The sequence below is a fragment of the Pseudomonas congelans genome, from assembly GCF_900103225.1.
GTDB lineage: Bacteria > Pseudomonadota > Gammaproteobacteria > Pseudomonadales > Pseudomonadaceae > Aquipseudomonas > Aquipseudomonas congelans.
Window position 1 is genome coordinate 845,337 of sequence record NZ_FNJH01000001.1, and the last position, 57,105, is coordinate 902,441.

Genomic DNA, 57,105 nt, shown 5'->3' on the forward strand with positions numbered 1-57,105 from the left:
GTAGACCGTGAAGTCAAACCATTCAAGGCCATTGCCGATGACAGTGGCGACCACCGCGCGGCGTGCCTTTTGTTCATGGGTGCGTGAAGCAGAGGATTGTGGTGTGCTCACTGGATAGGCTCCTGCATGCGATACACGCAGGGAAGCCCCCTGCATCGGCTGCATTGATTGAGGGGCAGGGTGGGTGTGAGTGCGGCTGAGTCAGGTCTTTTTGCCCGTTTCAGTCGAGAGTAGGCGCTGGACCGATTTTAAGAAAACGCTTATTACGCAGATTTGCATGCGCCAGGCGCATGCAAGTTTCAGAGCGGTGGAACCAGTGTGGCTATTTCGTCTGCCAGCCATTTCTCGAAGGCGCGTGCGGCACGCCGCGGCGTCTTGCCGCTGGGTGTCAGCAAGTAATAGCCGCCTACCGCACCAACGCTCTTGCGGCAGGCCGGCACCAGCGCGCCGGACCGCACGTGACGATCAATCATCGGCTGCCAGCCGAGCACTATGCCGTGCCCGGCGACGGCCAGGTCGACCAGCACCGGATACAGGTTGACGGTCATGCGCTTGCGGATCAGCGACGCATCGACCCCCTGGCGCCCGAACCAGTCACCCCACGACAGCCATTGACGCTGGCCGTCTTCGAGCATCAGCAGGCAATGTTCCAGCAGTTGCGCGGGCTCCAGCAGACGCCCGTCCAGGTAGTCGGGCGAGCAGTAGGCGTTGACCGATTCGGCGAACAGCAGACGGCTGTCGAGACCCGCCGGTGAGACTTCGCGCAGAAAATACAACGCCAGATCGAATTCGGCGCGAATCAGCGAATCCAGCCCGTCGACCACGCGCAGGCGGATATCCACGGCCGGGAAGGCATCGCGATAACGTCCCAGCAAAGGCCCCAGCCACAACGCCGCCACGCCACTGGAGCAGGCCAGGGTCAGTTGCTGATCGCCGCTGTGAGTGATCACCTGAGCGGTGGCCTCGGCGCACAGGGTCAGTACGCGCTGGATCTGCTCGGCGTAAATTTGCCCGGCGACCGTCAGATGAATGCGCTTGTGTTCACGACGAAACAGCGCGCGGCCGAGAAACTCCTCCAGTTGCGCGACCTGACGGCTGATCGCGCTCTGGGTCAGGTTCAGTTCGGTGGCGGCACGGGTGAAACTGCCATGCCGGACGGCGGCTTCGAAAGCGATCAGGTTCTGCAGCGGCGGAAGGGGCTCGATACGCACAGTGGCTCCTGTTGCGGGCAGGTTTTACAAAGGGTCGGGAAACGGCGTCGACAGCAGCCAGTCCCTGAACACGCACAGCGATGGCAGGTTCTGAAAGCGCGTGGCGTAGGCCAGGTAGTAATTGCGTCCGCTGTCCAGAGGCTCGAACAGGGTGACCAGTTCGCCGCTGTGGATTTCGTCCTGCACCAGAATGCGTGGCACCAGTGCGATACCAATGCCGGCCGCGACGGCCTGGATCAGGTGCGAGGTCAGTTCGAAACTTGGGCCGGGGCGCATGATGTGGTGGTCCAGGCGATTACTGTCGAACCAGTCCGACCAGGCATTGGGTCGGGACACCACGCTCAGCAACGAATGCTGGGCCACCTGTGCCGGGGTCATCGACTGGTAGCCGGCAAGGGCAGCCGGGCTGGCAATGACCACCAGTTTTTCACTGACCAGCGGATGGGCGATATAACCGGGCCAGTTGCCGTTGCCGGCACAAATGATCGCGTTCATTTCGCTGGCGGCGGGTGTCAGGTCGGCATGCACGATGCGTGAATGGATATGCACCACATAGCCCGGATGCCGGGTGTAAAAGTCATTCATCCGCGGCAGCAGCCACTTCGAACCGAAGGTGGGCAGCACGGCCAGGTGCAGAGTGCCGCCTTCGGCCTTGTGCGCGATGGTTTGCAGGGTTGCACTGCGGATACGTCCCAGCGCGGCAGCCAGCTCATGCTGATACAGCGCGCCTGCGGTGGTCAGCTCGATGCGCCTGCCGTCACGCTTGAACAGCTCGACTTCCAGCTGCGCCTCCAGCGCCTGTACCTGCCGGCTGACGGCGCTCTGGGTCAGGGCCAGTTCGTCTGCGGCCTTGGTAAAGCTGCCATGCCGGGCGGCCGCCTCGAAGGCGAGCAGCAGCGACATCGAGGGCGTCAGTCTTCGGGTGTTCATTCATAAAGCTCATGGAAAAACGGCAGGTTTTACGTTTGCACTGAAGCATGACAGGCCGGAGAATCACGCTAACCGTTGATAACGCCATGCACTCGAGCGTTTCGAAGCATACGTGCTTTGCATATAAAACGCCTAGCGAGGAAGACCACCATGATTGCGCTGTTGAAACCGACTTCCGAGCAGGTCGGTCACTATGACCGTTTCCTCAATGCCCTGGCGGAGGGCGGCTTTGGTGGCGAAATAGCCCGTGACCATGGTTCGCGCACAGTGCTGGCCACTGACAACTCCATCTACCAGCGCCTGCCACAGGCTGCCGTGTTCCCGATGGACAGCCATGACGTCGCAATCGTCGCCCGGCTGGCAGCGCGGCCCGAGCACAAACAGGTAGTGTTGACCCCGCGTGGCGGCGGCACCGGGACCAACGGGCAATCGCTGACCGATGGGGTGGTGGTCGACCTGTCGCGGCACATGAACGCGATACTCGAGATCAACGTCGAGGAACGTTGGGTGCGCGTGCAGACCGGTGTGGTCAAGGACCAGCTCAATGCCGCGCTCAAGCCGCACGGGCTGTTTTTCGCGCCGGAACTGTCGACCTCCAACCGCGCCACGATTGGCGGCATGATCAACACCGATGCCAGCGGGCAGGGCAGTTGCACCTACGGCAAGACCCGTGATCACGTCCTTGAGCTGTCCACGGTGCTGCTGGGCGGTTCGTACGTCAACAGCCATGCATTGAGTGCCGGGCAGCTGGCCAGCGAACAGGCACGCGTCGACCGCGCCGGCGACGTCTATCGCTGCGCGCAGGAGATTGCCGATACGCAGGCACAATTGATCAAGGAGGTCTTTCCGCCGCTTAACCGCTGCCTGACCGGCTACGATCTGGCGCACCTGCGCGAGGAGGACGGCCGTTTCAACCTCAACAGCGTGCTCTGCGGTTCTGAAGGTTCGCTGGGGTTTATCGTCGAGGCCCGGCTCAACGTCCTGCCGATCCCCAAACATTCGATTCTGGTCAACGTTCGCTATGCCGGTTTCATGGACGCATTGCGCGACGCCAAGGCGTTGATGGCGCACAAACCGCTGTCCATCGAGACCGTGGACTCCAAGGTGCTGATGCTGGCCATGCAGGATATCGTCTGGCATGGCGTGGCCGAGTATTTCCCGCAAGACCCTGCGACGCCGACGCTGGGCATCAACCTGATCGAATTCAGCGGCGATGAGTTAAGTGAAGTCGAGCAGCGCGTTCATGCGTTCGTTGCGCACCTGCAGACCGACACGTCGGTAGTGCGCCTCGGCCACACGCTGGCGGCTGGCAGCGCGGCAGTGAACCGGGTCTACACCATGCGCAAGCGCTCGGTGGGCTTACTCGGCAACGTCAAGGGTGAAGCGCGACCGCAGCCGTTTGTTGAAGACACTGCCGTGCCACCGGAAAATCTCGCCGATTACATTCAGGAGTTCCGTGCGCTGCTGGACAGCTACGGGCTGCAATACGGCATGTTTGGTCATGTGGATGCCGGCGTGCTGCACGTGCGGCCGATTCTGGACATGAAGGACCCCGCGCAGGCTGCGCTGATTCGGCCAATCTCCGACGCCGTCGCCGCGCTGACAAAGCGCTACGGCGGGCTGTTGTGGGGCGAGCATGGCAAGGGCCTGCGTTCGCAATACGTGCCTGAATATTTCGGCGAGCTGTATCCCGCGTTGCAGGCCCTCAAGGCCGCCTGCGACCCGTTCAACCAGCTCAACCCCGGCAAGATCGCCACGCCTGCCAGCGTGCCGGAAGCGCGCCTGACGCAGGTGGATGAGGTGACGTTGCGCGGCGATCTGGATCGCACGATCGACGAACGGGTCTGGCAAAGCTACGACAGCGCGCTGCACTGCAATGGCAATGGCGCCTGCTACAACTATGACACCGACGACGCCATGTGCCCGTCCTGGAAAGCCACCCGTGACCGCATTCACTCACCCAAGGGCCGCGCTTCGCTGGTCAGGGAATGGCTGCGTCTGCAAGGTGAGCAGGACGTCGATGTGCTCACCGCCAGCGCCAGGGCGCGCAGTGCCAATGTGCTGAAAAGTCTTGCCGAGCGAACCGTCAACAGCGTTGCCAGAGTGACGGGGCAGAAGGATTTCTCCCACGAAGTCTACGACGCCATGGCCGGTTGCCTGGCCTGCAAGTCCTGCGCGGGACAATGCCCGGTGAAAGTCAACGTGCCCGAGTTCCGTTCGCGCTTTCTCGAGCTGTATCACAGCCGCTACCTGCGCCCGATCAAGGATTACCTGATTGGCTCGCTGGAGTTCAGCATCCCGCACCTGGCGCGCTTTCCGAAGCTGTACAACGCGATCATGGGCGCAAAGCCAGTGCGTTACCTGCTTGAGCATGTAGCCGGTATGGTCGACAGCCCGTTATTGAGCCTGACCGACTTCCGCGCGGCCTGCGCCCGCTGGAATGTGGGCATTGCCACGCCGCAGCGTCTGGCCGCTCTGAGCGAGGAGGAGCGCAAACGCACGGTGGTGCTGGTTCAGGATGCATTCACCCGATACTTCGAAACCCCGCTGGCGGCAGACTGGCTGGAGCTGATTTCGCGTCTCGGTTATCAGGTCTACCTCGCGCCGTTTGCGCCCAATGGCAAACCGCTGCAGGTGCAGGGTTTTCTGCAGGCGTTCGAGAAGGCTGCCGCTTTCAACAGCCAGTCGCTTGGCAAGCTGGCCGGGTACGGTATCCCGTTGATCGGTCTGGACCCGGCCATGACCCTGGTCTATCGCCAGGAGTACAGCAAGACACTGGGCAGCGAGAATGTGCCCGAGGTCCTGCTGCCGCAGGAGTGGCTGGCGTCTACGGTCGAGGAAGGTCGTGATGGAGCGTCGGCAGAAACGTACTACTTCCTGCCGCATTGCACCGAGAAGACCAACGAGCCTGCCAGTGTCGGCCTCTGGCAGAAAGCCTTCGCCCGCGCCGGTCTCAAGCTGGAGGTGCTGGCCAGCGGTTGCTGCGGGATGTCCGGCACCTATGGGCATGAAACCCGAAACGCGAAAACCAGCGACACCATCTACCGTCAGTCCTGGCAGCCACTGGTAGCCCGGCATGGCGGTGACGGCCGACTGGTCGCCGACGGCTACTCATGCCGCAGCCAGGTCAAGCACCAGGACGGCAAAGTGGTGCAGCATCCATTGCAGGTGCTGCTGGAGAGGGTGCGCGGGCGCTGTGATAGTTGAGACTATCGTGCCGCACGCCCAAGCGTGGGGACGCAGTGAGCGACGCTCCGCATCACAAGGAGGACGCGGAGCGTCCAGAACGGCATGACGACGCGGAGCGTCGCACGATAGTGGCTGATCGTGCCGCACGCTCAAGCGTGGGGACGCAGTGGGCGACGCTCCGCATCACAAGGAGAACGCGGAGCGTCCAGAACGGCATGAGGACGCGGAGCGTCGCACGATAGTGGATGATCGTTCCTCACGCTCCAGCGTGGGAATGCCTTGCGTGACGCTCTGCGTCACCGATCTGTGCCGCGCCGTTCGGTCAGAACTTAAACCAGATACTTGTTGAACCACCCCAATGTGCGGTCCCAGGCCAGTTTCGCCGCTGCTTCGTCGTAACGTGGGGTGGAGTCGTTGTGAAAACCATGATTGGCGCCCGGATAAATGTACGTTTCGTACGTCTTGCCCGCAGCTTTCAAGGCTTTTTCATAGGCTGGCCAGCCTTCGTTGATACGAGTATCCAGTTCGCCGTAGTGAATCATCACTGGCGCCTTGATCTTCACCACGTCTTCGGCATTGGGCTGACGCCCGTAGAACGACACCGCTGCGCCCAGCTCCGGATACGCAACCGCCGCGGCATTGGCCACACCGCCGCCGTAGCAGAAACCGGTGATGCCGACCTTGCCGGTGGTCGCGTCATGCTTCATCAGCCACTCGATGGCGGCAAAGAAGTCGTTCATGAGCTTTTCCGGGTTGACCGTCTGCTGCAGCTCACGGCCCTTGTCATCGTTGCCCGGATAGCCGCCGACCGATGACAGTCCATCAGGTGCCAGCGCAATGAAACCGGCTTTGGCAACGCGGCGCGCCACGTCTTCGATGTAGGGGTTCAAGCCGCGATTCTCATGTGCGACAACCACTGCCGGTACTTTTCCGGCCGCTTTGGCCGGCCGTACCAGATAGCCTCGAACCTGACCATGTCCCTTGGGCGATGGGTAGGAAACGTACTCGGCAATAATGTCCGGGTCTGTGAATTCCACCTGTTCGGCGAGCGCGTAGTTGGGGCTCAGCGAGGCAAGCAGCGCACTGGCGGTAAGGCCGCCAAAGGTAAACAGCGCTGCACGATCGAGAAACTCGCGCCGATTGATCCTGCCGTGTGCGTAGTAGTCATAAAGCTCAAGCAGTTCAGGAGCAAAGTCTTTTGCGGTGAGACGTTCCATCGGTACGCTTCCTTCCGAATCATTCAGGGCTGCCTGCATCTTGGCGGGCTGACGGGCAATGCGTGATCAACATCATGTCCGGCCCCGATAGTATTTCCGGCGAATCGGGATCGCTACTGTAAAACGACGAAAAACCGCCATCCACTGCGAGTGGGTGCAAACGACTGCACGTTGTCGGTCGCTGCCGACGGCCAGCGGAACAGGAAAAAATCAGGCATCGGATTGCACTACCCGGGCTCGATGATGTCCATTTGACTCCTTACGGCATTCACGGTGTTCGGGCGCCGTAGACAAGCATATTATCCAGTCGCTGCATAAAGCGGCGTCGGCTCGCGCCGACAATACATCATGATCTCAACCCTACGCTGATGGTCATATTCCACCTGCTTTTCGAGATAACGTGATGATGAGCCTTCCGACGGAAGACCGCACCCAGCTGTTCAAGGACACGGCTATCCAGTTCTGGAACCACATCACCCCGATCGTCTATGTCGCTCTGGGCATTCACTGTGTGTTGCTGACAGTGTTCCTGGGGCTGGGCATGAAGATCATGTGGGTGGCAAACATCGTCAGCACACTGGTTTACGTCAGTTGCATTCACCTGATCCGCAGGCGTCGGCATCGGCAGGCCGGACAGCTGATGTGCCTGGAGATCATCGGCCATGCCGTGCTCGCGACATGGCAACTGGGCTGGGAAAGCAACTTCAGCTTTTACATATTCTGTGTGATTCCCATCATCGCCTTCACCTTTCAACTGAACGTCGTCAGACGCATTGTCTACAGCGTGGCGATCCTGCTGTCGCTGGTGGGCTGCTTCGCCTTTCGCCGATACACGGGGCAGGGATCCGGTCTAAGCCAGAACGTGCTCAATGCGTTCGGTATTGTCAACGTACTCACAGCAACCACACTGTCGATTTACGCCACTGCATTGTCGGTACGTTTCACCTCGTCGATGCAACTGAGCCTGTTTCATATCGCCAACCGCGACAGCCTGACCAATCTCTACACGCGCAGACGAGTGCTGCATCGCATACGCGAGCTGGAAGCCAGGCGGCAGGGGCTGTCGGCTTCGTTGATCCTGCTCGACATCGATCATTTCAAACAGATCAATGATGTCCACGGGCATGAAACCGGCGATGTGGTTCTGCAACGTGTGGCCGAGATCATCGGTTCAAGCGTGCGCAGCAGCGATATGGCGGCGCGTTGGGGCGGCGAGGAGTTTCTGGTGCTCATGCCTGACACCTCGCCCGAAGATGCGCTGCGCGCGGCCGAACGTATCTGGCGGCGTATCGCCGAGGAGGCCGGGCGGATCAATGAGCGCGTCATTGCCGTCAGCGCCACAGTCGCTGTGGCGACCATCGCCACCGGCGAGGCGTTTCAGCTGGCCCTCAATCGTGCCGACACGTCGCTGTACATGGGCAAACAGCAGGGCCGAAACCGGGTAATGATCGCCGGATGAGCTGCTTGCTCACGCCAGACGCTACCAGCGTGTAGACTTTCGCGCTTTGAACCGGGGAGCACTGTGTCGTGCGTCCTCATTGGCGGTGTATCGATCAAGGCATGCTTATGGATTTGCGTCAGCTCGAAGCCTTCGCGGCGGTCATGTCGGCAGGCAGTGTCACGGCGGCAGGGAAAATGCTCGGCCGATCTCAGCCCTCGGTCACCCGGGCCATTCAGGAACTTGAGCAGGAACTGGGCTTCGCGTTGTTCGAACGCAGTGGGCCGAAGGTCACGCCTACCCACAAGGCGTTCATGATGTATGGCGAAGTGGAAAGTGCGCTGCTGGGGGTGCGCAACATTCACCAGCGTGCGCAGCACATAGCCCAGGAGGAGAACCACCAGATCAAGCTGGTGGCGATCTCGGCCCTGGCAGCCGGTCTGTTGCCTGCGGCCTTGTCGCGCCTGCCCGAGCATCTGCGTCCGCAACAGATTCAGCTACAGAGCATGTCCCCGGAGAATGTGGTTCAGGCTGTTCTGTCGAAAACCATGGATCTGGGAGCGGTCAGCCTGCCGCTGGAGCATCGTGGTCTGGAAATCCACTGGATCGGCGAGGCGCCTTGTGTGGCGGTATTGCCCGCCGATTCGGCGCTGGCCGCGCATGAGGTGCTGTCGATGGAGCTGCTGCGTCAGCACACGCTGATCACCATGGCCAACCCGTATCGCTTTCGTCGACGCATCGACAAGGCGTTTCAGGCTGCGGGTGGTCAGCCGCCGCGTATGCTGGACACCAATACGTCGCTGATTGCCATGCAGATGGCCAGGGTCGGGCTGGGCATTGCACTGGTCGATCCGTTCACGGCGATGGGGGTGCCGGTGCAGGGCGTGATAGTCAGGCCAATCGCCTGCAACATTCCGTTTTTCTTCGGACTGATTTCAGCCTTCGCCAGCCCGTTGTCGGACGTGGCGAGCGCGCTGATCAATGAAATTGCCGACAGCGCAAAAATCCTCTTGCCGGAAATGATCATGCACGAAGCCAGCGCGCATGATGCCCTGTTACAGAGCATTTATGCCGAGTGAGTGGGCAATGCTGGCAGCATTCAGCCCCAGGCATCGGTAACGCCTGTCGTCGTGCGCGCAAGACTGAAGATCGGACGCAGCGCGCCCATGAATACCCTGGATAACGCCTCGTTTCACACCCTTCAAAATTTGCTTAAATTCCATTTGGGAATATAAATATTCTTTTTTGCGCGTTGCGAGAATAAAAATCGGCTTTTACTATTCGAATTAAGCATTCAAAGCCTTTAAGAATTCATTTAGCACAATATTGGAATGATTCTTGAAGTGCTTTGAATCAAGGCTCGGGCTTGTGGCCCGATCATTTTTTCGAGTACCGATCAATGTCCGATGTGAACGCACCCGCTGGCCTGGCCGCCCTGGAAGCTCGCTTGCAGCAGGATCTGGCCTGGCTGGATCTGCCCGCCAAGCCATGGGTCAAGCCCAGGATCAGCGCAGGGCAGGCCGTGCTCGACGTGGCGATTATCGGTGGAGGCATGGCCGGTCTTGCCCTGTCCGCCGAGCTGCGCAATCTCGGCGTAGCGGCGGTCATTTTCGATCAGTCACCAGCAGGTTTCGAAGGCCCTTGGGCCACCACTGCGCGGATGCAGACCCTGCGTTCGCCAAAGCAGTTGACCGGGCCGGCGCTTGGCTTGCCGGCGCTGACGTTTCGCGCCTGGTACGAAGCGCAATTCGGCGTCGATGGCTGGGCGTTGCTGGACAAGATTCCTCGTTTGCAATGGGCCGAGTACCTGCGCTGGTATCGCAAGGTACTGGCACTGGACGTACGCAACGAGCACCGCATAAGCCGGGTAGCGCCCAGAGCGGACGGCCTGATTGAACTGGACGTTGTCACGCCGGTACAGACAACACGATTCCTGCTGGCCCGCCATGTGGTACTCGCCACGGGCCGTGACGGCCTGGGCGGTCCTTGGGTGCCGGATTTTGCCCGGCAGCTGCCGGAGCATTTGTGGACGCATTCGGCGGCGGGTCTGCAGGACAGCTGGTTCGCCGGCAAGCGCGTTGCGGTCATTGGTGGTGGCGCTTCGGCGATGGACAGCGCCGCCACGGCGCTGGAGGCTGGCGCGACGCGGGTGGATCTGCTGATCCGGCGCGCCGAGCTGCCGCGCGTCAACAAAGGCAAGGGCGTCGGCAATCCTGGCATGGTGCATGGCTACTGGCGCCTGCCGGACATCTGGAAATGGCGCATTCGCCACTACCTCAATACCCAACAAGTGCCACCACCTCGCGGCAGTACGCTCAGAGTGTCCGCTTCCGGCAAGGCGCGGTTCATGCTCGACAGCCCGGTGCTTTCCGTCGAAGAGAGCGCTGCTGGAGGCGTCTGGCTGAATACGCCGAAGGCCCGTATCGAGGCAGATTTCGTGGTATTTGCCACCGGGTTTCGCACCGACTTCCGGCAGCGCCCGGAATTTGCGCCATTCTCTTCGCAGATCCGTGTCTGGCAGGATCGCTTTGAAGCACCGAGCGGCGAAACCGATGCTGAGCTGGCTGTACTGCCGGATCTGGGCAACTGCTTTGAATTTCAGGAAAAGATTCCAGGCGCCTGCCCGGGGCTGAACCACATTCACTGCTTCAGTTATCCGGCAGCGTTGAGCTATGGCGCGGTGTCCGGGGATATTCCTGCCATCAGCGAAGGTTCCAAACGTCTGGCCCATGCCTTGGTCGGGCAGTTGTTCAACGAGGACATCGCCCTGCATTTCGACACCATGCTCGATTACGCCGAGCCAGAACTGCTGGGCGATGAGTGGGTGGTCAGCCAGCCAAGCGCCGCAGAGCTGCGCCAATGATCGGCTGGGCGCTGCGTCGGCTGACTCAATCGTTGCTGGTCATCCTGTTGATGACGCTGGTGGTGTTCGTCGGCCTCAATGCCATCGGCAACCCGATGGACATTCTGGTCGGTGAAGACCTCAATCAGGCGGAGCGTCTGCAGGCCATCGCGCATTTGGGCCTGGACCAGCCTCTGTGGCAGCAGTACCTGATTTTTCTCAAGGGTGCGGTTCACGGCAATCTGGGGCAAAGCTTCGTGTATCACGAGGACGCCATGCGCCTGATCCTGCAGCGCTTGCCCGCCACGTTCGAGCTGGCGTTCAGTGCTCTGTTTCTGGCGGTGGTCATCGGTGTGCCGCTGGGCATGTTTGCCGGTATGTACCCCGAGCATCCGCTGTCCCGACTGATGATGGCCGCCAGCATTGTCGGCTTTTCGCTGCCTGCGTTCTGGGTGGCATTGATGATGATCATGCTGTTCTCCATCTCCCTGGGCTGGCTGCCGGCCAGCGGCCGCGGCGAAACCCGTGAGTGGCTGGGCGTGCAATGGTCATGGCTGACGCTGGACGGTTTGCAGCACCTGTTGTTGCCAGCGCTGAACCTGGCGCTGTTCAAGATTTCGCTGGTGCTGCGTCTGACCCGTGCGGGTGTGCGCGAAGTGCTGCCCCAGGAATTCGTCAAATTCGCCCGGGCCAAGGGTCTGTCACCGATGCGCGTGATGTGTATGCACGTCATGCGCAACACCATGATTCCGGTGGTGACGGTGCTGGCCATGGAACTGGGCTCGACCATCGCCTATGCCGTAGTGACTGAAAGCATTTTCGCCTGGCCGGGTGCCGGCAAGCTGATCCTCGACAGCATCAACATGCTCGACCGTCCGGTGGTGGTCGCTTACCTGATGGTGGTCGTAGTGATTTTCGTGGTGCTCAACCTGATCGTCGACGGCTTGTATTACCTGCTCGACCCACGCGTACGCATCGAGGCATCCCGATGAATGTCATTGAAAAAGCCCCGATCGGCAGCACGCTGCTGCAGGCCCAGTCGCCCTGGCGACGAGTGCTGAGCGAGTTCTTCAGCTCGCCCACGGCGGTGACGGGCCTGGCGGTCCTGCTGATCATTGTCCTGGTTGCAGCACTGGCGCCGTGGATTGTGGTGCAGAACCCCTACGACCTGATGCAGCTCAACGTCATGGACGCGCGCATGCCGCCTGGCAGCCTCAATATGGACAGCGGTTACACCTATTGGCTGGGCACTGACGGGCAGGGCCGCGATCTGGTCTCGGCGATCATCTACGGTCTGCGCATCAGCCTGTGGGTCGGCATTGGCTCGGCGTTGATTGCGGCAGTGCTCGGTACGCTGCTCGGGCTGGTATCTGCGTATGTCGGCGGCTGGCTGGATGCCTTGCTGATGCGTCTGGTCGACCTGTTGCTGTCGTTTCCGGTGATTCTGATGGCGCTGATGATTCTGGCCTGGCTGGGCAAGGGCGTCGGCAACGTGATGCTGACCCTGATATTGCTCGAATGGGCCTATTACGCGCGTACCGCACGCGGGCAGGCGCTGACCGAAAGCCGCCGTGAATACGTCGATGCGGCGCGCGGGCAGGGCGTAGGTCCGCTGCGTATTGTAGTTGGCCACATTCTGCCCAACTGCCTGCCACCGCTGATCGTGATCGGCGCCTTGCAGATCGCCCGCGCCATCACTCTGGAAGCGACCCTGTCGTTCCTGGGCCTGGGCGTGCCGGTCACCGAGCCGTCGCTGGGGCTGCTGATTGCCAACGGCTTTCAATACATGCTCAGCAATGAATACTGGATCAGTCTGTTTCCGGGCCTGGCGCTGTTGATCACTATTGTGGCCATCAACCTTGTCGGTGACCGGCTGCGTGATGTTCTCAACCCGAGGCTGCAGCGATGAGCCTGCCCGACGCGCCATTGGCGCCCACTACCGTCCGACAGCCGACCCTGGATGTGCGCGGCCTGTGCACCTCGTTTCATACCCGCGCCGGCGTATTGCCGGCGGTGCGCGACGTGTCACTGCGCGTAGAGCCGGGACGCATTCTGGGTCTGGTCGGTGAGTCCGGGTCGGGCAAGTCGGTCACCGGCTTTTCGATCCTCGGCCTTGTCGATGAGCCTGGGCGCATCAGCGGTGGCGAGGTGCTGTTCAAGGGCCGCGATCTGACCAGACTGTCTGCCTCGCAACTGCGTGACATTCAGGGCAACCGGGTAGCGATGATCTTTCAGGACCCGATGATGACCCTCAACCCGGTGCTGCGGGTCGATACACAAATGATCGAGGCGGTGCGGGCACACAGCCCGATGAGCAAGCGCGAGGCCCGCGAACACGCCAGTCGCACGCTGGCGCTGATGGGCATCGCCAGCCCTGAAGAACGTCTGCGCGCCTATCCGCATCAGTTGTCCGGCGGTATGCGCCAGCGGGTGGCGATTGCCATCGCACTGCTGCATGCACCGGACCTGATCATCGCCGATGAGCCGACCACGGCGCTGGACGTGACCATTCAGGCGCAGATTCTCAGTGAAGTGCAGAAGCTGGTGCGCGAGCAGGGCACTTCGCTGATCTGGATCACCCATGATCTTTCCGTGATCGCGGGGCTGGCTGACGATGTGGCGGTGATGTACGCCGGACGCATCGTCGAGCAGGGTCCGGTCGCCGATGTACTGGATCGTCCGCAGCACCCCTACACCCAAGGGCTGATCGACAGCCTGCCAAGTCGCAACCAGCGCGGCCAGCGCCTGCGGCAGATTCCGGGCATGGCACCCGACCTGCTGTCGATGCCGGTCGGTTGTGCTTTTGCGGCGCGCTGTCCCCGAGCTTCGCAGATCTGTGCGCAGGAGCCTCAACCCCACGAGGCGCGACCGGGCCACATGGTTCGCTGTTTTCACCCAGGAGCGGCCGATGCCCAGTGATCAGATTCCCCTCATCGAGCTGCATCAGGTCAGCAAGACCTTCGGCAAACCCGTGGATGAGCGCTCCCTTCAGGGGCTTATGCAACGGCTGCACCTTACCCGTGCAAAACCGGTGACCCGTGCGGTGGATCGTGTCGATCTGCGCATCGCGCGCGGTGAAGTGGTCGGGCTGGTGGGCGAGTCGGGCTGTGGCAAGTCGACCCTGGGGCGCATGGTTGCCGGGCTGCTGCCGGTCTCCTCAGGCACCACATTGGTGGACGGCAAACCGCTGGATAGCCTGACCACGCAGGAGCGCAAGGCGCTGCGCCTGAAAGTGCAGATGATTTTTCAGGACCCTTCGTCAAGCCTCAACCCGCGTCTGCGGGTCGACCGGATCGTCGGCGAAGGTGCGCTGTTGCACGGCCTGACCGACCGCAAGGGCGCAGATGATTACGTCAGTGCGCAATTGCAGCGTGCCGGGCTCAGCCCGCAATTGCGCCAGCGCTATCCGCATCAGTTCAGCGGTGGCCAGCGCCAGCGCATCGGCATTGCCCGTGCGCTGGCGGTGCAACCGGAACTGCTGGTGTGCGACGAGTCGGTGGCGGCGCTGGACGTGTCGATTCAGGCACAGATCCTCAACCTGTTCATGGACCTGCGCGACGAGCTGGGCCTGACCTATCTGTTTATCAGCCATGACCTGGGCGTCGTCGAGCACCTCTGCGATCGGGTCATCGTGATGTACCTGGGCCGCGTGGTCGAGACAGCATCGGTCGATGACCTGTTCGCGCGGGCCAACCACCCGTACACCCAGGCTTTGCTGGCGCAGATCCCGCGCTTCGATATTCGCAGTACCCGTTATGACGCGATCCAAGGGGAAATCCCCAGCCCGCTGAACCCGCCTGCCGGGTGTCATTTCCACCCTCGCTGCCCGCACGCCATGGCGCGCTGTCGCGAGGAAGTTCCAGCGCTGCGGGAGGTTTCGCCGAATCACCAGAGCGCCTGTCACCTGAATGACCAACGCTGAACGGGCACCTCAAGCCCGTCACCCTCTGCCATTGCGTACAAGGAATCACCCATGAAACCACTCGTTCGTTCGTTGTTAGCGTCGGCCCTCGTGCTGGCTGCCGGCAGTGTCACGGCACAGGACTTGCGCATCGGTTACGCCGACCCGGTCTCGTCACTCGATCCACAGCTCAATAACTATGCCGGAGACCGCTCGGTGGCATTGCATGCCTTCGAATCGCTGGTCAGCCGCCGTGATGACAAAACCCTGCCAGGTCTGGCCAAGAGCTGGAAGGTCGTGGACGACACCACGTGGGAGTTCGCCCTGCGTGATGACGTCAAATGGCAGGATGGCACGCCGCTGACCGCTGATGACCTGGTCTTCTCCTTCGAGCGCGCGCGCAACGTACCCGGCAGCGTGGCCTCTTACGCAGGTGCCATGCGTACCGTTGAATCGATCAAGGCCAAGGATGATCACACGCTGGTCATCAAGACCCGTTCGCCCAATGCCAACCTGCTGCCGGATATCGATTCGATCTACATCGTCAGTCGCCATGCCGGTGCGGCAGCCAGCAGCGCCGATTACAACTCGGGCAAGGCGATGATCGGCACCGGGCCTTACCGGTTTGTCTCGTTCGTGCCGGGCGATCGCACGGTATTCGCGCGCAATGACAATTACTGGGGTGGCAGACCGACCTGGGACAAGGTTGATTTCCGCTTCATTGCCAACGCCGCCAACCGTACTGCGGCCTTGCTGGCGGGCGATGTCGACGTGATCGACAAGGTATCGCCTACCGATGTGGCGAGCCTGCGCAAAACACCGAACGTCAATGTCTTCGCCTATCAGGGACTGCGTGCGCTGATCATTCAGCCAAGTTTCCGAGCAGGCCCGAACGAATTCATTCGCGACAATGCGGGCAAGCCGCTGGCCGAAAACCCGCTGCTGGACGTACGGGTGCGCAAGGCGCTGTCCCTGGCGATCAATCGTCCGGCCATCGACGAGCGCATCATGCAAGGCACCGTAACCGAAGCCAATCAATGGATGCCGGCCAATACGTTCGGTTACAACCCGCAGATCAAGAACATCCCCTATGACGTCAAGCAGGCCAAGGATCTGCTGGCGCAGGCCGGCTTCCCCGAAGGCTTCCAACTGACTGTGCATGTGCCGGGCGACCGTTATCCGCAGGCACCGGAGGTCATGCAGGCGGTGGCGCAGTTCTGGACGCGGATCGGCGTCAAGGTTCAGCTGGAGGTATTGCCGTGGGCGGTGTACGCGGGCAAGGCCAACAAGAATGAACTGGCGATCAGCGTGATTGCCTGGGGCAATGGCACCGGCGAAGCGGCGTATGCCCTGACCAATATTCTGACCACTGTCGATAGCAACAAAGGGCAGGGCGCTTCCAACTGGGGCCATTACAGCAATCCGCTGGTGGACAAGGCATTGGCTGATTCGACCGCTGAATTCGACGAGGCCAAGCGGCGCAAGATTCTCCAGGACTCGGTGCAGATTGTCAGCGATGACGTCGGCATCATCCCGCTGTTCCATTACCAGAACATCTGGGCAGCGCGCAAAGGCCTCAAGGTCGAGCCACTGGTCAGCGACCGCACTGCAGCGACCATGGTCACCGAGCAACCTTGATTTCTTCCATCAACGCGCCGCTTCTGCAAGCGGCGGCGCGCATGCAACCACAGCATCGCAGGACCTTTCATGACATCGACCACTGAACATTCAACGACACCTGACGTGCTCGACAACCTGCTGGACATCGCGCCGGGCAGCCCGCTGCACGCGGTTCGTCATGCACGGGACAAGGTGGCCCAGGCAACCCAGGGCAGTCAGGACTTGTTTTTTGACCCGGCACTGACGCACAACCTGTCATTGAGCGAACGCCTCTGGGTGGCGTATTACGCCACGCTGTTGAGCGCGCAGCCGACCCTGAGCGGGTATTACCTGGCGCAGTTGCAGGCGGCTGGCGTCGCGGCAAACGTGCTGGCCGATGTGGACGCCAGCCGAATCGATCTGTTGGATGACCAGCGCCTGGCGGCGATCCTGCGCTTTACGCGAACCTTGATCGAGTCTCCGGTACACGGCGATCAAAGCGCATTGCAGGCGCTGCAACACCAGGGCCTGAGCACCGCTGAAATCGTGGTACTGGCACAACTGATCGCCTTTCTGTCCTACCAGGTGCGCCTGGCCGCAGGGCTGGGTGCTTTAAAATCTGCCGGAGCAGCCTGATGAGCGAACTCATGGAAATTGAAGGTTTCACCAATCAGGTGCTGGGCTGGAAAGCCTGGTTGCCCACCGTTGACCTCGACAGCGCGAGCGCCGAGCAGATCGCTGTGCTTGAAGAAAGCCACCCGCAGGCCAAGACCTCGGATTACTACCTGACGCTGGCCCATCATCCGGACATTCTTCGCCAGCGCTCTCAGGCGTTCAACGCGATCATGTACGCACCCGGCGGCCTGTCGCGCGCCGAGCGGGAGCTGGCAAGCACGGTGGTGTCGCGTATCAACCGCTGCGTGTATTGCGCGTCGGTGCATGCGCAACGCTTCGAACAACTGGCCAAACGCAATGACGTCATCGCCCAGGTGTTTGCCGACCCCGCAACGGCAGGTACCACGGCGCGTGAAAAAGCGATCGTGCAGTTCGCCATCGACCTGACGCTTGAACCGGCTTCGCTCAACGCCGGGCATATCCAGGCGCTGTACGAGCAGGGGCTGGACGAGACTCAGGTGCTGGACCTGATTCACGCCATCTCGATATTCGCCTGGGCGAACCGGCTCATGCTCAACCTGGGGGAGCCGGTGTTTCCCGAGGTGTGATCGCGGCAGTATCCAGGCCAAGTGCTTGAGGTGCAGTCTGGCCCGGTCGTTGCAAGTTCACTGCATAAGTGAACAAGCGACCCGGACACGATTGAGGTAATGGAATGCTGATAGCACACATTTCGGACACACATGTACGGCCCAGAGGGCAACTCTATCAAGGCGTGGTGGACTCCAATGCCATGCTGGCCGCTGCCGTCGACACGATAAACGCCCTCGACCCGGCACCCGATCTGATTTTGTTCAGCGGTGATCTGGTGGAAGAGGGGCGGCCCGAAGAGTACGCGATGGCCCGGGAGTTGCTGCAACCGCTACGGCAAAAACTGCTGATGATACCGGGCAACCATGATCATAGGCAGAACCTGCGCGACGCCTTTCCCGAGCACGATTACTTCATCAATGACCAGGATTGCAGTTTCGTCTATTCGGGTTCTGCGCCGCTGCGCATCATCGGTCTGGATATCAGCGTCCCGGAGCAGCATCACGGCGATATGACCGACACCGCGACCCAGTGGCTGGATCGCACACTGGCGCAGGAGCCGCACAAGCCGACGCTGATCATGATGCATCAGCCGCCGTTTTCAAGTGGCATTCCCTACATCGATGCGTATCGCTGTGAAAGAGGCGAGCGGCTGGCGGAGGTTGTCTGCAGATACCCGGCCATCGAGCGCATCGTCTGCGGGCATATTCATCGTTTCATGCAGCTGCGCTTCGGCGGCACGCTGATGTGTACGGCGCCGAGCACGACGACGGCCATCGCCTTGCGACTGCACGCCGAGGCTGCCGACGCCTCTTATGTCGAACCGCCGGCATTGCTGCTGCATCACTGGAAAGCCGACACGGGCCTTATTACCCATTGGGTGCCGATAGGTCGTTTCGAAGGGCCTTTTGACTTCGCCTGAACGGGAATGCCCCTGACAGCGCAGGCTGTCAGGTCGCCTGCTCCTTGGCCAGATTGACCAGAATGATGCCCGCGATGATCAGGCTGATGCCGCCAATTGCCATCAATGTGGGCACCTGCTGGTAGCGAAACGCTGCAATGACGGTGATCAGGGTAATGCCCAGACCTGACCACATGGACGTGATCAGTGACATGGGCAAGTCCCTTTGCGCATACCCCAGACACACAATGCCAAGGCCATAGCCCGCTATCGAGGCAATCACCGGAACCCAGCGGGTGAAGCCGTTGCTTTCTTTGAGTGCAATGGTCGCTACCGTTTCAGCGACGATACCTGCGAGCAGGAACAAATAGGCTTTTATAAGCATGACGGCAGATCGCTTTTCAGGCATTCAGGAAGGGAGAGAGATGATGCGGTCGGCATAAAACCCGTTGAACGGGGTGCGCAAGGACACCGAGTAAGCGCCGGTCGATTGAAACTCCAGCCAGTCGCCCTCCCTGATATCGCTGGCGAGCGTGTAGGGGAAGGCCAGGCGATCCATGCTGTCGCATGTAGGGCCGAAGATATTGAAAGTGTTTTCCGCTGCACCGGTGTAAGGGGCCGCGTCCCGCCACACGCGTGCGGGAAATTGCAGCCACTGCTGGGCTGATAGCAAACCGCCAAAAATACCGGCACCGCAGAAAACGCTGTGTTCGCGTCTTGAAAGCACCCGTGCAAACAGCGACATGCCGCCGTACACCAGGCCACGACCCGCTTCGCAGATCAGGTTCAGATCCTTCAGTGTCGGGCTGGTCTGAATGTGCTCGCAGACTCTGCCGACCAGGTCCGGGGTGTTACCCATGGAGTTCAGGTAATTACCCGGAAACCCGCCGCCGATATCCAGATGCCTGACGTGCTGGGCGGTGTCGCGCACAATGGCATCGGCGTCATCGAGGGCCGCGAGCCACGGGCCTTCTTCAATGGCTTGTGAGCCGACATGGAATGACAGCCCAAGTGACCAGTCAGTGCTGGACGCCACTTGATGCACCAGTTGCGTCGCCAACGCCGGGCTTGCGCCGAATTTGCCTCTGAGATCGTAAACCGCCGTCGACTCGGAGGGCGCGTAGCGCACGAACAGGCTGATCGTGCTGTCGCGTTCGGGCAATACGTCCCGCAACTTCAAGAGTTCCTCCTCACTGTCGAGCACAAATGAACGCACGCCATATCGGTAGTAGGCCTCGTGCAGGCAGTGGCGGGATTTCACTGGGTTCATCAGGTATTGAACTGCGTTGGGCAGCGTGTTGTGTACCGTCTGCACCTCGGCAAGCGACGCCACGTCAAAATGGTTGATACCGCCCTGGCTCAAGGCTTCCAGCACCTGCGGGAGTGGATTGGCCTTCATTGCATACAACACGGTACCTGGAAAACAGCCACTGAATTGCTGTGCATTCCGGGTGATCCAGTGCGGGTCAACGGTATAGAAGGTGTCGTTGGTGTCATCGGCTAATTGCGCAAAAAGTGTGTCCACGTTGAACTTCCCTGGCTTCGAAGTGTGTTCAGGTTTGAGCAAACTTCGTGCCAGTGCTTTATGGGGGCGCTGAACAAGTTAACGAGAACGATTTAATAAACATGTATACAAGATGGTCAGCCAAAACAGTGCGATTTTTAAGCATTCGAATCGGTGTGGTGCAGTTGAATGTACGGTCTGAAACTATAAAGATAGATAGCACTTTGCTATTTTAAAAAGTGACTTTTAAATAATTTGATACATATATTAAAGTAATAATACATTAAATTTAATCGAGAAAAAGTTAGCAAATTTATAGGGTTGGCTAACCTCGGTTACGCTTCTGGCCAGTGATGGCGATTATCTGACACCTTGCTAATGCGCGATGATCAAGAGCGGTGGCACGCCGCTTGCTGGGTACTGAATCGTGAAGTAATGGGGACTTGTTCCATTGCGTCAGCGCTCGCGTTAACGACGACGAAGTAATTCATGGTCATGGATCAGGCAGGGGGTTGCTCGGCAAGCCGAGGAGCAGCCCCGATGAAGTCACCGTTATCGAGTGGGAAGGATACATGGACTTTCGTGCTTTTTATTCAGGCAACGCCCAGCAGTTTCTGGCCACGCGCCAACTTACTTTTTTCGAACTGGAAGAGGTTGTAAAACGCCAGTACGCCGATGCGCAACTGGCCTTGATCAGCAGTTCTCCAGTACATGGCATCGCTAACGCGGCCAGCGATATAGATCTGTTATGTGTGACCGATGATCGGCAGTCCGATCAATCGATGGCCTCGCAGATCTACCACAATGAACACCATATTGAAGTGGTGGCATTTGCCCGCGAAGAAGTTCACAACGCGTTCTCCCAACTGGCGACGGACGCACACAAAACCACTGCACAGAAACTCGTTGCGTTCAAACAGTGGGACAAACAGCAAGCGGTATCGCGAAAGTATCTGGAACGTCTGGTCTGCGCGGTGTCGACCGATCAGTCGCTTCCTTATCTGGACAGTCAGAAGGACTTGAGCTCGATCTGGTCTGCTGCGGCGTTCGATGACTTTCGCCAAAGTGCCTGCTTCTCGGCGCTGGCCTGGCGCAGTGGCGAATACCGCGCAGCCGCCGCCTATGCCTGCAACGCCGCACTGTTCCTGATGAACGCGACGCTGGCCAGCCACGGCTGGGTCAACTCCAATCGCAAGTGGACGCTGTTGCGTTGGGACCGGGCGCTGAACAGGCTCGGCATGCTGACTGACGACGGCCTTGCCCGAGCCATCGGGCAGCTGTGGCAATGCGCCTATCCGGCCTGCCGAAGTGGATTGCAGGGCGCGGAGCTCATGCACCTGTGTGAACTGACTCAACTCGCCGAGCAGACGTTCGCCTGCGAAGTCGCCTACGCCGAGTTGAAACCGGTTATCGAGCGCTCATCTGCCAGCAGATTTTTGCCGGGGGTCGACTTCGTGCTCACCGATAACCAGCAGGCGACCCTGTTGACGCAGCTGGATGTGCCGGAATTGCACAGCACCCGCCCGATCGACCTGGCCGAGCAATCCCGCGAAGTGGCTGCGTGTTTTCTGCGTGCGGCACGCGCCGGGCTGGTCAGTTTTTCACTCAAGGACTCACATCCGATGCAGGGAGCACACGCATGATTGCCAATACACAAGACGCCGTTCGCCAATGGTTCCCCCGGCTCGGTGGCGGCTACATATACCCGGCCGGCCCCTACGCGCAAAAGCTCATATCGGTGGCCTGGTTGCTCATGACCGAGCTTGAGGCGTATCTGGAAGACCTGGACGGCGCGGCGGACGAGCCCCTGGTGGTCGATGCGTTGAGAATCAAACTGGCTGAGTTGATGGTCGACATCGACTGCCGACTCGCCGGTGCCGACACCCCGAACGAGCTGCACCAGTTCGCACTGTTCAGCGAGTACGGTCTTACCGATGTCATTGCCCACACAGGCCCCGTCGCCGTGGAATGGCTGGACATTCGCGCTGACAGCGCTGCAGGTCACGACAATGAAGCCGAGTGGCTGATCGAAGTGTTCAGGGAGCTGCTGGACGCCTTTCCCGGGAAATTGTTCAACCCCTTGCTGCCTGGCACTCAGGGTCAGGTTCTGCGAACCCTGCGTGACTGGGACCGCTCCTGCCGTCTGGCAGGTGGCGACGCTGCCTTCCTGGCACCTTTGATGAGGTCTCTATGAACAGTCATGTCCTGACCGCGCCGGCGAGCGTACCAGCGCGCAAATCCTCATTCGTCGAACGTTACGGAGCGGTGTTTGGCCGTGAGCAAGGTCTTATGTTGCGCATGGCCGGGCTGACCGCAGCCGAGCACTCGGCGCAAGGTTCGTGGATAACCGATGACACCGGCCGCCGCTGGCTGGACTTCGGCTCCTTCGGGCTGCACCTGCTGGGCCATCGCCACCCTGAAGTCGTGGCTGCGCTGACGCGGCAGGTCACATCGCTGGGCCTTTCCAGCCGGATACTGGCCAACGAATCCAGCCTGAGCGCCGCCGAGCGGCTCGTGATGTGTGTCGGTCGTCCGGGCAACGGTGTGCTTTACGGCAACAGCGGTTCGGAGGTCATCGAAGCAGCCCTCAAGCTGGTGCGCATGCAGACCGGCCGGCGGCGAATCATCGCATTGACCCACGCCTATCATGGGCGGACCAGTGGCGCGCTGGCGGTCAGCTATGGCTATCGCGGGCACGCCACGCTGATGCACGCCGAAGATGTCGTGTTCATTGCCGCCGGTGATCTTGCCGCTGCACGCCAGGCACTGGCAGAAGGCGATATTGCCGCAGTGATCGCCGAGCCGGTTCAGGGAGAGGGCGGAATCAGGCCGGTCGACCTGGGTTTTCTGAGCGAACTGGCAGGTCTGTGTCGCGAACATGGCGCGTTCATGATTCACGATGAGATTCAATCCGGCCTGGGGCGTAGCGGAGCGCTGGTCTGCGGCGCGCCTGCCGACATCATAGTGTTCGGCAAAACCCTGGGCGGCGGTGTGTTTCCGGTAGCCGCAGCCATTTACGACAGCAGCCGGTTCGGCGCACCGGCGCGTGATCCGGTCGTACATGCCTCGTCCTATGCCGGCAGCGCGCTGGCGGGAGCCGTGGTCAACGCTGTGCTCGACGTGGTCAGCGATCCCGCATTCTGCCAGCGCGTCAACCAGCTGGGGCAGGTGGCCATGAGCATCCTGCGTGAGCGTTTAAAGGATTGTCCCGCCGTGGCTGAAGTGCGAGGCAGCGGCCTGATGATCGGGGTGGAATTCACCTCCAGCAACTATGTGGCGCAGACCCTGATCGAAGCCGCGCAGCGCAACCTGCTGCTGGCTTTCTGCCTTAGCGCAACCCGGGTGCTGCGGGTTTATCCCGACGCGACCATCTCCCGAGACCACCTCGAACAAGGCCTCAACAGTTTCTGTGATGCCGTCGATGCGGCTTATCGTTCCATTCAATGACGGAGAGTTCCTATGCCTGATGTATCAACCAGTGTTCTTCTCGGTGATTTCGAGCCTGGCGAGGTCTGGCCGATTCTCTCGGACTTCGCGCGCTACCCCGACTTCATGAGCGATGTGCTGGAGGTGATCGTTCACCCCCGGCAGAGTGAATACGTTTCCAGTACGTGGCGCGTATTGATCAATGGCAGCGAGCTGACCTGGACCGAGCAGGATTGGCTGGTGACGGACGAGCGCATCGAGTTCAAGCAGATCGATGGCGACCTTGAGGTCTGGTACGGCGAGTGGCTGCTGGTCCAGCGCGAAGACGGCTTGCACGTGGACCTGAATGTCACCTTCGACCTCGGCATCCCGTCGCTGGCCGAAGTCCTGCACCCGATCGGTGAACGTGCGATTCGCGCCAACAACATCCAGATGCTGGACGGGATACGCAATCAGCTGCTCGCTCGCCGTCAACAGCGGGTTGCGGCAGGGGGCTGCTGATATGCGCTCGACACTGATCATCACCGGCGCCAGTGGTGCGCTGGGCTCCTGGTTCGTGCGCGACTGGCTCAGTCAGCATCCGGACTCGCATGTGATTGCCTTGTTCCGATCCTCACAGGCGGCCAGTCGCTGCCTGCAGGATTTGCCTGCGCACAGTCGCTCGCGGCTCGAGTGCCGGATTGCCGACCTTACAGACGCCGACTCACTGAATACGCTGGCTGCCACGCTGCCCGCTATCGAGTGCGCCACGGCAGTCCATCTGGCTGCCGATGTGGCCTGGGACAAGACCTTCGAAGAGATGCACGAGTTGAATGTCGACGGTGCGCAGCTGTTCTGCGGCTTTGTTCAGAAGCTGGTGCGCAAGCCTCATTTCATTTACGTGTCGACAGCGTTCACCCGTTGTGAAGGCTGGACCTATCGCAACGGTTACGAGGAAAGCAAGGCAGCGGCAGAGCGTGGCTTGCGTGAGGCCTTCGGCGCGCAGATGCCGATTTCCGTGTTCAGTTGCAGCCTGGTCATCGGCGCTACCAGCGATGGTGCAATCAGTCGCTTTCACGGCCTGTACCCGTTGATTCGCTTCATCAATTCCTTTGCACCGCCGTTTCTGGTCGGCAATCGCCAGGGGCTGTTCGATCTGGTGCCTATCGATTGGGTGGTGGACGAATTGATCCACCTGGTCAGTCATTGCCTGGCCGGTGGCGAAGCGCGCGAGGTCGTCGCCTCGGCGGGGGATGCACGCCTGCCTTATGAGCAGGTAATCCGCATCATCGAGTCGCGCGTCGATCATGCCCGGCAGCAAGCGGGTATTGAGCCCTTGACCCCGGCACCGATCCTGCGCAGCCGGCAATGGGCGTTCCTCAAGCGATCGCTGGTCGCATGGCGCCCCGAAGGTATTTCGACCCGGGATTTCCGCTATTTCGAGCGCCTGTTGCAAATCTATGGCGTGTACGCCGAAAGCGATCTGGTCAGGCCACCGTTGAATGTCCGGCGCCCGGCACCCGGCGCGGAAGTGTTTTTACCCAAAGCGGTGGATTACTGGCTGGCTCATGCGCCCGAGGCGCGGATCAGCCTGGACAAGCTCGTCGCCAAATCGGCGGCAATGCACGGTTAGCAGGCCCTTTCAACGATTGAACGGGAGATGGAACATGATAGACACAATCGAACTCGACACGATGGACAGTGGCGCTTACGACCGACGCTCCGAGCGCGCCATGCTGGCACGCGACAACCTGTCACTGACCGCAGATCTCAAGCAACTCAGCAACTGGCGGCAGGCCTTGCAGATCGGCGTGCAGTGGGCGGTGATCGCCGCCGCAGTCACGCTGGCTGAAGCCAGCGACTCGATGCTGGTGTGTCTGATCGCGGCACTGGTCATTGCGACGCGACAGCACGCGTTGCTGGTACTCATGCACGATGCGGCGCATTTGCTGATCAGCCGTGACAGGCGGCGCAACGATCTGATTTCCAACGTGTTCCTGACGTTCCCGCTGACGTTGAGCACGTCACGCTATCGGGCCCACCACATTGCCCACCACAAGCACCTCAACACGCTGGACGATCCGGACTACGCCGATGCCTTCGCACCCGCCAGTTCCGGACTGTTCTGGCAGGCTCTGCTGCGCGACATCAGTGGGCTGTCGACCCTGCAATCGCTACGCACGATGGACAGCTTCAGCGTGATCGGACTGTTCACTCACCCCGCGCCGTCGACCCGTATCGAGCGTTATCAGGCAATGGCCTTCTATGCCTGCGCCGCGCTGCTCATCACTGCTTTGCAGGCCTGGCCGGGTGTGCTGCTGTACTGGCTGGCGCCGCTGGTGTTCTTCCTGCCGCCGATTCTGCGCATTCGCAGCCTGTCGGAGCACGCAGGTCTTTCGACACAGAGCGTGAAGCGCGATGCACGCAGTGTCAGTCCGGGCTGGCTGGAACGAGGGCTGTTTGCGCCGTGCAATATCAACCGGCACTGGGAGCATCACCTTTTTCAACAGATACCCAGCTATCACCTGGGCACCTTGTCCCGACGTCTGGCGCAACGCCTGCCTGGCTCGGCAGCCGCCTGCAACACCCAGGGTTATCTCTTGGGGGAACGCAGCATGCGCGCCGAGTTATATGGTGCCAACGGCCGGGCGCGTGCCGTGGCCTCTCTGGATCAGGAGGCTTGAACCCATGATGCTGACCGGTTCTGAAATAGTGAAGATGCGCGAGGTCGGCAGTGTCGTCATCGAGCCGTTCGACCCCGTACATGTCGAGGTCAACTCATATGGCTGTCACCTGGCTGATCTGCTTCTGGAGTACCGCAGCGACCGCATCGATCCTCACGGTGAGCTGGAGGTGGTCGAGCACCATATTCCGCCCGAAGGCTTCGTGCTGTACCCCAACCGTTTCTACCTGGGCGCCACTGCCGAGCAGATCGGCGGTATCGATTTTGCCAGCGAGCTTTACGCCAATGTGTCCACGGCGTCCTGTGGCGTTTTCATCCAGACCAGTGCGCCGCTCGGTCATACCGGCGCGGCCATCAGCTGGACTCTGGAAATCGTTGTGACTCAACCGGTGCGGGTTTATGCCGGCACCAAAGTGGCCAAGGTCTGCTTCTGGGCGAACTTCGGCATGACCACCTGCTACGCGGGACGCTACTTGGGCTCCAAGAGCACCGTGCCCTCGAAAATCATTCTGGATTGACCATGATATTGACCGGTAGTGAAATCGAAAATCGCGTGCGTTCGGGTGAAATCGTCATCAGTCCGTTTTCCCATGAGAACGTCAATCCCAACAGCTATAACTTCCGCCTGCATGACCAGATGAAGGTCTATGAAGACGATGTGATCGATGTGCGCGCCGAGGCGTCGACCCGAACCATCGAAATCGGTCCGGAAGGCTATGAATTGCAGCCCATGAAGCTGTATCTGGCCTCGACCATAGAAACAATGGGCAGCACCCATTTCGTACCTACCTATGCGGCTCGGTCCTCGATCGCAAGGCTGGGCATGTTCATCAATCTGTCGGCACCGCTGGGCGACATCGGCTTTGTCGGGCGCTGGACCTTGCAGCTGTATGCGCTCAACCGCATTCGGGTTTACCCCGGCATGAACATCGGTCAAATGATGTTCTGGAACGTCAAGGGCGATATCGAGCTGTACTCCGGAAAATATCAGGGCGCGACCGAAGCCTTCGCGTCACGCATCTTCATGGATTTCGAAAAAACGCCGCGTCCGCAGCCGCTGCTGCCCACCCTCGCGCCATTCCCCGTTGTAGCAGCCCAGGAAGAGGTCGATGCGGCACCCGATGCGCTGGCGGCCAGGTCCGGGCGAATGGCCACCGATATTCCACTGATAGCAGGAGGCCGTCGTGTCCAGTAAATACTCGACTTTGAAACAGCTTGCCGGTGATCTGCCGGTGCCCGCCCTGAGCGCGCTGCAAGATGCAGATTACCGCGTGTTATGGCAGGACTTTGCCAGCCGCAAACAGGCCATCGAGGACACGCTGAAAACCGTGCGGATCACCGCCGGTGCCTTCCTTGACGAGCACATGGACAGAATCGCCCGGCTGGCCGAGTTCCAATGGAGTGACGCTGCCGACAGCCATCTTCAGACGTTGCTCGAGCAGGCAGGCTTTGACGCCGACAGCGAACTTGCCGTGCGCTCTTCGGCGAATATCGAGGACGGTAACCAACACAGTTTCGCCGGAATCTTCAGCACGCATCTGTCGGTCAACGGGTTGCCTGCGCTCAAGGCAGCGATTCTGGATGTATGGCGCTCCGGGGTTTCCCGTCAGGCCATCCTGGAACGCTTGCGAGCGTCGATGCTGGAAACACCGGTCGAGATGACGGTGATCATGCAGCGCATGGTCAAGGCTCGCTTCGCAGGCGTTGCGTTCAGCCATGATCCGCTGACTGGCGAGGCCGTGACGCTGATCGAAACGGTCGCATCGCTGGGTGAAGCGATGGTTTCCGGTGTGCAGAAAGGCATGTCGGCGCGGATAGGTGACCAGCAATTGCTGGACTGTGACCCTGCGCTGGAACCGCATACGGCGTTGCTGCTGGAGGTGGCTGCGCTGGCCTCCAGGGCATCTGCGGCGTTGGGGATGCCTGCCGACATCGAATGGGCGGTGGATGAAGGGCAGCTCTGGCTGCTGCAGGCCAGACCCGTCACCAGCCTGCGCGAGGCGCGCAGCCTGGAGCCGGTGCTGGAGTGGACTGAACTCTACCTTGCCAGTGACGATGCACTGACGGACTTCCGTCCATTGCCTGCCTTTGCGCAGTATTTTCGAAGCAAGCGCCGTCCGCTGGCCTTGTTCGCGCAAACCCACGACGTCTCGGCAGGCCAGGCATTGCTGATAAAGGCCAATCGCCAGGGGCTGCTCGAACCGGCCATGAGCCAGGCTCTGCTGGACAGGCTCAAGACCAATCAAGTGGTACTGGACTTTTCCGATCAGGTTCGCCAGCAGATCCTCGAGCGTGGCGCACTGCGTGAACGGCTGCTTGAACTCAGCGATGAGCGGGTGGTGTGTTTCGTGCTGCGCGAGTTTCTGAAAGGTGAAACCGGGCTGATCACCCAAGCGTGTGATGACGGCTCGACGACCTGTGAGTGGTCATCGGAAGGTTTGCTGGCGATCAATCGCGGCATTGCCGGCACTCAACGCGCGCGCCTGGCGACGAACGACCCGGGCGGCCCCGCCGATGCACAGCAACTGCACAGCATCACGCATGCGGCTGGCGAGCTGCTGGGCTCGGTGCAACTGGAATGGGTAAGGGCAGGGCAGCAGTTGCACCTGATCGATTTTTCGCCGTTGTCGACGTTCGTGCAGGTGCAGGATTCAACGGAAATCCGCCTGATTTCTCCAGGTTATGCCGACGGGCCGGTGGTGCTGGTCACGGCGGGTCGACAGCTGGAAGAACTGAGTATCTCGGCCACCGTGTCGATCAATTCGATCCCTTCGTCCAGCTCGCTGGGTGCCGAACTGGAAGAGCTTGAGCGGCAACTGCGTGTTCACGACGGGCAGGCGATTGTGGTTTCGCCGCGTCCTTACGCAGCCCTGGCGGCATTGCTGCCGTTCGCGCGCGGTTTTGTCTTCGAGCAGGCGTCCATGCTTTGCCATCTTTCGATTCTGTTGCGTGAACACGGCATTCCCGCCGTGGAGTCCGAGGCGCTGTATCAGCAGGGGCTTGCCGGCCAACGGATCACGTTCAGCCAGAGCCCGAAGGCTCTGCCTCACGCTGTCAACGAAGTACGGGAGCTACAATGACTACGGATATTTCACTGTTGTTTTTCGATCCGCACACCCTCAATGGCAGTCTCGATTCTGCGCTGGTCGCCATTGTCGACACCGAGGCCGCGCGGGCCCGTCACTCGGACAACGGTCTGTTCATCCCCAGCGGCACGCTGCATGCGCAGTGGCTTTCCAATGCCCATCACACCCATGTGCCGATGCCCATGAAGGACTTCGACTTTCAAGTCTTCAATGCCGGGCAACGCAAGCGCACCCAGGACAGCCGTTCGCGCATGCATATGCTGGATCCGACGCTCAATCGTCGGCCGTCCGATCAGGCGTTGATGGCCACCCTGGCGGTGATGCATCACGCCGATAAATGCAGCATCTATCACTATGTCCATGAGGGCGAAGCCGGGGCCTTGTTCCTGCATTTGATGGATGTCGAACCGGTCGAACGTGCTGCCTGGAGGGCCTGGCAACGTTTGGCCAGATCCGCTGCTGCGCGTGTGGCCGTTTCGCAACCGATGCTTAGCGATGACTGCTGGTACGTGCGCTGGCGCCCGGAGATGGAACTGGAACGTAAATTCACCTCGTTTCAGATACCCGACATGTGGCAGTTGTCCACGGCGATGCACAAGGCGTTCGCAGAGGGCGCTTTCGAGGACCTGGTGCTGGAAATCGACCGTGATTTTCAAACCTACGACTATGAATCGCATATCTTCGAAGTGACTGGCGACCCCCTCGAAACCGGTTACATCTCGTTCATTCCCCAGGCCGACGGACTGATGGCGGTCAAGCGCAAATGGTTTCTTGAGAACGCGGAATTGCGTCGCGAGGACTTCAACACCGATCAGCCGGTGGCGTTTGCCGATATCGAAACTCACGCTCGCTCGATGACCTCGGCAAACCTGCGTCGGCTCAAGCCGTTCAGGCGCACCCGGATCGACATCAATTTCGAATCGCTGAGGACCGGTAATGGTTTCGGGGCGTACTTCGATGTCTGCCGCATGGTCGACGGAAGCGCCGAGTTTGCCCAGGTCGAAGTCGAATATTGCCGCAGCAGGACCCTGCATACGCTGCGTGAGGTGGAGGAGGACTTTGAAACCGTATCCAACGTGATGCGTGATTTTCTGGCCGAGCAACGCCTGCCGTTTCAGCAGGATCTCTATTCGAAACTCGACTTTGCCCGTGAGGCGAGTCGGCTCTGAATTCACTTTGCCGGGGAGATGACCATGCCGCAATCGACGATCACGCAGACGGCTATTGTCTTTGGTAGCTGGAAAATCCGTCATCAGGAGCCGTTCGGCAGTGATGACCACACGTTGTATGCCATTGCTGCGGACACGGCGTTGCTGGGTGAGCTGACTGCCGTCGCTGACCTGCGAGGCCGCCACCGTGTGCTGGCCCGCTGGGACTCAGACGGGGCGATGCTCCTTGAGGATTCGCACGGTGCGCTGGGCGATGAAAGCTGTCACAACCTGTCCGGTGCCGCCATCCCGTTGGCGATCATCCGCTTGCAGTCTGACCAGGTGCACATCAGCCACTTGCTCAATCGCATCGATGTGCATCGTTCGCTTTTCGTACAGCCGCCGCTTGAAATCGAACAGCCTGCCGTCCCGCAAAACCTGTTGATCGCGCTGCGTAATGCGTTCGAGCGCAACCATCTGGCGATCAACAATTGGGAATGTCGCTACGCCACCAGCGAACAGACCTACGTCGAGTCCTTCGAACTGGCGCCTGACTGCCATGCCCGAATGCTCGGCGAGGCCTGGTTCGACGCCAGTTTCAGCCCTGCAATGGCGCCGTTCACCAGTCAGTGCGGTGACGAATTTCAGGTCTGGGACCATCAGGTAACCGCCGCCAGGGCGGAAGACGGTGGTTATGTATGGGTCGAGCACTGCAGCCGCAAACGCAAACTGGCGGTCAATGAACCCATCGTGCAGCTGTTTCGCAGCGCGCCGGGCAAGCTGTCCGGCACCGTAAGGCACCTGTCGCTGGGCTCCCCGACGCTGGAGGCCATGGCCATGAACATTGACAGCACGCTGCAGGCGCTTGGTGAATATCGACGTTATGCGTTCAGCGCCCCTTGCGAATCCGTGGACAGCGGCAACCTCTTCGCGATCACCTTCGAGACCTGCATGCCGCTTGATTCGCAGGCGGGGAGCACGACGCGCGGTGAAGTGCGTTTTCTCAAGTGCCGCGGGGCGATAGACCCTCAGTCGATCAAATCCGATCTGCGCAGGCTGATGGAGCACCTGCAGGCATTTCTGAGCGAACGCCGCCAGGAGTGCTGGCCCCTGACGGACCGATTTGCCTTTCTGCATTCGCCATCGCCTTTCATCACCACCCCGGAGAGCTTGCACTCATGAGCCGCTATCTTTGCAATGGACGCTATCGATTTGAACTGGACGATCAGACCTCGGGCTCGGCACTGGCCCAGCGGCTGCGGGTGTTCCTCGCGCCTTACTTTACCGAAGTGAACGATGACAGTCAGACCACCGTGGACCTGAGGCTGCGGCTGCACGACAGCGCGGCGTTCAACGCGGAGTGGATGGGGCTCTGCGTGACGCCCGACATCATCCGCGAAACCTACGCCCCCGGCTTTACCCTGCGGGTGTTGCGTGGCCATGACCCGGAGACTGGGCTCGACTACGCCTGGGATGCCGATACGCGGGTCGGTTACCGGATTGACCGGGCGCGTCACACGGTTGATTTTCATGGCGACGAAAATGCCTTCATCCACTTGATCGAGCTGGTGCGTTATTACGGGCTGCTGGTCGAACAAGCCAAAGGCAGTGTGATCATGCATGCCTCGGCGGTGGTCGGGCCGGACGGCGGGATCGTTGCTATCGGCGGAGCGAAGGGGGCGGGCAAGACCACCACCATGCTCGACCTGGTGCTGTCCGATGAGTACCTGTACTTTTCCGGGGACAAGCTGCTTCTGGACAGCGTCGACGGCCGGATTCGCGCCCGCGGCTGGCCGGATTATCCGCATGTCGGTGTAGGCACATTACGTACACATCCAGAACTGGCAAAGCGCCTCGATCTGGCCGCGGTGGCCGATGACTTGTCGATTGCGCATACCGAAAAACGCCTGTGCAAGCCCGAAGCCATGCGCGCCGCACTCAAGGCCAGCCCGGAAGGCTGTGGCTGGCTGGAGACCGTCATCCTGCCCAACGTGGCAGCGCGGGGCAAATTGCGGGTCGAGGCACTGGGCCGCGATGCGATTCTGGAACAGATCCACTCACCCACACTCTTCGAGTGGCCGCATCGTTTCGTTACCTCAACCTGGCACGGCTTGCTGGATGCCGGTTCGCTTACCGACAGCGTACCGCCGCAGATCGTCCGCGGGCTGCTCGGTGTGCAGTGGCAAAGCCGTGTGGGTGTGACGCGCGAGCTGATCAGCGCCTGATAAGGAGATCCTATGAACCACGCTCCCCAATTGCGTCTGGCGCTGGTGGCCCCCAGCGGTTCCGGGAAGAGTACAACCGCCGAGTTGCTGCGTGAGTATTTCGAAGTGGCCGGGCTGTCGGTCGAGGTCATCAAGCTCGCCCAGCCCCTGTATGAGTTACAAGGCATGTTCTATGAGCAGGCCGGGGTGCAAGTACCGAGCGGCAGCCAGAATCAGCGTTTGCTGGAGTGCATCGCACGCGAGCTGAGGGATCTGGACAGCCAGTCGCTGGTCACAAACTTCGCCCGACGATTGACCCGGTCCTGCGCGCAGGTGGTCATCAATGACGACCTGCGCGACGACACCGTCGACTGGCCGTACCTTCAGGCGCAAGGCTTTCAAGTGATAAAGGTGCTTGCCGATTCTTCCGTGAGACAGAAACGCCTGGGACAGCGAGGCGACATCAGTGTGGTGGAAAACAGCGCGCTCGATCTGCAGATGCGCCGGATCGAAGCGGATTATGTATTGCCCAACAGCGGTTCGCTCGAGCAGTTAAAGCAGCGTGTTGCCGTGGTGGCCCGGTGGGCGATGGACGATTCTCAACGCCGGATCGCTTCATGAAGGGCGCTGATCCGTTGGTATGGCTGTTGATCGACGGGTTGTCGTGGGAGCTGGTCAAGCGCTATCGGGCACGACAGCCTGGACGGCCTTCGGCAGGATGGCCATGTTACCCCTTGCTGCCACTGTCGCCCAATTGCCAGACCCCGCCCTCACTGTTGTCGATCTTCAGCGGCGCACCGGTCAGCGAGCACGGCTTGACGGGCTATCTCGTCCCGGCGCCGACGCCGCAGGACTGCCTGGCGGTGGCGGATGCCTTTCAGGTCTGGCCACGCCACATCGATATGGTCTGGGATGAATGGGCGCGCCAGGGCATCACTTTTCGCCTGTGTGCCGTGCCCTTTGTCCAGCCCGACAGGCTGGGTGACGCATTGCTTGGGCAAAGCTGCGTCTATCAGGGTTTTTCGCTGCGTCCCGAGGTCATCGAAAACGATGGCTGCCTGTGTATCGAGGCTCTGGATGTAGTTGCCAGGGTCAGCGTGCAACAGGGCGGTGCAGTGCTCGAATGGCCAGAGGATCAGGGCCGTGCTCCGTGCCGATTGCCGCTGGGCAGCACGGTGCATGTACCGTTGTCGGAGCAGGTCCCGGGCAATGTGTGCAAGGCGATTGCACTGCGCGCAGTGCACATCGAAAAACGCGTCTGTGTGATCAGTTTCGGTTACCGCGAGGTCCAGGCGCTTGATCTGCAGGGCGACGCCGGCAAGGCTTACGTGGCCAATGACCTGACCGTGCTGTATCGCACCGGACAGTTGGGCAAGCGGCTGGATGAGGGCGGGCAGGGCGCTGCGGAATGGCTGCTGCTGGAACTGATGCGGGAGATGCATGAAAGCTTTTGCGACGACATTGTCGGCGCAGTCAGGGCCGGTGATGCACAGCGCGTCATCGGTTATTACCCGGTAGTGGATCTGCTGTCACATCATTTGCTCAAGTACCTCGCGCCAGAATGGGCCAGCGAATTGATGCAGGAGGTTGGGCAACGTCTGTTCGACGAGATATCGGAGTGGGTCGATGAGCTGATCCTGCGCTGCGTCGATGCGGCGGGAGGAGAGGTACGTTGCGTCGCCCACTCTGATCACGGCATGGCACCTGTCCATCACGATCTTTATCCCAACAGTTTTTTCGAGCAGCAGGGCTGGCTGGTCTATGACGCGTCAGGCGTAGCGGATATGCAAAAAAGCGCGGCGCTCTTTCATCCGGCCGACAACGGTCTGGTGCTGTTCAACACGGCGCGACTTGCGCTGTCCGGACACGACCCTGGCTCAGTCACCGACGCCTGGCGCAAAAGCCTCGCACAGCCGTTTCGCGATGAATGGACGATGTTCGAATGCTCAGACGGGCAGGTCTTTTCCGAAGGCTGGACAGGCGGCTGCTACTGGCAGGCCCCACGCGGCACCCGACTGCTGGCCGCCCGTTCAGAACACGCCGTTCGCCTCAGCCGAAAAGGTGGCGACCACACGGTATGTGCCACTGACCCGTGGTTGCGTGGCGTGTTGCTGGACGCCAGCAGCACGCCATTGCCACGTCCTGCCGACGCTGAAGTGACATTGCCCGCGATTCGCCATTGGCTGACAGCCACCACATCCTGACACCTGACTCGATAATTTTTCAGCCACAGGGAGCTTATCCATGCGCTTTGACAGCCTGCTTTTCGATATTGACGGCACACTCATGCTCAAGGGGCAGCCTCTGCCTGGCGCCGCCGATGCATTGAGTTTCGCGCGTTCCCAAGGGTTAAAGCTGCAATTGCTGACCAATACCACGGCGAAGATGCCGGAGGCGCTGGCAGAGGAGCTTTGCCACGTCGGAATCGAGGTCGTCCCCGAGGAAATTCAGACCGCCACCACAGCGTGTCTGGGCTATCTGCAGCAACAACCGCACCTCAAGTGCCATTTGCTGGTCCCCGATTCGATACGGCCAGCGTTCAGCAGCATCGTTACAGACGATACAACCCCGGACGTCGTCGTCATCAGCGATATCGGCGAAGCCTTCGATTACGCCACGCTGAATCGCTGCTTCCGTATGTTGCGAGGCGGTGCTCGTCTCATCGCATTGCAAAAAAACCTGTTCTGGTTTGATCGTGATGGTGAACGTCTCGATTGCGGCGCCTTCATCGTCGGGCTTGAGGCCGCAGCGCAGGTGCAGGCCCTGGTCATGGGCAAGCCGTCGCCGATGTTCTTCGAGGCTGCCTTGCGCAAACTCGATACCTGCGCGAGCCGCACTCTGGTAGTGGGCGATGACGTTCTGACTGACTGCGCAGGAGCGAAAGCCGTTGGTGCCAGCAGCCTGCTGGTGCGTACCGGAAAATATGATCCGAGGCTGTTCGAGGCCCATCGGCAAAACGTGGATGCGGTGATTGAAGGGATTGCAGATTTTCCACGCTGGTGGATATCCGGCAGTACCGCAGATCAACTGCGCCAAGGTTAAGTAACTGGATTACAAGGACGAATCATCCATGCAGACAGCATGTGCCAAAAAGTCGAAAGAACGCCCGGAAAACATAGCCGAGCGGATTTACGCCCGGATCAAAGAAGACATTTCCGAATTTCGTCTGTTACCCGGCGAGCGATTTACTGAAGGTGAAGTGGCCGAACGCGTTCAGGCCAGTCGTACACCGGTCAGGCAGGCATTGTTCCGGCTGGAGCAGGAAGGGTATGTTGAGGTTTATTACCGAAGCGGCTGGCAGGTACGGCCCTTCGACCCTCGTCACTTCGAGGAGCTGTATGACGTTCGGGTGGTGCTCGAGCTGGCGGCGCTCGCCAGGCTGGGCTTGATGGACCTGAGCGTCGAGCCGCTGATCGACGAACTCATAAGTACCTGGCTGGTGCCGAAAAACGAGCGATTGAGGGACACCGATATCCTCGCCGGGCTGGGCGAACGGTTCCATTGCGCGTTGGTCGAGGCCGTGGGTAACCGGGAAATGGCCAGGCTGCATTACGAGGTCACCGAGAAGACCCGAACCATCCGGCGTCTCGAATTCAGCGCCTCCAGAGTCGATGCAACATACGAAGAGCACGGCAGCATTCTCAAGGCCCTCCTGCAACGTCGGCCGCGACAGGCTCAGCAATTGCTGGAAGCACATGTCGAACTCAACAAGGAGGAGGCGCGCAGAGCTACCCAACATGTATTACGGCGCGCGCGCCATTACGCCGAGAAGAACGGCGAGCCCGCCAGGTTGCGTGCGCAGGCGCAGTGAACGGTTGTTGCGGAGCTGCGCGGTGTCTGCTCGGGTAGTAGAGGTGGAAGCCGGCAAGGGTCGGTGACCACCGCGCGGCCAATAATGGCGAATGACTATTCTGGGACCGCATCGCACAGGTATCATTATTTCTGCTTGAGCCTCGACCAAAGCAGCGAGGCGAGCGAGCGGGATGCCATGAGTCGCTCCTCGGTTCGAACTGCAGCGGGCAGGGCATGCCACGGTATGCTGGCGGTTCGGTGATGCTGTAAATGCAGGTTGATGTTGTAGGGCCAGATGAAAAACCGCCCCAGCCAGCCGACGCGCCAGGCGTATGTCCATTCTTGCCAGCCAGGTGTAACGCCGGGGCCGCCGCTGTGCTCGGCCATGCTGCGAATTTTCTGCAGCAGGGTGCCGACCGTAACCAGAGGCAGGAACCACAGCATGGCCACAAAACCGAGCGTTTGCGCCGAGCATTGCCAGATGAGTGCGGCGACAATCAGCAGCCAGACCAACGCTGCCGCAATCAGTGGGTGAGTGATCGCTGGCGGTTTCCCCCCTGCGCCCTTGTAGGCGGCAATGTTGCGCAGCGTATTGACCAGCAGCAAGTCTCCCAGCAGTTGCCTGGCCAGCAGCTTCGCGGTTAACGGTCGGAACTGCCAGGGCTGGCGGTAATAGAGGAAGCGTCGTTCCGGGTCCTGTTCGGTACCCGCGTGCTGGTGATGGTCCAGGTGCAGGGGGCGGTAGAATTCGATCGGCACCAGGCCCGGAACACCGATCGCCAGGTTGATCAGGAAGTCGTTAGTACTGCGCTGTCGAGTCAGGTGGTAATGGGTTGCATCGTGATACAGCACGAACAACGCGTGCTGCCTTGCTGCCACGATGAGCACGGCCAGCAGATAAAAGCGCCAGTCTGCGAGGTAAATCGCGACACGAATCGTGACCAGTATGCACAGCCATTCGAGCAGCAGAGCCGATAGGGTGCGCATGTCCACCGCACAGCGCCTGAGTACCAAGGTCGTCAGGCCGCAGGCGAGGCCGATGAACACGCCAGAGGCCATGTCGGTGAAAACATGCTGCCCGGTGGTCATCACCGTCAGCATGAGCACTGCGCTCCAGAGGGCAAATACCCAGGCCGATCTCAGCCGCAAACCGCCCATGACGATGCTGATTGCAACGGGTAACGCCACATGCCCGCTGGGTGATGCCGCCAGTGGCGCATCGAGCCGGTACAGCCAGTCGAGCCACGCGGAACCGCTTTCAGGACGCAGGATCATGGTCGGCCAGAACAGGTGGCTGACCAGGCACAGCCCGGCGGCCAGGGCGCCGGCGAAAAACACCGGCAGCAGCCACGAGGACTGACGCCCCATGTACACAAGCACCGGCATCACCAGCGTATAGCTGAGATACAGCGGCACCGTGAACGGCAGCAAGGGTATATGAGCGTCTACGATGCCTGGCTCGACGAGCCTTGCTGGGCCCATTGGAACGTGTGTCACCAGAAAGTACAGCAGGCCGGTGACCAGCAGGTAGGCCAACAGCCACGTGACGGGACGATCAGTACTGGACGTGGCGCATTGATGAGGATGCATGGGTGCGAAGCCTGGTTCATTCGTTACGTGCACAAGCGAACACCCGGGCGGGCCAGACTGTGCGCAGCGATGATTGCAGAAGAATCGGGACATTGTGCCGAGAGACTGATTGCCCTCGGCGGCCCGGCAATTCAGAATCCGGTCATTGTGTTTCCATACATCGAAGGCCTCCATGAGTTTGTGCGCGACCGCCGTTGGGCGCCCCGATTTACGATCAGTCGATATCGATCGGATGTTCGAGATTTATTCTGCCTGCTATCAGGATACCTGCCGGGTTCGATTCGAGCAGGATCTGGATGACAAAACGCATTGTGTCGTTCTGCGTGACACCCATGACACGATCATGGGCTTCACGACGCTGAAACTGTTTGAAATGAGCTGGGACAACCAGCCCTGCAAATTCATTTTTTCCGGTGACACTATCATCACCCCTGAACACTGGGGCAGCCAGCAACTCGCCTTCGCCTGGTCACGACTGGTGGGCGACCTGTGGCGTCAGGCTCCCGATGTTCCCCTTTACTGGTTTCTGATCTGCAAGGGGCATCGAACCTATCGCTATCTGCGGGCAATGGTACTGGATTACGCTCCGCGTGCGGGTCATTCGACAGCGCCTCGTGTCCAGGCCTTGATGGATCACCTGGCACATACGCGTTTTGGCGATGCCTACGACCCGGCCACCGGCGTGCTGTCATTCAAGACGCCGCAGGGGCGCCTCAGCGCGGAGCTTGCACTGATCTCGGAAAATCACGCAAAGCTGCCGGAAGTCGAGTACTTCCTGCAAAAGAACCCTGGTTACGCCGAGGGCGACGAACTGGTTTGCCTGTGTCGTCTTACCCCCGAAAACCTGCGACCGCTGGCTCGACGGCTGTTTATAACGGAGCAGTATTCGACGTGCTGATTCGTCAGGCCGGTGCGGCGGACAATTCGCAACTTCTCGACTTTCAACGGCGGCACACGATGCGCGGGAGCATGCCGCTGCGTTTTGATCGTAGCCCGGACTACTTCGCCCTGCATCGCTGTCATGCCAGCGATCAGCGAACCTGGATCGCCGAAGGGCCGGAAGGTGAACTACGCGGCTCGGCCAGTCTGGTGGTACGTGATGGCTACCTCCACGGTGGTATCGAGCCGGTCGCGTATCTGGGCGATCTGCGACTGACGCCCGATCGCAGGCTGTCCCGGTCATGGATGTCCGAGGTGCAGGCACGTCTGGCAGATCTTTCCCGTGAAACAGGCGCACAGCATGCCTATTGCTGCATCATCCGCAATAACGCTCTGGCGACCCAGTCTCTGCTGGGGCGACGACGAGCAAACCCGCTGAAATTCGCACACTGGCGTGGCTACAGTAATGTCTCGGTTTACGGTCAGCGAGGCTTGAGTAGCGTTCCCCGCACGAGCGCCAAGGTGAGAATTGTACGGGCATCCCCCCGATATCTGGATGCGTTGAGGGCGTTTCTCGACAGCGAATCGTCCCGGCAATCGTTCGGCTGCGTGTTCAGCGAGGCGGAATTTGAGCGCAGACTCAGCCAGTGGCCGAATTTCGGCATTGACTCTTTTCTGCTGGCTGTCGATGACCGCGACAACCTGCTCGGCTGCGTAGCGCCCTGGGACGCCGGGAAGATAAAACGCATCGTCGTCGAACAAATGCCCTTTACGCAGCAGTTAGTGCGCCTTGGCTACAATGCGTTCGCACCTTTGGCAGGCCGACCGGGGATCGCCGCGCCTGGCCAGGCACTACGGGATATCTACCTGACCCACCTGCAGGTTCGCCATCGTGACCCAGAGGTGTTTTGTGCACTGCTGGATGTTGCCTGGAAGCAGGTGCGCAAGGACTACTCGCTGATGCAATTATGCCTGTACGACCAAGACCCGCTGTGGAAGGCAATGCATCGTTATCACGCCTTTTCCTTACCAATGGATCTTTACACCGCACCCTGCGGCAGCCACGCAGTCGAGTTTACAGAGGCTTGTGAGGCGAGTATTCCGGGCTTCGAAATCTATCTGGTGTAGCGTTCTGGCGCACGTGTCTGGTGCAGCACGTCGAGCAGTGTCCGCCAGAATCTCGCCGGGTCAAAGCCGGCGCCGCCCAGTATCGGCTGACCATGATCCAGATCCGGCAGGCAGATCTGCGGGACGCCTGGCAATGCCAGGTGTTCCATGTAGAACTGACCGTCATGCGCATGCCCGGGACGCAAGGCATTCAGGCGCTGATGGTGAGTATCGAAGTGTGAGCGCCGCGCAGCGGACCAACTGACGACATGTAGACAGTGCAGGGTGTCGGGCAGGGTGGAGAGCATTTTGGCAACCTGTGGGTCGCGGCTGCTGCTGATGTCTCGGGTGCCCTCGGCCAGCGGTGCGCTGTTGATCATCGCCTGGCGGAACCTGTCCATTCGATAACCTTGGCCAGCATTAGCGGCGCCGTGGCTCAGCAACTCATCGATGATCGGCGATGGTCCGGCGGGCGGCTGTACCAGAGCGATGCCGTCACAGGCGTCGAGCAGGTGCTTGTTATGTGACAGCGCCGCCAGCGTATCCAGGCCACCCTTGCTATGGGCCAGCACCACAAAACGCTGCCCTGGCTTGAGTCGGCTGTCGAGCATAGTCGCAATGTGCCTGCCTTGCGCAATCACACCGCGCGAGGAGCGCACCGGCATGCGCATGACATCGTGGCCCGCGGAGGTCAGGGACCGGGCACAGGCGCGATTGCAGTAGAGGATGAATTCCGAGTAAAGGCCTGCAACCAGCACGACCAGCGTGTCCTTTGGCAGGGCGGGCAAGGGCGTTTGCCAGCGCTGCAGGAACAGATCGGTCCAGTCCAGCTCTGCAGAGTGACGTACGAAAGCAGTAGCCGGGAAATGTCTTTGCCACTGCTCGAAGCCATCAGGTGTCCAGATGGTATTCATGCGAGCCGGCCCCGAAAGCTGCGTTCAGCGCTGTTCATCAAGTGCCTGGCGAGCGTTGTCTAGCAGCTCGCGTGTGTCGATTCGGTCGGGATGGAAGCCTGGGACGAACCAGAACAGCCCGGCAGGCACGATGCGCGAAAGCAGGCCGGGATTGACGAACAGCCACCACTGCAGGCGCAGCCATTCTCGCCAGTTGCGGTGTTGCCGGTCCCCGCGCACGAGGTGATAGGTGAAGTAAGTAAGGTCGAAAGTGAAGTACACCGAAAGGCTCGTCATCGCCACCCAACGAAGCAGGTAACGCCTTAGCGGGTTACGTTCTACCTTGCACAGCACATCATAGGCCACAGCCTTGTGTTCGATCTCCTCCATTGCGTGCCAGCGCCACAGGCGAGCCATCGTCGGGTCGGCGCCCGCCATGAATGCCGGGTTTCGCAAAATCTGCTCGGACAGTATTGCGGTGATGTGTTCAAGGCTGGCCGTCAGTGCCAGACGAAAGCTGGCCGGTAATCGCTCGCTTTCCTTTCTACGCCGCAACAACATGCGTTCCAGTTTTTCGACCGGCGCGCCTTGTGCGCCCAGAAGCAGGTTATAGGCGCGATGCTCGCGGATGTGCGACGCTTCCTGATAGACGAAATCGTCGACGGCCTTCTCCAGAGCGCTGCCTTTGTCGATCTTGTGGCGAAAGTGCACCACACTCTCGATGAAGATTTTTTCTCCCTGGGGAAACATGAACGACAGGCAATCGAAAAAACGCGTGGTGTGCGTCCGGCCGTCATGCCAGTAGCGCGGGATACTGTCATCGAAGGTAAAGCGTATTGAACGATGCGGGATTGCCTGCGGGGAGAGCATGGTCGCCGAGCGTCTGGACAGGATGCGTTTGAAGAACGACATGGTGCTCGGCTTACCGTGATATCAAGGTGCATAGTGTGCCAGACTCCGGCAGTCTTGAAACTGCCGAATAACCATACTGGCGCTCGGGCAGGTATACTTCCGGGCTTTCGAATGTGGTCATTCAGGCGCAGTTATATATGGATATTTACCCGGCACGCCGTTTCGACAATGCCAACCTGGCTGTGCTGGCGCTTCAGACGCTGCTTTGGAGCGCTACGCTTACCTGGCTGTCCGAGACCGGCGCAGGTCCATGGAAATGGCTGATCCTGATTCCGTTCTGTCTGGTCATGCAGGGTGTCTTCTCGATGATGCACGAGGCATTTCACAGCCTTGCGCACAGCGACAAAACAGTCAATTACCTGATGATGTGGTGGGCCTCGACCCTGTTCGGGGCGTCCGCGACGCTGATCCACATCAATCACCTCGGGCACCACTCGCGAAACCGTACACGTGCCGAGCTTGCCGATTTCGCGATGCCGGGTGAGTCCCTGCTGCGTAAACGGCTGGAATACTACTTTGCGGTACTCGGCGGTATCTGGCTGGCGGCGTTCGTCGGCAGCCTGCTGCTGCCTTTGCTGCCGCCACGTATAGCGGATCGATGGTCGCGGAGCGGTGAGGTCAACACTTACGCAGCGGCATTCAAGGATTTCTCGATCAGCGACTTTCGGCGTATCCGCAAGGAAGTCATCACAGGCCTTGCCGTCTGGCTGATTTGTGCCTACCTGTTTGGCTGGTCCTGGGAAGTGGTACTGATTGCTTATATTGCATTCGGTTTTTCCTGGTCATCGCTGCAATGGGTCTATCACATGCGCACCCCGATAGATGTCGTTGAAGGTGCCTACAACATGCGCGCGCCGCGCGTAGTCCGCTGGGCATTCCTCAATTTCAATTACAACCTGACTCATCACCGCCATTCACAGATGCATTGGCAGCATATGCATGCGGCATCCAACCCGAAGGAAACCCGACCGCTATGGTTCGGCTGGCTGCAAGTGTTCATGCCTCCGCAGCGACTGCCCGATGACCTGACCCAGCTCGACAAAACCTACTTTTGATGCAGGCGGGTGATGATGTGAAAATGGCCTTGTGGCGTTCGTTCATGGACAGTGCTCACGCCACGCTCGATCACTGGCAGAGTCTGTTCGAGCAACCCGAGCAATCTCAGCAGCGTTTACTGCTGCGTATGCTGTCGGCCAACCGTGACTGCGCCTTCGGACAAGCCCATGATTTTGCCGGAATCCGCGATGCCGCAGAGTTTCGCCAGCGGATACCGATACATACCTATGCCCAGCTGCAACCCTGGATCGAGCGTGCGCAGCATGAACAAGGGCCGATACTGACCGCCAGTCCGCCGTTGTTCTTCGAGCGCAGCAGTGGCAATAGTGCACTGCAGAAACACATCCCCTATACGCAGCAATTTCTTGGCCAATTGCAGGGTTCCCTGACGGTGTGGCTGGCGGACATGTACCGACAGGTCCCGGAAATCAGCCATGGCAGCGGGTATTGGTCCATGTCGCCTCCCTTGCAGCAGCCGGCAATGACGGCCAATGGCATACCGATCGGCAGTGTCAGCGATTTGCAATATCTGCAAGGCAGTGCAATCGCCGGGCTGGCCGGCACATTGCTGATTCCTGAACTGGCCAGCGACGTGGCGCACTGGCGCAGGCGAACGCTGCTCGCCCTGATTGCAGATGCCGGGTTGAGCTTTATCAGCGTGTGGAGCCCGACGTTTCTGACCAGCCTGCTACAGCCACTGCTCGACACTGAATCGCCTGAAAGTCGGCAGATAGTTGCCTGGCTCGAAGAAAGGTTGCCGGCAACTCGCCAGAAAGCCTTGCGTCACGCCCGTATTCACGGAGTATTCACCGAGTTGTGGCCTCGTCTGGCGGCGGTAAGTTGCTGGATGGACGGGCCGAGTCGCGTATACGCCCAGCAACTGGCTGCGCGTTTCCCTCAGGCACGCTGGTTACCCAAAGGATTGTTCGCGACCGAAGGCGTGGTCAGCCTCCCGTTTGGCGAAGGGCCTGGCTGCCCGTTGGCGATAGGCAGTCATTATCTGGAGTTCATTGGTGAAGACCAGCTGCCAAAAGAAGCTCACTCCCTTCGCATGGGTGAAACCGCGCAAGTGCTGCTGACCACCGGTGCAGGTCTTTACCGGTATGCACTGGGTGATCAGGTGCGCGTAGTCGGTAAGCTCGCCGGGACGCCGCGGGTGGAGTTTGTCGGGCGCTGCGCCGGCGCCTGTGACCTTGTGGGCGAGAAGCTCGATGAGCAACTGGTCGAGCGAGCTCTTGCGCAATGCATAGGCGTAGCCGACAGCGCATGCCTCATACCCGACGCCAACAGCACACTGCCGCATTATGTGCTGCTGTTGTGTACATCAACGACGACACTGGCAAGCATTTGCCGCAATGCGTTGGCCAACGATATTGAAATGGCCTTGCAGCACTCCTTTCACTATGCACATGCGCGCACGCTGGGTCAGTTGGGCCCGGTGCGTATGCGTTTTGTATGTGGAGGGGCGCAAAAACTCGCAGAAATGCTGCAGCGCGCTGCAGAATCGACCGGCATTCGCGCGGGCGACGTCAAGCCACGTGCATTGATCAGCCGTCTGGACACGGCTGAAGCGCTCCTTGCAATCACGGAAGAATCTGAATGCCCGCAACCTTGATCAGTGAAACCGATAGCCATGACGACGGCACGCTTGAGCAGTGGTATGTGGCATGCACGCAGAAGCAGTTGCGCAAAGGCAAGCCATACCAGACCAAGATACTCAACCTGAATATCGTTCTGTTTCGTCAGCGTAACGGGCAGCCGGCTGCGCTGCTGGACCAGTGTGTGCATCGTGGCACGAGACTGTCAGCTGGCAAAATCACCGATGATTGTCTGGTATGCCCATATCATGGCTGGCGCTATGACGCGAACGGTCAGGTGGTGCAAATTCCCAGCGTAGACGCCAGGCAGGGCGCAGCGAAGTCGCCTGAGTATCGTTACAGACAGCGCCATTTCGCCGTCTGCGAACAGGATGGCCTGGTCTGGGTTTACACCGGCATGCGCGATGCTCGCGAAACACCTATTTTCCGGCTGCCTGCCTATGGCGAACGCCCGTGGCAATCATATTTCATGATCAACACCTTCGATGCCGATGTCGGCAGTCTGGTGCAGAACTTTCTGGACGTGCCGCACACGGTATTCGTTCACGAGGGTATTTTTCGCTCGAGCAGCGGTCGAGCCATGGAAGCGACGCTCTCCTGCAAGGCGCAGAGCATCGAGGTTGTCTATCACGACGAAGTCGACGAGATCGGAATGATGCAATGGTTGACCAACCCGGACGCCGAGCCGCTCGTGCATACGGATCGTTTTCTGGCGCCTAATGTGACGTTTTGTGACTACCTCTGGGGGGCACGCTCAGGCTTCCTGATAGTGAGTCAGATCACGCCTGTCGATGATCGCCAGTCGCGCGTCTACACCTACATTGCCTATCGTTTTCCGATGCCGGCCTGGGTGCTGAGGATATTGCGTCCTTTCATCCATCTGTACACGCACATCGTGATTCAGCAGGACGTCAAAATCATTCGGGCGCATCGCGAAGGGCTCGACAACGCGGCTGGTTTCAAACCGTGCAATGTGCCTGCCGATGCGATCCATGTGGGCGTCGAGCAACTGCTTGCTGCGGTCCGGCGCGGCGAGGCGCTGCCGGAAGCACAGCGCCGCGAGCGGCGGATTCGATTCGAGCTTTGATGACGCAGTGCTTCAACTGTCTTTCAGCCTCGGCTGCACTGAATCCGCCAGTTGCGTCAGTATCAGGCAGCACGACACCGCGCCTGCATCCAGTACGCCGAGCGAACGTTCGCCCAGGCGACTCGCCCGGCCTATCTTCGCCACCAGATCACGGGTTGAATCGCGCCCTTGTGATGCTGCGCTTTTCATCGCATCGAGGGCTGCGCTGAATGATTCACCCCGGGCGTGGGCCTGCTCGAAGGCTTCGACGGCCGGAATCAGGGTATCCATCAGGCATTTGTCGCCGACTCCGGCTTCGGTGATGTCCTGCAGCGAGGTGAGACCGCCGCGCAGCAGGCTGGCGAAGGCAGCGGCGTCGATCTGCTCGCAGTTGCGCACCTGATCGGCCATGCCGATAAACAGGCTGCCATACAGTGGGCCCATGGAACCGCCGATGCCTTCCATCAGGCTGAGGGTCAGCTCATCCAGCGCCTCGGCGAGGCTCAGTTGGCGGCCTTCAATGGTACGACCGCAGTGGGCGAAGCCCTTGGCCATGTTGATGCCATGGTCGCCGTCACCGATCGCGCCATCCACTTCGCTGAGGTATTCGCGGTTGGAGACGATCACGCTCACCAGGTCGGCAACGATAGGCGTGCCCTGTTGCGCAGGGAGATGCGTAGAAAGATGTGCGCTCATGGTTCACTCCGCCTGGGTCATGCCGATGGAACGGCAAGGGTGGTCGATCAGGGTTTTCAGTTCGGCGTCCAGGCCCAGCAGCGTCAGGGTGACCCCCATCATTTCCAGCGACGTGAAGTAATTACCCACGTAGCAGCGATGAATTTTCAAGCCACGAGTCTTGAGCAGGCGCTCCACTTCGGCGTAGAACACATAGAGCTCCATCACCGGCGTCGCACCGAGTCCTGAAACCAGCACGACTACGCTGTCGTCGAGGCTGAAATCACGGTCGGCCAGAATCGGCGCCAGCATGCGCTCTGCCATCGCCGCCGCAGACTCGATGTCGATGACTTCGATACCCGGTTCGCCATGGTGGCCGATGCCCAGCTCCATTTTGCCGTCGGGTATCTGAAAGTTGGGCTTGCCGACCGCCGCGATGGTGCAGGGCGTCAGGCCGATGCCGATGGATCGACAGTGATCCACGGCCTTCTGCGCGACGCGGATCACGCCGTCGAGATCGTAACCCTGTGCCGCCGCAGCGCCGCCGACCTTCCACATGAAAATTTCCCCGGCCACTCCGCGCCGCTTGGCGATATCGGCTTTCGGTGCCGACGCCACATCGTCGTTGGCCACCACGGTGCGCACTTGAAGGTCTTTGCTGGCGGCCATTTTCATCGCCAGCTTCACGTTCATGTTGTCGCCCGCGTAGTTGCCGTAAAGGCAGGCTATGCCTGCACCGTGATCGGCCGCGCGGAAAGCGTCGAAAAAGCTCTTGGCCGTGGGCGAGGAAAAAATCTCGCCGACCGCTACAGCATCCACCAGTCCAGGCCCGACATAGCCGAGAAAGGCCGGTTCGTGACCCGAGCCGCCGCCGGTGACGATCCCGACGCGCCCTTGATCAGAGGGTCGGGTTTTACTGATGACCCGCGGGTTACCTTCACTTTGCGCCAGTTCGGGATGCGCTACCAGAATGCCGCGCAGCATGTCCTCGACCACTTGGTCCGGATCGTTTATCACTCGGTTCATAACGCGATTTCCTGTGTTCTTTTTATAAGGATCGGGCGGATCAGGGTTCCAGAACCACCTTCAATGATTTATCGCCTCGCTCCATGACGGCAAACGCCTCCTTGAACTCCGCCAGGGGGAATTTGTGCGTGACGACGTCGCGCATGTCGATCTTGCGGTTGCCGATAAAATCAATGGCGCGCGGGTACATGTAGGGGCCGAGGTGAGAGCCGAGCACGTCCAGCTCCTTGCGGTCGCCGATGATCGACCAGTCCACCGTGGCCTCATCGTTGAATACACTGAACTCCACAAAGCGTCCGAGTTTGCGCAGCATCGCCAGGCCCTGATTGACAGCCTTGTGGTGTCCGGTGGCTTCTATATAGATGTCGCAACCGTAGCCGTCGGTTATTTCGCGGATTTTCGTCAGCACGTCCACCTCGGCCGGGTTCCACACCTCGTCGGCACCCATGCGCAGGGCGAGGGCGGCGCGCTCGGGCTTCATGTCGAGAACGATGAGTTTTTTCGGGTTACGCATGCGCACCGCGCCAATGATCCCGAGGCCCAGTGTGCCGGCACCGGCGACGACCACAATGTCGTCGAAATCGACATCGGCCCGTTCGGCTGCGTGCAGCGAGCAGGCCAGTGGTTCGATGAGAATGGCTTCGTCCGGGGCAATCGAATCGGGCACCTTGTGAATGATGCCTTCCTTGGTAAAAATCATGTACTGGGCCATGGCCCCCTGCACGTTGTTCTGGAAGCCGTAAAGGTCGTGCTTCTGGCACATCCAGTACTGTCCGTGGTTGCAGAAGCGGCAGCCCCAGCACGGCACGATCTGCTCGGAGATCACCCGGTCGCCGATCTGCACGCCACGCTTTTCGGCACCAGGGCCGAGCGCCACCACGCGACAGACGAACTCATGGCCTGGAATCATCGGTGGTTTGACGTAGCGCGGCTGCTCGGCATCGCCCCAGAATGAGGGCGCGCCGCGATAGGTCTTGATGTCGCCCATGCAGATGCCACACAGCTCGACCTTGGTGAGGATTTCGTCGGGGCCGGGGGTCGGCACATCCACGGTTTCCAGCCGGTAGTCTTCCGGACCGTGGCAGACCACCGCCTGCATGGTTTTCGGTATAACCGGTGAAAGTTGTTCGGCAGTACGTTCGGTGACGGTGGACATGACGATGAACCTCACGACAGAAAATGAATTACTGGATGCTGTAGCCGCCGTCGATCACTACGTTTTCGCCGGTGATCATGCTGGCGGCGTCGCTGAGCAGGTACAGGGCCAGCCCGGCTATTTCTTCCGGCTGGGCGAAGCGACCTGCCGGGATCTGCGTTTTGGCCCGTTCTCCGACTTCGCCCGCCCAGGCTTTTTTGCCCAGCGCGGTCTCGACGATGGTGGGCGAGATGGCGTTGACGTTGATATGCGGTGCCCACTCCATGGCCAGCACTTTGGTCATGCCGACCACTGCGGCCTTGCTCGCGCAGTAGGCGACGTGCCTGTCCAGGCCAATGACCGCGGCCTGCGAGGCCAGGTTGACGATACGTCCGCTGCCTTGACCGAGCATGTGTCGCGCGCAGGCCTGGGCGACGAAGAAACTGGCCTTGAGGTTGATCTCCAGCGTCGTGTCCCAGGCCTCTTCGCTGACGTCGACAGCCTTGTCCAGCACGGCGACCCCGGCACTGTTGACCAGATAGTCGATGCGCTTGAAATGCTCGAAGACGGTATCGATGGCACTGTTGACCTGATCGACCCGGCGCAGGTCTACCGCAATACCGAGGTGCCCGCTGCCCAGGCCGGCGGCGACCTCGGCCACTGCCTGGTCGCGGTCCAGCAGTGCGACCCGCGCGCCGCGCGCGACCAGCAGGCTGGCACAGGCAAAGCCAATCCCCGCTGCGCCGCCGGTGATGACCGCACAACGGCCATTGAGATCGAACGCCTTGTTCCAGAATTCAGACATGAATATGACTCCTGTAGCTGTAGCGCTGGTTGATTGATGATTCGTCACGCAGCGCTTCCAGAGCGGCGCTACCACGCTGGAGCGCGCTGCCTCGTACACAATTCTTTCGTTGATTCTGGCCGAAGGCCGTGGGAGCGAACTTGTTCGCGAAAGGGCCCGTACGATCGCCGAAAATGCGTCGTCTGAAATACCGTCTTCGCGAACAAGCGAAGCGTCGCCCGGTTCGCTCCCACGCCCTGCGGGCAGAATCGCGAGTGTCAGAACTTATGTGTAACCATGAGCGCGGTAGCGATAATCCCCGGTTACTTGCCGCCGCTGACCTGTTTGTACAGCGCATCGGCGTTGGCATCGGTGACCGGCACCCAGGGCAGGATGTAGTTTTTGTCCGTGCCGTCGCCCCATTTGACGTCCTTGGCGTAGCGCTCCCAGATCACCGACTGCGGCTTGTAATCCTTACCGGCCAGGGCGCGAAGGGCGACATCCAGGGCTCCCTGGGATTGGGCCTGGGCGTCCTGCAGGAAGGTGGTTATTTCGTTTTTCTTCGCCGCCTGAATGGCGTCAGGCATGCCGTCGATGGAGGTGATCGGCACATCGGCAGGCTTCAGGTTGCGCGACTTCACCGCTTGCAGGGCACCGAGCGCCATGTCGTCGTTCTGCGAAATGATCCCTGAGATGCCGCCGTTCTGATGCGCATTGAGCCAGTCTTCGGTCAGGGTCTGGGCTTCGGCCCTTGACCAGTTGGCGGTCTTCTTCTCGATGATCTTGATGTCCGGGTGCTTGCTCAGGATTTCCAGTTCGCCTTTTTCCCGATCGATTTGCGCCGACTGGCCAATCGGCCCCTGGATGATCACCACATTGCCTTTGCCCTTGAGCTTGTCGACCATGGCCTGTGCCTGCAGGCGACCGCCCTCGACATCGTCGTTGCCGACGTAAGGCACCTTGTTGCCGGCAACCCGGGTGTTCGATGCGATCACCGGAATGTCGTTTTCCATCGCCCTTGCCACAGTGCCGACGCCGGCCTTGGTGTCGATGGGCACGAAGATGATCGCATCGTAGTGCTGGGTGATCATGGTCTCTATCTGATTGTTCTGGGTCAACGCATCGTAGTTACCGTCGAACACGGTGATTTTCACGGTGCCGTCCTTGACCGCCGGATGCTCCTTGAGCTCACGCACCCAGTTCTGCATGAACTGACCCTTGAGGCCATAAACCGCCGCGCCGATCTTGTAGGTCTTGCCATCGGCGGCCATGGAGATACTGCTGGCGAGCAGGGAGAACGCCGCGACAGCGGCCAGGGATGTACCGAATTTCATGATGAGAACCTCGTTATTGTTGTAGTCAGTCGTTCATGCCGGTTTAGCGTTTTTTCTTGCGCCACACATCAATCAACACTGCGAACACGATGATCAGGCCCTTGGCGACCTGCTGGTAATAAGAGGACACGCCGAGCAGGTTCAGGCCGTTGTTGATCACCCCGATCAGCAGCGCGCCAAACAGCGTGCCGACGATGCTGCCGGTGCCTCCCGACAGACTGGTGCCGCCGATAACCACTGCTGCGATGGCATCCAGTTCGTAGGACATGCCGGCCTGGGGCAGGGCGGAGGTGGTTCTGGCGGACAGCACGACGCCTGCCAGTCCGGCGAGCAGCCCGGAAACCACGTACACCGAAAACATCACCTTGCGTACGCCGATACCGGAGGTGCGTGCGCTCTTTTCGTTGCCGCCGACGGCGTACACGTAACGGCCGTAGGTGGTGTAGCGCAGGACCATCCAGAAAATCAGCGCGACCACCGCGAAGATAATGATCGGCACACCAATCGGGCCGACCCGGCCGATGCCCAGCGCCAGGTATTCTTCGGGCAGGTCGGTCACCGGGCTGCCGTCGTTGAGGATGAAGGTCATGCCGCGGGCGATACTGAGCATGCCCAGCGTGGCGACAAACGGCGGAATCGACAGATTGGCGACCATGAAGCCATTGACCACGCCAAGCATGGCGCCGGCAAACATGCCCGCGCTGACCGCCGCCAGCAGGCCATGGCCTTGCGTCGCGACCAGTGCGCTGCACAATCCGGCGAACGCCAGAATCGAGCCGACAGAAAGGTCGATGCCCTTGGTCAGGATCACGTAGGTCATGCCGACCGCGAGAATGCCGTTGATCGAGGTCTGGCGCAGGATGTCCATCCAGTTGCGCCAGGTCATGAAATATTCGCTGGCAAAAGCCAGTACCAGGCACAACAGAATGAACACCAGCGGCAGGCCGAAACGGTCGAGAGACAGGCGCAAGCGGCTGCGTGGAGACGCGGAGGCTGGGGCAATAATGGTTTTGGCATTCATGAGGCAAGACTCAACAGGACTTCCTGGGAAAGATCGGCATCGCTGCTGATAGTCACCAGCCTGCCACCCTTGAACACGGCGATTCGGTCACTCAGGCGCAACAGTTCCGGCGCTTCCGAAGAGACCACGATGGCGGCACCGCCAGCGCGTACGAACTGATCCAGCAGGTGATAGATCTCCTGCTTGGCGCCTTCGTCGATGCCCCGGGTCGGTTCGTCGCAGAGCAGACAGACCGGCTTGGTCGACAGGCATTTGGCGAGGACGACCTTCTGCTGGTTGCCGCCGCTCATCGATGCGACGGGCAGATCCAGCGACGTGGTCTTGATCTGCAGGCGCTTGACCATGTCTTCGGCCAGCTTGTGCTCCTTGCGGGCGTCGATCAGCGACCAGTTCGACAACTGCCGGTAAGCCGACAGCGCGATGTTGGACAGAATGCTGCCACTGAGTACCAGGCCGCTGTCCTTACGGTCTTCGGTGACCAGTGAAACGCCCGCGCGGATGGTGGCCTTGGGCAGACCGACCGGCAGCGGTTTGCCTTGCAGGGTGATGCTGCCGGCGTCCGGGATGGTCAGGCCGTACAGACAGTTGAGGAACTCGCTGCGACCCGAGCCCATCAGCCCGTAAATGCCAAGAATTTCACCATGACGCACGTGCAGGCTGATGTCTTCGAATTCGCCGTTACGGCTCAGGCCCTCGACATTCAGGCAGCATTCGACCGCGCATTCGCGGCCGACCTTGTGATCGATACGCTGCAACTCCTGGCCGACAATGCCGCGCACCAGGTGTGCCCGGTCTATATCAGCCATGCGTCCGCTTTCGACAAAGGCGCCGTCGCGAAAAATGCTGTAATCGTCGGCAATCTGCGCCAGCTCGCTGAGGCGGTGGGAGACGTAGATGATGCCAGCACCCCGGGCGGCAAGCCGGCGGATGGCCTTGAACAGGGTTTGCGCCTCACGCTCGCCGATGGCCGAGGTGGGCTCATCCATGATCATCACCGAACAGTCATGGCTGAAAGCCTTGGCAATTTCCACCAGTTGTATCTGCGCCACACTCAGCAAATGCATGGGGCTGGTGGCGTCAACATCGAATTCCAGCTCGTCCAGCAGTGCGCGTGTGCGTCGATTCAGTTCCTTGCTGTCGACAATGCACCCGGCCCGGCGTGGCTCGCGGCCCAGCCAGATGTTCTCGGCGACGGTCATGAAGGGGATGGGTTCCAGCTCTTGGGTAATCATCGCAATTCCGGCTGCCAGGGCATCGCCGGGACGGCTGAACTGCACTGGCTCACCATTGAGCAGGATGGTCCCGGCATCGCGCTGGGTGATGCCCATCAGAATGCTCAGGAAAGTGGACTTGCCCGCACCATTGCCGCCACACAGGGCGTGCACGCTCCCGGCTCGCAATGAGAGACGCCCGTCACGCAGGGCGGGGATGCCAGCGTAAGCCTTGGTGACGTGTTCAGCCTGGAGCAGTAATGGCGTGGCCATTGGCGTGTCCTCGTGCTGTGAATTCTTATTAGGTGCTGATGCGTTGCTCAGTGATCATATGTGTATCAAATGAAATTCTGATCAGTCAATCTGTTTCATATAAAAGTTTTGACGTGTCGACTCAGAGGCAGTCCGGCGGCGGTCTTGAGCTTTTATTCAGTGTCCGCTGGAAAACTTGCTTGACAGAAGAGGGCGAATGTTTCAGAAATGACTGATCGGAATTTCACCGATTGAACATTTGGTCAGATAATAAGACCCCGGCAGTGGAGCCTGATGCCATGAACACACCTTTCCCGGTGGCTATCGGATGTGATGAAGCGGGTTATGAACTCAAGGAATTGTTGAAGGGCCATATCGAGTCGCTGGGTTATCCAGTGACCGATTTCGGTACGCACTCCACGGCACCGGTGCTTTACCCGGACATCGCGCTGGCCGTTGCCACGGCCATCAACGCCGGGCAGCAGCGGCTTGGCGTGCTGGTCTGCGGGACCGGAATAGGCATGGCCATCTCCGCCAACAAGGTCTTTGGCATTCGTGCGGCCCAGGCCCACGACACCTATTCGGCTGAGCGGGCGCGCAAGAGCAACGATGCGCAAATTCTTTCCGTCGGTGCACGGGTGATCGGCACGGAACTGGCAAAAAGCATCGTCAAATCGTTTCTGGAGTCGGAGTTCGAAGCCGCGCGCTCCGGTGCCAAGGTCGAACGCATCAACGCGATAGAGCGTGACGGGCATCAATAGTCAGTGGACGGGACAGGGCGAGAGTAGGGAGAATGTGCCTTTGACGCCGAAACGGAAGCCCGTCCACATGAGTGACAGTACCCAGCGCATGGCCAGCGACATCGATCTGATGACTGAAGTCGCGATGCTCTATTACCTTGAGAACGTCACTCAGGAAGCCATCGCCAAACGCTTTGACCTGTCGCGCGCAAAAGTCAGCCGACTGCTCAAACGCGCACGCGATGAAGGGATTGTCGAAGTACGGGTGCTGCAGCACCCGGCGATGAACAACGAGCTGGAACTGGCGCTGGTCGAGCGCTTTCAGCTGGACAGGGCGTTGATAGCAGTCGACCACAGCGACCCGGATACTCAGCGCTCGGCGGTGGCCAGCCTGGTTGCCAACTACCTGAACAAGACCCTGGGTGACGGCATGATCGTCGCCGTGGGCATGGGGCGCAATGTGGGGGCAGTGGCGGACAACGTGTTCCTGCCGGTGACGCGCAACTGCACATTTGTCTGTGCAATCGGTGGCTCGCTCAAGGCGGGCGAGTACATGAACCCCGACCACATCTGTCGCCGTCTGGCGCTGCGCTTCGGTGGCGAAAGCGAGAGCCTGTACGCCCCGGCACTGGTCGCCAACCCTGAACTGCGCAGTATTCTGATCAGCAACGACACCGTGCGCTCGACGCTTGATCGTGCGCGGCGTGCCGACATGGCGCTGATCGGTATTGGTGACATGAGCGAGAACAGCAACATGGTGCGCATGGGCTGGTTCTCCCCGCAGGAAATCGCCCAGGCCAGGCTGTCCGGCACGGTGGGCGACATGATGGGCTATGACTTCATCGACATTCACGGCCAGCCTGCCGTCAATGCCATACAGGGCCGGGTGATCGGTCTTACCGTACAGGAATTGTTTCGTATCCCGGACGTAGTGGCCATCGCCAGTGAAAACACCAAGGCGGCCGCCACGCTGGGTGCCTTGCGCTCAGGCGTGATCAACACCCTGGCAACCACCGTCACCAACGCCCACACCATCCTTGCCCTGGATGACGCGACGCGCAAAAACTGACACTACGGGCGAAATTCGTGGTCGAACGCGTCGCGGCGCAAGATTGGATAACAATAAAGGGCAAGGAAGATGATTCTCAAAGTGACCGGTATCGTCATCGCGATACTCAGCCTCATTCTGCTGTTCATGGGCGCACAACTGGTGGCTGCCGGCGGCTCACCGGCCTACTCGGTGATTGCCCTCGGTTTGCTGGCCACAGCAACCCTGGTATTCCTGAAAAGGAAATCGGCGCTTACCCTGTATGCAGCGATGATGTGGGGGATTCTGGTCTGGATCATCTATGAAGCCGGCCTCGACAAATGGCAGTGGATCCCTCGCGGTGATCTGTTTGCCCTGATCGGCCTGTGGCTGTCCATGCCCTGGGTGGTACGCCCGCTTTATCAGGCGCAATCAAGTGCCGATAACCGTCGTTTTCATCCGTTACTCGGCGGTACGCTTGGCGTAATGCTGCTGATCGTGATTGCGCTGATGTTTCACGATCCGTACCCGCAGCAGGGGCGGATCGACAACGTGGCTACTACCCGCAGCGCTGAGTCGGCGGGCAGTGACTGGGCCGCGTATGGCGGAAGCAACGCCGGCCAGCGTTTCTCCAGCCTCGATCAGATCACCCCGGACAACATCGGCAAGCTGTCAGTGGCCTGGGAATACCATACCGGCGACCTGCGTGATGAGGACAAGGACGCCGGCGAGTACACCTTCGAAGCAACGCCGCTCAAGGTCAACGACCGGGTGTATGTGTGCACGCCTCATAACGAAGTGCATGCACTGAACCCGCAGAACGGGCAACTGGCCTGGAAATACACCCCCGAGAAAAAGCGCTCGTACCTGCAGCAGCACCAGACCTGCCGCGGCGTCAGCTATTATTCCTCTGCCTCCAGTTCGACTGGCCAGCCGCAACGGCCGGCCCAATGCGCGAAACGCATCGTCACCGCGACTGCAGACGCCAGGCTGGTAGCGCTGGATGCCGACACCGGGAACCTGTGCAGCGACTTCGGCAGCGGCGGGGTGATCGACTTGGGCGTCAACATGGGCACCATCCGCCCGCACGCGCTCATGCAGACCTCCGCACCACTGATTGCGGGCGAATTGATCGTGATCGGCAGTTCGATCATGGATAACGGTTATAACGATGGCAACCCGTCCGGGGTGATTCGCGCCTACGACGTCATCACCGGCAGGCTGGTGTGGAATTTCGACCCGCAAAACCCGGACAGCACCCAACCCATAGCGGTTGATCAGAGCTATCCGCAGGACACGCCGGTCGCTTGGGCAACCCTGAGCGCCGATGTCAAAAATGGTCTGGTGTACGTCCCGTTCGGCAATGCTTCGCCCGACGAAACCGGCACCCGGCGTAACCCCGACAGCAACACCGAGAAGTTTCGCGATGCACTGGTGGCACTCGACCTGAGAACAGGTGCGCTGCGCTGGAAATTCCAGACTTCGAACAATGACCTCTGGGATCGCGACAACCCATCGCAGCCCTCACTGCTGGATCTGGGAAAAGACGGCAACCGTCAGCCTGCCGTGGTGTTGCCGACCAAGGTCGGCAACATTTTCGTGCTTAACCGTCTGACCGGGGAGCCCATCATCCCTGTCGATCAGATCAGTGTGCGCACCGAGGGCGGTGTCGAAGGCGAGCGCTTTGCACCCACCCAGCCGGTCTCGCGACTTAACTTCATCCCTCCCGTGCTGACCGAGAAGTCCATGTGGGGCGTAACGCCTTTTGACCAGATGGCTTGCCGGATCACTTACAACACACTTCGTTATGACGGCAATCCCTGGACACCGGCGACCGAGTCAGGATCGCTGATCTACCCCGGCAATATAGGCGTGTTCAACTGGGGTTCGGTGGCCGTGGACCCTGACCGCCAGTTGCTGATCGCCGCGCCGGTGCGTCTGGCGTATGTCTACAACCTGATCAAACGACCCGAGCAGGCCCAGGAAAAACGCCTGTTCACTCAGGAGGGCAAGCCCTACTGGAACGAGAACTTCGACGGTGACTATGCCATCCGTATTTCCAGATTCGCCTCAAGCCTTGGCATCCCGTGCACGGCGCCACCTTGGGGAACCATGGCCGGGGTCGATCTGACGACCGGCAAGACCCAATGGATGCGCCGTGTCGGCACCACCAAAAACCTCAAGACCAGCTTCATGCAGGAACGTTTTCCGGTCGGTTTTCCCATGGGCATGGTCGCCCATGGCGGTCCGATGGTGACGGCAGGCGGATTGGCCTTTCACGGCGCGACGGCGGATAACTTTTTCCGTGCCTATGACGTCAATAACGGCGAGGTGCTCTGGGAACATGAATTGCCCGCGGGTGGCCAATCCATTCCTTCGACGTATACCGGCAACGACGGCAAACAGTACGTGGTCATCGCTGCCGGCGGTCACGGATCGCTCGGTACGACATTGGGCGACAGCGTGATTGCCTTCCGGGTTGATTGACGGCAGCAGCGTCTGTGCGAGGAGGGCCTTTAGGGGCCCTTTTTTCCGGGCGCGTATCG

General features: G+C 60.2%; 52 protein-coding genes (1 of these 52 cut by a window edge). 36 read left to right on the top strand and 16 right to left on the bottom strand.

All coding sequences use genetic code 11. The features are described 5' to 3' along the window. From BLR20_RS03675 to BLR20_RS03685, 3 genes are all read right to left on the bottom strand, one after another. Positions 1–111, bottom strand: the beginning of a protein-coding gene (locus BLR20_RS03675) for an MFS transporter (protein WP_054993641.1). It extends 1,200 nt beyond the left edge of the window; the window shows 111 of its 1,311 coding nt (coding positions 1–111); its start codon is at positions 109–111; its stop codon lies beyond the left edge, outside the window. Positions 112–299: 188 nt separating this feature from the next. Beyond that, a complete protein-coding gene (locus BLR20_RS03680) occupies positions 300–1,211 on the bottom strand; it encodes a LysR substrate-binding domain-containing protein (RefSeq protein WP_010433974.1) in 912 nt (303 codons plus the stop codon). A 24-nt stretch (positions 1,212–1,235) separates the two neighbouring features. After that, positions 1,236–2,141 carry a LysR substrate-binding domain-containing protein gene (locus tag BLR20_RS03685; protein ID WP_010433972.1) on the bottom strand — a complete coding sequence of 302 codons (906 nt, stop codon included), beginning with the start codon at positions 2,139–2,141 and terminating at the stop codon, positions 1,236–1,238. A gap of 150 nt (positions 2,142–2,291) precedes the next feature. Between BLR20_RS03685 and ydiJ the strand changes: the two genes are divergently transcribed. Further along, positions 2,292–5,348 (top strand): D-2-hydroxyglutarate dehydrogenase YdiJ, encoded by a 3,057-nt coding sequence (ydiJ, locus tag BLR20_RS03690; protein WP_054993640.1) that lies wholly within the window; start codon positions 2,292–2,294, stop codon positions 5,346–5,348. 311 nt (positions 5,349–5,659) lie between these two features. Here ydiJ and yghX read toward each other — a convergent pair whose 3' ends face one another. Then, on the bottom strand, positions 5,660–6,547 hold the full coding sequence (yghX, locus tag BLR20_RS03700; protein ID WP_003416575.1) for a YghX family hydrolase: 888 nt from the start codon (positions 6,545–6,547) through the stop codon (positions 5,660–5,662). Positions 6,548–6,950: 403 nt separating this feature from the next. Between yghX and BLR20_RS03705 the strand changes: the two genes are divergently transcribed. From BLR20_RS03705 to BLR20_RS03755, 11 genes are all read left to right on the top strand, one after another. Beyond that, entirely contained in the window at positions 6,951–8,006 is a 1,056-nt protein-coding gene (locus BLR20_RS03705) for a GGDEF domain-containing protein (RefSeq protein ID WP_054993639.1), read from the top strand. Positions 8,007–8,113: 107 nt separating this feature from the next. Further along, on the top strand, positions 8,114–9,064 hold the full coding sequence (locus tag BLR20_RS03710; protein ID WP_054993638.1) for a LysR family transcriptional regulator: 951 nt from the start codon (positions 8,114–8,116) through the stop codon (positions 9,062–9,064). A 320-nt stretch (positions 9,065–9,384) separates the two neighbouring features. Next, positions 9,385–10,848 (top strand): NAD(P)-binding domain-containing protein, encoded by a 1,464-nt coding sequence (locus tag BLR20_RS03715; protein ID WP_054993637.1) that lies wholly within the window; start codon positions 9,385–9,387, stop codon positions 10,846–10,848. After that, positions 10,845–11,819, top strand: coding sequence for an ABC transporter permease (locus BLR20_RS03720; protein ID WP_054993636.1), 975 nt, complete (start codon positions 10,845–10,847; stop codon positions 11,817–11,819). The genes BLR20_RS03715 and BLR20_RS03720 overlap by 4 nt, the downstream gene beginning before the upstream one ends. After that, positions 11,816–12,736 (top strand): ABC transporter permease, encoded by a 921-nt coding sequence (locus BLR20_RS03725; RefSeq protein ID WP_054993635.1) that lies wholly within the window; start codon positions 11,816–11,818, stop codon positions 12,734–12,736. Before BLR20_RS03720 ends, BLR20_RS03725 begins: the two co-directional genes overlap by 4 nt. Continuing rightward, positions 12,733–13,746 (top strand): ABC transporter ATP-binding protein, encoded by a 1,014-nt coding sequence (locus tag BLR20_RS03730; RefSeq protein WP_054993634.1) that lies wholly within the window; start codon positions 12,733–12,735, stop codon positions 13,744–13,746. Before BLR20_RS03725 ends, BLR20_RS03730 begins: the two co-directional genes overlap by 4 nt. After that, entirely contained in the window at positions 13,736–14,749 is a 1,014-nt protein-coding gene (locus BLR20_RS03735) for an ABC transporter ATP-binding protein (protein ID WP_054993633.1), read from the top strand. Before BLR20_RS03730 ends, BLR20_RS03735 begins: the two co-directional genes overlap by 11 nt. A gap of 51 nt (positions 14,750–14,800) precedes the next feature. After that, complete coding sequence (locus tag BLR20_RS03740) at positions 14,801–16,366, top strand: ABC transporter substrate-binding protein (RefSeq protein WP_054993632.1); 1,566 nt, start codon at positions 14,801–14,803, stop codon at positions 16,364–16,366. A gap of 69 nt (positions 16,367–16,435) precedes the next feature. Beyond that, entirely contained in the window at positions 16,436–16,963 is a 528-nt protein-coding gene (locus BLR20_RS03745; protein ID WP_010428632.1) for a CMD domain-containing protein, read from the top strand. Further along, the gene (locus BLR20_RS03750; RefSeq protein ID WP_010428630.1) at positions 16,963–17,550 is read left to right on the top strand and encodes a peroxidase-related enzyme; all 588 of its coding nucleotides are present in this window, start codon (positions 16,963–16,965) and stop codon (positions 17,548–17,550) included. The genes BLR20_RS03745 and BLR20_RS03750 overlap by 1 nt, the downstream gene beginning before the upstream one ends. Positions 17,551–17,654: 104 nt before the next feature. Next, positions 17,655–18,452, top strand: coding sequence for a phosphodiesterase (locus BLR20_RS03755; RefSeq protein ID WP_054993631.1), 798 nt, complete (start codon positions 17,655–17,657; stop codon positions 18,450–18,452). 28 nt (positions 18,453–18,480) lie between these two features. On the opposite strand, the gene BLR20_RS03760 is transcribed toward BLR20_RS03755, so the two are convergent. Beyond that, positions 18,481–18,816: a DMT family transporter gene (locus BLR20_RS03760; RefSeq protein ID WP_003402657.1), complete on the bottom strand. Its 336-nt coding sequence runs from the start codon at positions 18,814–18,816 to the stop codon at positions 18,481–18,483. 24 nt (positions 18,817–18,840) lie between these two features. After that, complete coding sequence (locus BLR20_RS03765; protein WP_054993630.1) at positions 18,841–19,956, bottom strand: type III PLP-dependent enzyme; 1,116 nt, start codon at positions 19,954–19,956, stop codon at positions 18,841–18,843. A 551-nt stretch (positions 19,957–20,507) separates the two neighbouring features. On the opposite strand from BLR20_RS03765, the gene BLR20_RS03770 reads away from it, so the two are divergent. The 16 genes from BLR20_RS03770 to BLR20_RS03845 are packed head-to-tail and all read left to right on the top strand — an operon-like array spanning position 20,508 to position 36,272. Further along, positions 20,508–21,578 (top strand): DUF6001 family protein, encoded by a 1,071-nt coding sequence (locus BLR20_RS03770; protein ID WP_054993629.1) that lies wholly within the window; start codon positions 20,508–20,510, stop codon positions 21,576–21,578. After that, positions 21,575–22,129 carry a DUF6031 family protein gene (locus BLR20_RS03775; protein ID WP_054993628.1) on the top strand — a complete coding sequence of 185 codons (555 nt, stop codon included), beginning with the start codon at positions 21,575–21,577 and terminating at the stop codon, positions 22,127–22,129. Before BLR20_RS03770 ends, BLR20_RS03775 begins: the two co-directional genes overlap by 4 nt. Next, positions 22,126–23,382, top strand: a complete 1,257-nt coding sequence (locus BLR20_RS03780; RefSeq protein ID WP_054993627.1) for an aspartate aminotransferase family protein — start codon at positions 22,126–22,128, stop codon at positions 23,380–23,382. The genes BLR20_RS03775 and BLR20_RS03780 overlap by 4 nt, the downstream gene beginning before the upstream one ends. A 12-nt stretch (positions 23,383–23,394) precedes the next feature. Continuing rightward, positions 23,395–23,862, top strand: coding sequence for a type II toxin-antitoxin system RatA family toxin (locus tag BLR20_RS03785; protein ID WP_054993626.1), 468 nt, complete (start codon positions 23,395–23,397; stop codon positions 23,860–23,862). A gap of 1 nt (position 23,863) precedes the next feature. Continuing rightward, the gene (locus BLR20_RS03790) at positions 23,864–24,973 is read left to right on the top strand and encodes an SDR family oxidoreductase (RefSeq protein ID WP_054993625.1); all 1,110 of its coding nucleotides are present in this window, start codon (positions 23,864–23,866) and stop codon (positions 24,971–24,973) included. A 34-nt stretch (positions 24,974–25,007) separates the two neighbouring features. Next, positions 25,008–26,024: a fatty acid desaturase family protein gene (locus tag BLR20_RS03795; protein ID WP_054993624.1), complete on the top strand. Its 1,017-nt coding sequence runs from the start codon at positions 25,008–25,010 to the stop codon at positions 26,022–26,024. A gap of 4 nt (positions 26,025–26,028) precedes the next feature. Then, complete coding sequence (locus tag BLR20_RS03800; protein ID WP_010435253.1) at positions 26,029–26,541, top strand: dCTP deaminase; 513 nt, start codon at positions 26,029–26,031, stop codon at positions 26,539–26,541. Positions 26,542–26,543: 2 nt separating this feature from the next. Further along, on the top strand, positions 26,544–27,218 hold the full coding sequence (gene dcd / locus BLR20_RS03805) for a dCTP deaminase (RefSeq protein ID WP_010435256.1): 675 nt from the start codon (positions 26,544–26,546) through the stop codon (positions 27,216–27,218). Continuing rightward, positions 27,208–29,103, top strand: a complete 1,896-nt coding sequence (locus BLR20_RS03810; protein ID WP_054993623.1) for a PEP/pyruvate-binding domain-containing protein — start codon at positions 27,208–27,210, stop codon at positions 29,101–29,103. The genes dcd and BLR20_RS03810 overlap by 11 nt, the downstream gene beginning before the upstream one ends. Then, positions 29,100–30,278 (top strand): hypothetical protein, encoded by a 1,179-nt coding sequence (locus tag BLR20_RS03815; RefSeq protein WP_054993622.1) that lies wholly within the window; start codon positions 29,100–29,102, stop codon positions 30,276–30,278. The genes BLR20_RS03810 and BLR20_RS03815 overlap by 4 nt, the downstream gene beginning before the upstream one ends. Before the next feature lie 24 nt (positions 30,279–30,302). After that, on the top strand, positions 30,303–31,439 hold the full coding sequence (locus BLR20_RS03820) for a hypothetical protein (RefSeq protein WP_054993681.1): 1,137 nt from the start codon (positions 30,303–30,305) through the stop codon (positions 31,437–31,439). Beyond that, positions 31,436–32,482 (top strand): hypothetical protein, encoded by a 1,047-nt coding sequence (locus tag BLR20_RS03825; RefSeq protein WP_054993621.1) that lies wholly within the window; start codon positions 31,436–31,438, stop codon positions 32,480–32,482. Before BLR20_RS03820 ends, BLR20_RS03825 begins: the two co-directional genes overlap by 4 nt. Before the next feature lie 12 nt (positions 32,483–32,494). After that, entirely contained in the window at positions 32,495–33,082 is a 588-nt protein-coding gene (locus BLR20_RS03830; protein ID WP_054993620.1) for a hypothetical protein, read from the top strand. Then, positions 33,079–34,665 carry an alkaline phosphatase family protein gene (locus BLR20_RS03835; RefSeq protein WP_054993619.1) on the top strand — a complete coding sequence of 529 codons (1,587 nt, stop codon included), beginning with the start codon at positions 33,079–33,081 and terminating at the stop codon, positions 34,663–34,665. Before BLR20_RS03830 ends, BLR20_RS03835 begins: the two co-directional genes overlap by 4 nt. 40 nt (positions 34,666–34,705) lie before the next feature. Beyond that, positions 34,706–35,503, top strand: a complete 798-nt coding sequence (locus BLR20_RS03840) for an HAD-IIA family hydrolase (RefSeq protein ID WP_054993618.1) — start codon at positions 34,706–34,708, stop codon at positions 35,501–35,503. 28 nt (positions 35,504–35,531) lie between these two features. Further along, positions 35,532–36,272, top strand: coding sequence for a GntR family transcriptional regulator (locus tag BLR20_RS03845; RefSeq protein WP_054993617.1), 741 nt, complete (start codon positions 35,532–35,534; stop codon positions 36,270–36,272). 125 nt (positions 36,273–36,397) lie between these two features. Here the strand turns inward: BLR20_RS03845 and BLR20_RS03850 are convergent, their stop codons facing one another. Continuing rightward, positions 36,398–37,843 carry a fatty acid desaturase gene (locus BLR20_RS03850; protein ID WP_054993616.1) on the bottom strand — a complete coding sequence of 482 codons (1,446 nt, stop codon included), beginning with the start codon at positions 37,841–37,843 and terminating at the stop codon, positions 36,398–36,400. A 232-nt stretch (positions 37,844–38,075) separates the two neighbouring features. On the opposite strand from BLR20_RS03850, the gene BLR20_RS03855 reads away from it, so the two are divergent. Further along, complete coding sequence (locus BLR20_RS03855; protein WP_054993615.1) at positions 38,076–38,741, top strand: hypothetical protein; 666 nt, start codon at positions 38,076–38,078, stop codon at positions 38,739–38,741. Beyond that, positions 38,735–39,850, top strand: coding sequence for a hypothetical protein (locus tag BLR20_RS03860; RefSeq protein WP_054993614.1), 1,116 nt, complete (start codon positions 38,735–38,737; stop codon positions 39,848–39,850). Before BLR20_RS03855 ends, BLR20_RS03860 begins: the two co-directional genes overlap by 7 nt. Here the strand turns inward: BLR20_RS03860 and BLR20_RS03865 are convergent. Beyond that, on the bottom strand, positions 39,838–40,743 hold the full coding sequence (locus tag BLR20_RS03865) for a hypothetical protein (protein ID WP_010435289.1): 906 nt from the start codon (positions 40,741–40,743) through the stop codon (positions 39,838–39,840). The genes BLR20_RS03860 and BLR20_RS03865 overlap by 13 nt on opposite strands. Before the next feature lie 24 nt (positions 40,744–40,767). After that, the gene (locus tag BLR20_RS03870) at positions 40,768–41,634 is read right to left on the bottom strand and encodes a metal-dependent hydrolase (protein ID WP_010435292.1); all 867 of its coding nucleotides are present in this window, start codon (positions 41,632–41,634) and stop codon (positions 40,768–40,770) included. A gap of 137 nt (positions 41,635–41,771) precedes the next feature. Between BLR20_RS03870 and BLR20_RS03875 the strand changes: the two genes are divergently transcribed. Genes BLR20_RS03875 through BLR20_RS03885 form a run of 3 tightly spaced genes read left to right on the top strand, consistent with a single transcriptional unit; the run spans position 41,772 to position 45,375 of the window. Further along, entirely contained in the window at positions 41,772–42,689 is a 918-nt protein-coding gene (locus BLR20_RS03875; RefSeq protein ID WP_010435295.1) for a fatty acid desaturase family protein, read from the top strand. Then, on the top strand, positions 42,689–44,305 hold the full coding sequence (locus BLR20_RS03880) for a GH3 family acyl-acid amido synthetase (protein WP_054993613.1): 1,617 nt from the start codon (positions 42,689–42,691) through the stop codon (positions 44,303–44,305). Before BLR20_RS03875 ends, BLR20_RS03880 begins: the two co-directional genes overlap by 1 nt. Next, on the top strand, positions 44,290–45,375 hold the full coding sequence (locus tag BLR20_RS03885) for an aromatic ring-hydroxylating oxygenase subunit alpha (protein ID WP_054993612.1): 1,086 nt from the start codon (positions 44,290–44,292) through the stop codon (positions 45,373–45,375). Before BLR20_RS03880 ends, BLR20_RS03885 begins: the two co-directional genes overlap by 16 nt. Before the next feature lie 12 nt (positions 45,376–45,387). On the opposite strand, the gene dhaL is transcribed toward BLR20_RS03885, so the two are convergent. From dhaL to BLR20_RS03920, 7 genes are all read right to left on the bottom strand, one after another. After that, complete coding sequence (gene dhaL / locus BLR20_RS03890) at positions 45,388–46,050, bottom strand: dihydroxyacetone kinase subunit DhaL (RefSeq protein ID WP_054993611.1); 663 nt, start codon at positions 46,048–46,050, stop codon at positions 45,388–45,390. 3 nt (positions 46,051–46,053) lie between these two features. Next, a complete protein-coding gene (locus tag BLR20_RS03895; protein WP_054993610.1) occupies positions 46,054–47,055 on the bottom strand; it encodes a dihydroxyacetone kinase subunit DhaK in 1,002 nt (333 codons plus the stop codon). Between the two features lie 40 nt (positions 47,056–47,095). Further along, positions 47,096–48,211, bottom strand: a complete 1,116-nt coding sequence (locus BLR20_RS03900; protein ID WP_054993609.1) for an MDR/zinc-dependent alcohol dehydrogenase-like family protein — start codon at positions 48,209–48,211, stop codon at positions 47,096–47,098. 28 nt (positions 48,212–48,239) lie between these two features. Next, positions 48,240–48,995, bottom strand: a complete 756-nt coding sequence (locus BLR20_RS03905; RefSeq protein ID WP_054993608.1) for an SDR family oxidoreductase — start codon at positions 48,993–48,995, stop codon at positions 48,240–48,242. 302 nt (positions 48,996–49,297) lie between these two features. After that, entirely contained in the window at positions 49,298–50,308 is a 1,011-nt protein-coding gene (locus BLR20_RS03910) for a substrate-binding domain-containing protein (RefSeq protein ID WP_054994059.1), read from the bottom strand. A gap of 43 nt (positions 50,309–50,351) precedes the next feature. Then, positions 50,352–51,329, bottom strand: coding sequence for an ABC transporter permease (locus tag BLR20_RS03915; RefSeq protein ID WP_054994060.1), 978 nt, complete (start codon positions 51,327–51,329; stop codon positions 50,352–50,354). Further along, positions 51,326–52,813 carry a sugar ABC transporter ATP-binding protein gene (locus BLR20_RS03920; RefSeq protein ID WP_054994061.1) on the bottom strand — a complete coding sequence of 496 codons (1,488 nt, stop codon included), beginning with the start codon at positions 52,811–52,813 and terminating at the stop codon, positions 51,326–51,328. Before BLR20_RS03920 ends, BLR20_RS03915 begins: the two co-directional genes overlap by 4 nt. Positions 52,814–53,091: 278 nt before the next feature. Here BLR20_RS03920 and rpiB point away from each other — a divergent pair, with 278 nt between their 5' ends. The 3 genes from rpiB (at position 53,092) to BLR20_RS03935 (ending at position 57,046) form a co-directional block, all read left to right on the top strand. After that, entirely contained in the window at positions 53,092–53,553 is a 462-nt protein-coding gene (gene rpiB, locus BLR20_RS03925) for a ribose 5-phosphate isomerase B (protein WP_054994062.1), read from the top strand. 67 nt (positions 53,554–53,620) lie between these two features. Continuing rightward, positions 53,621–54,601, top strand: coding sequence for a sugar-binding transcriptional regulator (locus BLR20_RS03930; RefSeq protein ID WP_003369595.1), 981 nt, complete (start codon positions 53,621–53,623; stop codon positions 54,599–54,601). A gap of 69 nt (positions 54,602–54,670) precedes the next feature. Further along, positions 54,671–57,046, top strand: a complete 2,376-nt coding sequence (locus BLR20_RS03935) for a glucose/quinate/shikimate family membrane-bound PQQ-dependent dehydrogenase (RefSeq protein ID WP_054994063.1) — start codon at positions 54,671–54,673, stop codon at positions 57,044–57,046. The last annotated feature ends 59 nt before the right edge of the window (positions 57,047–57,105 follow it).

Excerpts from the sequence above, each read along its gene's own strand:
- BLR20_RS03750 (WP_010428630.1), top strand. The coding sequence starts at position 16,963 with ATGAGCGAACTCATGGAAATTGAAGGTTTCACCAATCAGGTGCTGGGC.
- BLR20_RS03900 (WP_054993609.1), bottom strand. The coding sequence starts at position 48,211 with ATGTCCACCGTCACCGAACGTACTGCCGAACAACTTTCACCGGTTATA.
- BLR20_RS03770 (WP_054993629.1), top strand. The coding sequence starts at position 20,508 with ATGGACTTTCGTGCTTTTTATTCAGGCAACGCCCAGCAGTTTCTGGCC.
- BLR20_RS03775 (WP_054993628.1), top strand. The coding sequence starts at position 21,575 with ATGATTGCCAATACACAAGACGCCGTTCGCCAATGGTTCCCCCGGCTC.
- dcd (WP_010435256.1), top strand. The coding sequence starts at position 26,544 with ATGATATTGACCGGTAGTGAAATCGAAAATCGCGTGCGTTCGGGTGAA.
- BLR20_RS03905 (WP_054993608.1), bottom strand. The coding sequence starts at position 48,995 with ATGTCTGAATTCTGGAACAAGGCGTTCGATCTCAATGGCCGTTGTGCG.
- BLR20_RS03710 (WP_054993638.1), top strand. The coding sequence starts at position 8,114 with ATGGATTTGCGTCAGCTCGAAGCCTTCGCGGCGGTCATGTCGGCAGGC.
- BLR20_RS03780 (WP_054993627.1), top strand. The coding sequence starts at position 22,126 with ATGAACAGTCATGTCCTGACCGCGCCGGCGAGCGTACCAGCGCGCAAA.
- BLR20_RS03910 (WP_054994059.1), bottom strand. The coding sequence starts at position 50,308 with ATGAAATTCGGTACATCCCTGGCCGCTGTCGCGGCGTTCTCCCTGCTC.
- BLR20_RS03875 (WP_010435295.1), top strand. The coding sequence starts at position 41,772 with ATGGATATTTACCCGGCACGCCGTTTCGACAATGCCAACCTGGCTGTG.
- dhaL (WP_054993611.1), bottom strand. The coding sequence starts at position 46,050 with ATGAGCGCACATCTTTCTACGCATCTCCCTGCGCAACAGGGCACGCCT.
- BLR20_RS03825 (WP_054993621.1), top strand. The coding sequence starts at position 31,436 with ATGAGCCGCTATCTTTGCAATGGACGCTATCGATTTGAACTGGACGAT.
- BLR20_RS03840 (WP_054993618.1), top strand. The coding sequence starts at position 34,706 with ATGCGCTTTGACAGCCTGCTTTTCGATATTGACGGCACACTCATGCTC.
- BLR20_RS03845 (WP_054993617.1), top strand. The coding sequence starts at position 35,532 with ATGCAGACAGCATGTGCCAAAAAGTCGAAAGAACGCCCGGAAAACATA.
- BLR20_RS03935 (WP_054994063.1), top strand. The coding sequence starts at position 54,671 with ATGATTCTCAAAGTGACCGGTATCGTCATCGCGATACTCAGCCTCATT.
- BLR20_RS03885 (WP_054993612.1), top strand. The coding sequence starts at position 44,290 with ATGCCCGCAACCTTGATCAGTGAAACCGATAGCCATGACGACGGCACG.
- BLR20_RS03800 (WP_010435253.1), top strand. The coding sequence starts at position 26,029 with ATGATGCTGACCGGTTCTGAAATAGTGAAGATGCGCGAGGTCGGCAGT.
- BLR20_RS03705 (WP_054993639.1), top strand. The coding sequence starts at position 6,951 with ATGATGAGCCTTCCGACGGAAGACCGCACCCAGCTGTTCAAGGACACG.
- yghX (WP_003416575.1), bottom strand. The coding sequence starts at position 6,547 with ATGGAACGTCTCACCGCAAAAGACTTTGCTCCTGAACTGCTTGAGCTT.
- BLR20_RS03740 (WP_054993632.1), top strand. The coding sequence starts at position 14,801 with ATGAAACCACTCGTTCGTTCGTTGTTAGCGTCGGCCCTCGTGCTGGCT.
- BLR20_RS03920 (WP_054994061.1), bottom strand. The coding sequence starts at position 52,813 with ATGGCCACGCCATTACTGCTCCAGGCTGAACACGTCACCAAGGCTTAC.
- BLR20_RS03730 (WP_054993634.1), top strand. The coding sequence starts at position 12,733 with ATGAGCCTGCCCGACGCGCCATTGGCGCCCACTACCGTCCGACAGCCG.
- BLR20_RS03760 (WP_003402657.1), bottom strand. The coding sequence starts at position 18,816 with ATGCTTATAAAAGCCTATTTGTTCCTGCTCGCAGGTATCGTCGCTGAA.
- BLR20_RS03930 (WP_003369595.1), top strand. The coding sequence starts at position 53,621 with ATGAGTGACAGTACCCAGCGCATGGCCAGCGACATCGATCTGATGACT.
- BLR20_RS03745 (WP_010428632.1), top strand. The coding sequence starts at position 16,436 with ATGACATCGACCACTGAACATTCAACGACACCTGACGTGCTCGACAAC.
- BLR20_RS03865 (WP_010435289.1), bottom strand. The coding sequence starts at position 40,743 with ATGAATACCATCTGGACACCTGATGGCTTCGAGCAGTGGCAAAGACAT.
- BLR20_RS03855 (WP_054993615.1), top strand. The coding sequence starts at position 38,076 with ATGTTCGAGATTTATTCTGCCTGCTATCAGGATACCTGCCGGGTTCGA.
- BLR20_RS03880 (WP_054993613.1), top strand. The coding sequence starts at position 42,689 with ATGCAGGCGGGTGATGATGTGAAAATGGCCTTGTGGCGTTCGTTCATG.
- BLR20_RS03820 (WP_054993681.1), top strand. The coding sequence starts at position 30,303 with ATGCCGCAATCGACGATCACGCAGACGGCTATTGTCTTTGGTAGCTGG.
- BLR20_RS03735 (WP_054993633.1), top strand. The coding sequence starts at position 13,736 with ATGCCCAGTGATCAGATTCCCCTCATCGAGCTGCATCAGGTCAGCAAG.
- BLR20_RS03870 (WP_010435292.1), bottom strand. The coding sequence starts at position 41,634 with ATGTCGTTCTTCAAACGCATCCTGTCCAGACGCTCGGCGACCATGCTC.
- BLR20_RS03720 (WP_054993636.1), top strand. The coding sequence starts at position 10,845 with ATGATCGGCTGGGCGCTGCGTCGGCTGACTCAATCGTTGCTGGTCATC.
- BLR20_RS03685 (WP_010433972.1), bottom strand. The coding sequence starts at position 2,141 with ATGAACACCCGAAGACTGACGCCCTCGATGTCGCTGCTGCTCGCCTTC.
- BLR20_RS03895 (WP_054993610.1), bottom strand. The coding sequence starts at position 47,055 with ATGAACCGAGTGATAAACGATCCGGACCAAGTGGTCGAGGACATGCTG.
- BLR20_RS03725 (WP_054993635.1), top strand. The coding sequence starts at position 11,816 with ATGAATGTCATTGAAAAAGCCCCGATCGGCAGCACGCTGCTGCAGGCC.
- BLR20_RS03835 (WP_054993619.1), top strand. The coding sequence starts at position 33,079 with ATGAAGGGCGCTGATCCGTTGGTATGGCTGTTGATCGACGGGTTGTCG.
- ydiJ (WP_054993640.1), top strand. The coding sequence starts at position 2,292 with ATGATTGCGCTGTTGAAACCGACTTCCGAGCAGGTCGGTCACTATGAC.
- BLR20_RS03830 (WP_054993620.1), top strand. The coding sequence starts at position 32,495 with ATGAACCACGCTCCCCAATTGCGTCTGGCGCTGGTGGCCCCCAGCGGT.
- BLR20_RS03785 (WP_054993626.1), top strand. The coding sequence starts at position 23,395 with ATGCCTGATGTATCAACCAGTGTTCTTCTCGGTGATTTCGAGCCTGGC.
- BLR20_RS03815 (WP_054993622.1), top strand. The coding sequence starts at position 29,100 with ATGACTACGGATATTTCACTGTTGTTTTTCGATCCGCACACCCTCAAT.
- rpiB (WP_054994062.1), top strand. The coding sequence starts at position 53,092 with ATGAACACACCTTTCCCGGTGGCTATCGGATGTGATGAAGCGGGTTAT.
- BLR20_RS03790 (WP_054993625.1), top strand. The coding sequence starts at position 23,864 with ATGCGCTCGACACTGATCATCACCGGCGCCAGTGGTGCGCTGGGCTCC.
- BLR20_RS03850 (WP_054993616.1), bottom strand. The coding sequence starts at position 37,843 with ATGCATCCTCATCAATGCGCCACGTCCAGTACTGATCGTCCCGTCACG.
- BLR20_RS03795 (WP_054993624.1), top strand. The coding sequence starts at position 25,008 with ATGATAGACACAATCGAACTCGACACGATGGACAGTGGCGCTTACGAC.
- BLR20_RS03755 (WP_054993631.1), top strand. The coding sequence starts at position 17,655 with ATGCTGATAGCACACATTTCGGACACACATGTACGGCCCAGAGGGCAA.
- BLR20_RS03915 (WP_054994060.1), bottom strand. The coding sequence starts at position 51,329 with ATGAATGCCAAAACCATTATTGCCCCAGCCTCCGCGTCTCCACGCAGC.
- BLR20_RS03715 (WP_054993637.1), top strand. The coding sequence starts at position 9,385 with ATGTCCGATGTGAACGCACCCGCTGGCCTGGCCGCCCTGGAAGCTCGC.